The sequence below is a fragment of the Pectobacterium sp. IFB5596 genome (assembly GCF_021432585.1).
GTDB lineage: Bacteria > Pseudomonadota > Gammaproteobacteria > Enterobacterales > Enterobacteriaceae > Pectobacterium > Pectobacterium punjabense.
The window spans coordinates 57,672-115,342 of sequence record NZ_LXFY01000001.1 but is presented as its reverse complement, the minus strand read 5'-3'; the positions used below and the strand labels follow the sequence as shown (position 1 = coordinate 115,342).

62 protein-coding genes and 1 other annotated feature (2 of these 63 cut by a window edge) are annotated in these 57,671 nt (G+C 49.0%); of the genes, 18 read left to right on the top strand and 44 right to left on the bottom strand.

All coding sequences use genetic code 11. The features are described from left to right. The 15 genes from A6301_RS00585 to A6301_RS00510 form a co-directional block, all read right to left on the bottom strand. Nucleotides 1-830 carry the beginning of a phage tail tape measure protein gene (locus A6301_RS00585; protein ID WP_234256864.1) on the bottom strand. 1,183 nt of this gene lie to the left of the window's left edge, so 830 of the gene's 2,013 nt are visible here — the first part of the coding sequence; its start codon is at nt 828-830; the stop codon falls past the left edge of the window. After that, entirely contained in the window at nt 830-1,009 is a 180-nt protein-coding gene (locus tag A6301_RS00580; RefSeq protein ID WP_234256863.1) for a hypothetical protein, read from the bottom strand. The genes A6301_RS00585 and A6301_RS00580 overlap by 1 nt, the downstream gene beginning before the upstream one ends. Before the next feature lie 8 nt (nt 1,010-1,017). Then, nucleotides 1,018-1,275 carry a putative phage tail assembly chaperone gene (locus A6301_RS00575; protein WP_234256862.1) on the bottom strand — a complete coding sequence of 86 codons (258 nt, stop codon included), beginning with the start codon at nt 1,273-1,275 and terminating at the stop codon, nt 1,018-1,020. Between the two features lie 132 nt (nt 1,276-1,407). Further along, entirely contained in the window at nt 1,408-1,764 is a 357-nt protein-coding gene (locus A6301_RS00565; protein ID WP_234256860.1) for a hypothetical protein, read from the bottom strand. After that, nucleotides 1,764-2,105 carry a M15 family metallopeptidase gene (locus A6301_RS00560; protein WP_234256859.1) on the bottom strand — a complete coding sequence of 114 codons (342 nt, stop codon included), beginning with the start codon at nt 2,103-2,105 and terminating at the stop codon, nt 1,764-1,766. The genes A6301_RS00565 and A6301_RS00560 overlap by 1 nt, the downstream gene beginning before the upstream one ends. Next, nucleotides 2,102-2,395 (bottom strand): phage holin family protein, encoded by a 294-nt coding sequence (locus A6301_RS00555; RefSeq protein ID WP_234256858.1) that lies wholly within the window; start codon nt 2,393-2,395, stop codon nt 2,102-2,104. Before A6301_RS00555 ends, A6301_RS00560 begins: the two co-directional genes overlap by 4 nt. Nucleotides 2,396-2,404: 9 nt before the next feature. Next, entirely contained in the window at nt 2,405-2,860 is a 456-nt protein-coding gene (locus A6301_RS00550) for a DUF2597 family protein (protein WP_234256857.1), read from the bottom strand. Then, nucleotides 2,857-3,999 carry a DUF2586 domain-containing protein gene (locus tag A6301_RS00545; RefSeq protein WP_234256856.1) on the bottom strand — a complete coding sequence of 381 codons (1,143 nt, stop codon included), beginning with the start codon at nt 3,997-3,999 and terminating at the stop codon, nt 2,857-2,859. The genes A6301_RS00550 and A6301_RS00545 overlap by 4 nt, the downstream gene beginning before the upstream one ends. Nucleotides 4,000-4,016: 17 nt before the next feature. Beyond that, nucleotides 4,017-4,697, bottom strand: coding sequence for a phage virion morphogenesis protein (locus tag A6301_RS00540; protein ID WP_234256855.1), 681 nt, complete (start codon nt 4,695-4,697; stop codon nt 4,017-4,019). Further along, nucleotides 4,694-5,194, bottom strand: a complete 501-nt coding sequence (locus A6301_RS00535) for a phage tail protein (protein ID WP_234256854.1) — start codon at nt 5,192-5,194, stop codon at nt 4,694-4,696. The genes A6301_RS00540 and A6301_RS00535 overlap by 4 nt, the downstream gene beginning before the upstream one ends. Further along, nucleotides 5,191-5,643 (bottom strand): head completion/stabilization protein, encoded by a 453-nt coding sequence (locus A6301_RS00530; RefSeq protein ID WP_234257169.1) that lies wholly within the window; start codon nt 5,641-5,643, stop codon nt 5,191-5,193. The genes A6301_RS00535 and A6301_RS00530 overlap by 4 nt, the downstream gene beginning before the upstream one ends. Before the next feature lie 92 nt (nt 5,644-5,735). Next, entirely contained in the window at nt 5,736-5,927 is a 192-nt protein-coding gene (locus tag A6301_RS00525; protein ID WP_040084450.1) for a hypothetical protein, read from the bottom strand. A gap of 1 nt (nt 5,928) precedes the next feature. Further along, nucleotides 5,929-6,642 carry a phage terminase small subunit gene (gene gpM / locus A6301_RS00520; RefSeq protein ID WP_234256853.1) on the bottom strand — a complete coding sequence of 238 codons (714 nt, stop codon included), beginning with the start codon at nt 6,640-6,642 and terminating at the stop codon, nt 5,929-5,931. Nucleotides 6,643-6,654: 12 nt separating this feature from the next. Further along, complete coding sequence (locus A6301_RS00515; RefSeq protein WP_234256852.1) at nt 6,655-7,683, bottom strand: phage major capsid protein, P2 family; 1,029 nt, start codon at nt 7,681-7,683, stop codon at nt 6,655-6,657. 31 nt (nt 7,684-7,714) lie between these two features. Continuing rightward, nucleotides 7,715-8,536, bottom strand: coding sequence for a GPO family capsid scaffolding protein (locus tag A6301_RS00510; protein ID WP_234256851.1), 822 nt, complete (start codon nt 8,534-8,536; stop codon nt 7,715-7,717). Nucleotides 8,537-8,679: 143 nt separating this feature from the next. On the opposite strand from A6301_RS00510, the gene A6301_RS00505 reads away from it, so the two are divergent. From A6301_RS00505 to A6301_RS00495, 3 genes are read left to right on the top strand one after another with little or no spacing between them, the layout of a single operon-like run. Beyond that, on the top strand, nt 8,680-10,464 hold the full coding sequence (locus A6301_RS00505; RefSeq protein WP_234256850.1) for a terminase large subunit domain-containing protein: 1,785 nt from the start codon (nt 8,680-8,682) through the stop codon (nt 10,462-10,464). Continuing rightward, nucleotides 10,461-11,480, top strand: coding sequence for a phage portal protein (locus A6301_RS00500; protein ID WP_234256849.1), 1,020 nt, complete (start codon nt 10,461-10,463; stop codon nt 11,478-11,480). Before A6301_RS00505 ends, A6301_RS00500 begins: the two co-directional genes overlap by 4 nt. After that, nucleotides 11,480-11,809, top strand: a complete 330-nt coding sequence (locus A6301_RS00495) for an ogr/Delta-like zinc finger family protein (RefSeq protein ID WP_234256848.1) — start codon at nt 11,480-11,482, stop codon at nt 11,807-11,809. Before A6301_RS00500 ends, A6301_RS00495 begins: the two co-directional genes overlap by 1 nt. 43 nt (nt 11,810-11,852) lie before the next feature. Here the strand turns inward: A6301_RS00495 and A6301_RS00490 are convergent, their stop codons facing one another. The 7 genes from A6301_RS00490 to A6301_RS00460 all read right to left on the bottom strand — a co-directional run bounded on the left by A6301_RS00490 (nt 11,853) and on the right by A6301_RS00460 (nt 17,659). Then, on the bottom strand, nt 11,853-12,230 hold the full coding sequence (locus A6301_RS00490) for a type II toxin-antitoxin system YafO family toxin (protein ID WP_234256847.1): 378 nt from the start codon (nt 12,228-12,230) through the stop codon (nt 11,853-11,855). A 10-nt stretch (nt 12,231-12,240) separates the two neighbouring features. Next, nucleotides 12,241-12,843, bottom strand: coding sequence for a hypothetical protein (locus tag A6301_RS00485; RefSeq protein ID WP_234256846.1), 603 nt, complete (start codon nt 12,841-12,843; stop codon nt 12,241-12,243). A gap of 101 nt (nt 12,844-12,944) precedes the next feature. Next, complete coding sequence (locus tag A6301_RS00480) at nt 12,945-13,184, bottom strand: hypothetical protein (RefSeq protein ID WP_234256845.1); 240 nt, start codon at nt 13,182-13,184, stop codon at nt 12,945-12,947. A 336-nt stretch (nt 13,185-13,520) separates the two neighbouring features. Next, a complete protein-coding gene (locus A6301_RS00475) occupies nt 13,521-16,223 on the bottom strand; it encodes a toprim domain-containing protein (RefSeq protein WP_234256844.1) in 2,703 nt (900 codons plus the stop codon). A gap of 258 nt (nt 16,224-16,481) precedes the next feature. Continuing rightward, on the bottom strand, nt 16,482-17,042 hold the full coding sequence (locus A6301_RS00470; RefSeq protein ID WP_234256843.1) for a 3'-5' exonuclease: 561 nt from the start codon (nt 17,040-17,042) through the stop codon (nt 16,482-16,484). 9 nt (nt 17,043-17,051) lie between these two features. Next, nucleotides 17,052-17,387, bottom strand: coding sequence for a hypothetical protein (locus tag A6301_RS00465; RefSeq protein ID WP_234256842.1), 336 nt, complete (start codon nt 17,385-17,387; stop codon nt 17,052-17,054). Then, nucleotides 17,384-17,659 (bottom strand): regulatory phage cox family protein, encoded by a 276-nt coding sequence (locus A6301_RS00460; protein WP_234256841.1) that lies wholly within the window; start codon nt 17,657-17,659, stop codon nt 17,384-17,386. Before A6301_RS00460 ends, A6301_RS00465 begins: the two co-directional genes overlap by 4 nt. A 122-nt stretch (nt 17,660-17,781) precedes the next feature. On the opposite strand from A6301_RS00460, the gene A6301_RS00455 reads away from it, so the two are divergent. Both A6301_RS00455 and A6301_RS00450 read left to right on the top strand, forming a co-directional pair. Continuing rightward, nucleotides 17,782-18,063, top strand: coding sequence for a helix-turn-helix transcriptional regulator (locus A6301_RS00455; RefSeq protein WP_234256840.1), 282 nt, complete (start codon nt 17,782-17,784; stop codon nt 18,061-18,063). A gap of 133 nt (nt 18,064-18,196) precedes the next feature. Beyond that, the gene (locus A6301_RS00450) at nt 18,197-19,192 is read left to right on the top strand and encodes a tyrosine-type recombinase/integrase (protein WP_234256839.1); all 996 of its coding nucleotides are present in this window, start codon (nt 18,197-18,199) and stop codon (nt 19,190-19,192) included. A gap of 116 nt (nt 19,193-19,308) precedes the next feature. Here the strand turns inward: A6301_RS00450 and ihfA are convergent, their stop codons facing one another. The 20 genes from ihfA to A6301_RS00350 form a co-directional block, all read right to left on the bottom strand. Beyond that, nucleotides 19,309-19,605 (bottom strand): integration host factor subunit alpha, encoded by a 297-nt coding sequence (gene ihfA, locus A6301_RS00445; protein ID WP_005968881.1) that lies wholly within the window; start codon nt 19,603-19,605, stop codon nt 19,309-19,311. A gap of 4 nt (nt 19,606-19,609) precedes the next feature. Then, nucleotides 19,610-21,997, bottom strand: coding sequence for a phenylalanine--tRNA ligase subunit beta (gene pheT / locus A6301_RS00440; RefSeq protein ID WP_234256838.1), 2,388 nt, complete (start codon nt 21,995-21,997; stop codon nt 19,610-19,612). A gap of 14 nt (nt 21,998-22,011) precedes the next feature. Beyond that, nucleotides 22,012-22,995 carry a phenylalanine--tRNA ligase subunit alpha gene (gene pheS, locus A6301_RS00435; protein WP_039489639.1) on the bottom strand — a complete coding sequence of 328 codons (984 nt, stop codon included), beginning with the start codon at nt 22,993-22,995 and terminating at the stop codon, nt 22,012-22,014. Nucleotides 22,996-23,084: 89 nt separating this feature from the next. Beyond that, nucleotides 23,085-23,209: a sequence feature (Phe leader region), on the bottom strand. After that, on the bottom strand, nt 23,159-23,203 hold the full coding sequence (pheM, locus tag A6301_RS00430) for a pheST operon leader peptide PheM (protein ID WP_106120997.1): 45 nt from the start codon (nt 23,201-23,203) through the stop codon (nt 23,159-23,161). It overlaps the preceding feature by 45 nt. Before the next feature lie 112 nt (nt 23,210-23,321). Further along, complete coding sequence (rplT, locus tag A6301_RS00425) at nt 23,322-23,678, bottom strand: 50S ribosomal protein L20 (protein WP_005968887.1); 357 nt, start codon at nt 23,676-23,678, stop codon at nt 23,322-23,324. 43 nt (nt 23,679-23,721) lie between these two features. Then, entirely contained in the window at nt 23,722-23,919 is a 198-nt protein-coding gene (rpmI, locus tag A6301_RS00420) for a 50S ribosomal protein L35 (protein WP_010275699.1), read from the bottom strand. A 113-nt stretch (nt 23,920-24,032) separates the two neighbouring features. Next, nucleotides 24,033-24,575: a translation initiation factor IF-3 gene (infC, locus tag A6301_RS00415; protein WP_107170606.1), complete on the bottom strand. Its 543-nt coding sequence runs from the start codon at nt 24,573-24,575 to the stop codon at nt 24,033-24,035. A gap of 2 nt (nt 24,576-24,577) precedes the next feature. Continuing rightward, nucleotides 24,578-26,506, bottom strand: coding sequence for a threonine--tRNA ligase (gene thrS / locus A6301_RS00410; protein WP_234256837.1), 1,929 nt, complete (start codon nt 26,504-26,506; stop codon nt 24,578-24,580). A 259-nt stretch (nt 26,507-26,765) separates the two neighbouring features. Further along, nucleotides 26,766-28,166 carry an amino acid permease gene (locus A6301_RS00405; RefSeq protein ID WP_205542319.1) on the bottom strand — a complete coding sequence of 467 codons (1,401 nt, stop codon included), beginning with the start codon at nt 28,164-28,166 and terminating at the stop codon, nt 26,766-26,768. Nucleotides 28,167-28,292: 126 nt separating this feature from the next. Next, complete coding sequence (locus A6301_RS00400; protein ID WP_107170609.1) at nt 28,293-28,556, bottom strand: YebO family protein; 264 nt, start codon at nt 28,554-28,556, stop codon at nt 28,293-28,295. Nucleotides 28,557-28,789: 233 nt separating this feature from the next. Then, the gene (gene kdgR, locus A6301_RS00395) at nt 28,790-29,581 is read right to left on the bottom strand and encodes a DNA-binding transcriptional regulator KdgR (protein ID WP_107170610.1); all 792 of its coding nucleotides are present in this window, start codon (nt 29,579-29,581) and stop codon (nt 28,790-28,792) included. Between the two features lie 215 nt (nt 29,582-29,796). After that, entirely contained in the window at nt 29,797-30,963 is a 1,167-nt protein-coding gene (gene ogl / locus A6301_RS00390; RefSeq protein WP_107170611.1) for an oligogalacturonate lyase, read from the bottom strand. Nucleotides 30,964-31,305: 342 nt separating this feature from the next. Next, nucleotides 31,306-32,187 carry a protease HtpX gene (htpX, locus tag A6301_RS00385; protein ID WP_107170612.1) on the bottom strand — a complete coding sequence of 294 codons (882 nt, stop codon included), beginning with the start codon at nt 32,185-32,187 and terminating at the stop codon, nt 31,306-31,308. Nucleotides 32,188-32,351: 164 nt separating this feature from the next. Further along, the gene (locus tag A6301_RS00380; RefSeq protein ID WP_234256836.1) at nt 32,352-33,200 is read right to left on the bottom strand and encodes a glycerophosphodiester phosphodiesterase family protein; all 849 of its coding nucleotides are present in this window, start codon (nt 33,198-33,200) and stop codon (nt 32,352-32,354) included. Nucleotides 33,201-33,230: 30 nt separating this feature from the next. Continuing rightward, nucleotides 33,231-34,568 carry a sn-glycerol-3-phosphate ABC transporter substrate-binding protein UgpB gene (gene ugpB, locus A6301_RS00375; RefSeq protein ID WP_370642153.1) on the bottom strand — a complete coding sequence of 446 codons (1,338 nt, stop codon included), beginning with the start codon at nt 34,566-34,568 and terminating at the stop codon, nt 33,231-33,233. 262 nt (nt 34,569-34,830) lie between these two features. Continuing rightward, nucleotides 34,831-36,054 carry an OFA family MFS transporter gene (locus A6301_RS00370; protein WP_107170615.1) on the bottom strand — a complete coding sequence of 408 codons (1,224 nt, stop codon included), beginning with the start codon at nt 36,052-36,054 and terminating at the stop codon, nt 34,831-34,833. Between the two features lie 184 nt (nt 36,055-36,238). Then, a complete protein-coding gene (locus tag A6301_RS00365) occupies nt 36,239-36,988 on the bottom strand; it encodes a LytTR family DNA-binding domain-containing protein (protein WP_234256834.1) in 750 nt (249 codons plus the stop codon). Next, entirely contained in the window at nt 36,985-38,730 is a 1,746-nt protein-coding gene (locus A6301_RS00360) for a sensor histidine kinase (protein ID WP_107170618.1), read from the bottom strand. The genes A6301_RS00365 and A6301_RS00360 overlap by 4 nt, the downstream gene beginning before the upstream one ends. Nucleotides 38,731-38,880: 150 nt before the next feature. Further along, nucleotides 38,881-41,049: an EAL domain-containing protein gene (locus tag A6301_RS00355; RefSeq protein WP_205542313.1), complete on the bottom strand. Its 2,169-nt coding sequence runs from the start codon at nt 41,047-41,049 to the stop codon at nt 38,881-38,883. Between the two features lie 385 nt (nt 41,050-41,434). Beyond that, a complete protein-coding gene (locus A6301_RS00350) occupies nt 41,435-41,692 on the bottom strand; it encodes a hypothetical protein (protein WP_215484267.1) in 258 nt (85 codons plus the stop codon). 393 nt (nt 41,693-42,085) lie between these two features. Between A6301_RS00350 and A6301_RS00345 the strand changes: the two genes are divergently transcribed. The 3 genes from A6301_RS00345 (at nt 42,086) to A6301_RS00335 (ending at nt 45,170) form a co-directional block, all read left to right on the top strand. Beyond that, on the top strand, nt 42,086-42,820 hold the full coding sequence (locus A6301_RS00345) for a helix-turn-helix transcriptional regulator (protein ID WP_215484268.1): 735 nt from the start codon (nt 42,086-42,088) through the stop codon (nt 42,818-42,820). Nucleotides 42,821-43,257: 437 nt separating this feature from the next. Beyond that, nucleotides 43,258-43,608 carry a Mor transcription activator family protein gene (locus A6301_RS00340; RefSeq protein ID WP_234256833.1) on the top strand — a complete coding sequence of 117 codons (351 nt, stop codon included), beginning with the start codon at nt 43,258-43,260 and terminating at the stop codon, nt 43,606-43,608. A 455-nt stretch (nt 43,609-44,063) separates the two neighbouring features. Further along, on the top strand, nt 44,064-45,170 hold the full coding sequence (locus A6301_RS00335) for a 4Fe-4S binding protein (protein WP_234257168.1): 1,107 nt from the start codon (nt 44,064-44,066) through the stop codon (nt 45,168-45,170). Between the two features lie 123 nt (nt 45,171-45,293). Here A6301_RS00335 and icd read toward each other — a convergent pair whose 3' ends face one another. Further along, complete coding sequence (icd, locus tag A6301_RS00330; RefSeq protein ID WP_005968922.1) at nt 45,294-46,547, bottom strand: NADP-dependent isocitrate dehydrogenase; 1,254 nt, start codon at nt 46,545-46,547, stop codon at nt 45,294-45,296. Nucleotides 46,548-46,678: 131 nt separating this feature from the next. On the opposite strand from icd, the gene rluE reads away from it, so the two are divergent. The 8 genes from rluE (at nt 46,679) to A6301_RS00290 (ending at nt 54,780) form a co-directional block, all read left to right on the top strand. Next, nucleotides 46,679-47,305 (top strand): 23S rRNA pseudouridine(2457) synthase RluE, encoded by a 627-nt coding sequence (rluE, locus tag A6301_RS00325; RefSeq protein ID WP_234257167.1) that lies wholly within the window; start codon nt 46,679-46,681, stop codon nt 47,303-47,305. Then, complete coding sequence (locus tag A6301_RS00320) at nt 47,298-47,744, top strand: NUDIX hydrolase (protein ID WP_107170625.1); 447 nt, start codon at nt 47,298-47,300, stop codon at nt 47,742-47,744. The genes rluE and A6301_RS00320 overlap by 8 nt, the downstream gene beginning before the upstream one ends. Before the next feature lie 104 nt (nt 47,745-47,848). Next, complete coding sequence (gene mnmA / locus A6301_RS00315; protein WP_370642164.1) at nt 47,849-48,991, top strand: tRNA 2-thiouridine(34) synthase MnmA; 1,143 nt, start codon at nt 47,849-47,851, stop codon at nt 48,989-48,991. A 2-nt stretch (nt 48,992-48,993) separates the two neighbouring features. Then, nucleotides 48,994-49,632 carry a high frequency lysogenization protein HflD gene (gene hflD, locus A6301_RS00310; protein WP_107170626.1) on the top strand — a complete coding sequence of 213 codons (639 nt, stop codon included), beginning with the start codon at nt 48,994-48,996 and terminating at the stop codon, nt 49,630-49,632. Nucleotides 49,633-49,764: 132 nt separating this feature from the next. Continuing rightward, nucleotides 49,765-51,135, top strand: coding sequence for an adenylosuccinate lyase (gene purB / locus A6301_RS00305; RefSeq protein ID WP_205542309.1), 1,371 nt, complete (start codon nt 49,765-49,767; stop codon nt 51,133-51,135). 241 nt (nt 51,136-51,376) lie between these two features. Continuing rightward, nucleotides 51,377-52,066 (top strand): two-component system response regulator PhoP, encoded by a 690-nt coding sequence (gene phoP, locus A6301_RS00300; RefSeq protein WP_107170628.1) that lies wholly within the window; start codon nt 51,377-51,379, stop codon nt 52,064-52,066. Then, nucleotides 52,063-53,523: a two-component system sensor histidine kinase PhoQ gene (gene phoQ, locus A6301_RS00295; protein WP_107170629.1), complete on the top strand. Its 1,461-nt coding sequence runs from the start codon at nt 52,063-52,065 to the stop codon at nt 53,521-53,523. The genes phoP and phoQ overlap by 4 nt, the downstream gene beginning before the upstream one ends. Before the next feature lie 135 nt (nt 53,524-53,658). Then, nucleotides 53,659-54,780 carry a cupin domain-containing protein gene (locus A6301_RS00290; RefSeq protein WP_107170630.1) on the top strand — a complete coding sequence of 374 codons (1,122 nt, stop codon included), beginning with the start codon at nt 53,659-53,661 and terminating at the stop codon, nt 54,778-54,780. A gap of 78 nt (nt 54,781-54,858) precedes the next feature. Here the strand turns inward: A6301_RS00290 and pepT are convergent, their stop codons facing one another. Continuing rightward, complete coding sequence (gene pepT, locus A6301_RS00285) at nt 54,859-56,091, bottom strand: peptidase T (protein WP_107170631.1); 1,233 nt, start codon at nt 56,089-56,091, stop codon at nt 54,859-54,861. A 382-nt stretch (nt 56,092-56,473) separates the two neighbouring features. Between pepT and potA the strand changes: the two genes are divergently transcribed. Both potA and potB read left to right on the top strand, forming a co-directional pair. Further along, nucleotides 56,474-57,589 carry a spermidine/putrescine ABC transporter ATP-binding protein PotA gene (gene potA, locus A6301_RS00280; protein WP_107170632.1) on the top strand — a complete coding sequence of 372 codons (1,116 nt, stop codon included), beginning with the start codon at nt 56,474-56,476 and terminating at the stop codon, nt 57,587-57,589. Then, a protein-coding gene (gene potB / locus A6301_RS00275; protein WP_234256832.1) for a spermidine/putrescine ABC transporter permease PotB crosses the window boundary here: on the top strand, nt 57,573-57,671 show its beginning. It continues 762 nt past the right edge of the window; only the first 99 of its 861 coding nucleotides appear in the window; the start codon lies at nt 57,573-57,575; the stop codon falls past the right edge of the window. Before potA ends, potB begins: the two co-directional genes overlap by 17 nt.

Below are 57,671 nucleotides of genomic sequence, written 5' to 3'. Positions count from 1 at the left end.
TTTTGGGCTTTCAGGTTCCCTTCGATACTGTCACCGTATTTGGCGTGGAGTTTTTGCAGCATCGCAGGCATAGACAGTAATTTGCCGTTGGTATCGGTAAACGTCAGCCCCAGTTTTTTAGCCCCTTCAGCCGCGCCCGTCAGATATGACTCATACGATCCGCTAGCCTCACTACCGAGTGTGCGTTGCAGCTCACCCAATACCGCAAATTGCTCATCCATGCCCACGCCAAAGTTTGTCCCCGCGCCCTTTGCCCCTTCCATCAAATCCTTGATCGTCGCCATTTCCGTGTCAAACGCCTGGCGCATGTACGCCGCTTTCCCGGCTACCCGTTCCGCAAAATCCACATTCCCCATCGCGTTAGCATCACTGCGGAAGTTGGCGAACATCTGCCCCATAAATTCTGTGGTGTCTTCCGTGGTTCCCTTCAGCGCAGCGGCCACGGTATTAGTGATGGTTGTCATGCGCGGTAACTCACTATCAGACAACCCACTCACCGAACGCTTGATCACTTCAGTGGACTGCGCAAATTCCAGCGCCGATTTACCGTACTGCATACTGAATTTCAGGCCGTTCTCGGCAACCTGCTTTAATGTCTCATCACTGACGCCCTGCGCAGAGGCAGCCATTAACGCATCGTGCATTTCGATGGCGGGTTGCAGCGCCCCTTTAATTGCGATACCCACCGCAAACAGCCCCGTCCCGCCCACCGCGATTTTGCCAAATGCCGCCTGAGCGCGTTCGGCAAACCCCGTAACCGATGATTGTGCCTGGCGCAGAGGGCGAGTCAGATTGTTAATCAGATTGAGCGTGAAATCTAAACTGCTCATTAATCCCCCTTAAACGCCAGCGCAATACCGTTTGCGGCAGCAATACGCATCTTTTCCCAATACGAATTATCCAACCAGACGGCGCGGGCTAAATTATCGGTGTCGTCAGTCTCATGCGGTAAATAATGCCGCCTGAGTGTTAACGCCTGTTCGATAAAATTATTATTAATCGCCCGCACCCGCTCGGTTAGTTTTTTACTTCGATTTCCAGCTTCGGCGCATATTGCGTATTAATGACTTCGGTGATTTGTAATGCTGCACCTGGCTGCGCCAGCAGTTCATCCAAATCCTTTTTACTGTCCGCACTGACAATCCGGCGTAAATAGGTCACGGCAGGCGCAATTTTATTATCCATCGCCATATCGTTAATCAGGCCGTTGTATGCGACCGTTGTCGGTTCAAACGTTAATTCTTTCCCTGCAATCGTTAATACAATCTTGCTCATTTTATTTCTTCCCGTTGATTCATTTCATCGACTAATTGATTATGCCGTGCGGCACAATCAGCATAGATTTCCGGCCACTCTGTTAATGGGATAGCCGCATTTGTTCCGGTATTTCCGGCTAATGTCGGTAAGTTATTTACCGGACATTTCTTTTTCAGGTTTTCCTGATAAGACACGTTCGGTTCTTTCAACGCTGGCGTTGTACAGGCTGACAAACTCGTCAGACAGGCACACGTTAGTAAAAACCGGCTTAACGATTTCCCGATAGATTTCCTTGCTTGATGCATTGCGTATCGCCTCCAGTTGGCTTTCCAGCCTCTGCCCCGACTGACTGGCGATAGCCTGCATTGCCTGGCGGGACTGTTCACCCGCTGCGGTAGCCGCAGCCGTAACGGCCAACTCCACACTATCGCGCTGCCAGTTGGCCACCTGCCAGCCCGCAGCGAAAACCACAGCCAACACCACACCAATCAGCCAGGGCTTATCCATCAGCGCACCCCGTTGTGCTCAACGCTAAAATGGTTGCCGTCCGGACGGGATGTAAAGCGCCCGCCCCAACTGCCGCCCAGCGATTCCCAATATTCCCCCAGCGGCAAATACGCCTCAGTCTGCGTCTGGTATTGCCCATTGATAAACAGGTTAAAATCCACTGCCAAACGCTGCGTATGTAAGCTATTGGCAATCCCTGCTCCGCTCTTGGCGTTCAGCTTCGCGTGTTCCGGCGTGCGATAAGCCTCACCGAACGTCAGTTGATAGCCGTTCTCCTCCGCCCACGAAATTAAGCGTGCGGTCATTTGGGTAAAGCGCTGCTGCTTTTCCAGTAACTTCATTTTTTCTCGCTCCCTGTTAACAAGCTGCTTCCCCTGCGACGCAGCCAGATTTCAACCGCCTGGTGACCCGCCACGCCGAACGCCGCCCCCAATCCCGTCACGGCCAGCGGTGATAAGCCTGGTATCCAGACCAGCACCGCCCCTGCCGCTAATGCCGTCGCCGATCCCAAAATCACACGGCCGACGAACAGACGCGGCGTGATTTTCTCATCGCTGGCCAGCACCTTGCCGATCGCGATTAACCCACCCAGCACAACCAGCCAGAGCACATTCTTTTCATATTCCTGCATGGGGCTTCCTTACCCGATGAGTTTTTCCGTTAGTTCCGATTCCAGATACGGAATGCCGTTGATGCGCACAAAATCAGGGCTGGTCACCACATATTTGATTTTGTGCGTTACCACACTGCCGCCTTTCGGATCGTTGTCGAGAATATCGCTCACAATCAGCTTGCAGCCGAACGCCTCCACCTTAATTTCTTCGTTACCGGCTTTGGCGTACCACATCAGATCCACCGGTTCGATACCGCGCCATGACCCCGCACCACGCGCCTTCGCGGTAATGATGGCCAGGCTCTTGGTACTGAACTCCATTTCCCCTTCTGCCGCCACATCCCCCGCCACCCAGCCATCGGGGACACCCTGCGTTTGCGCGGCGGCGGTATTGTCCGTAATACTCAGGCCAACTTTTTCAACGTGAACCAGATCGCCATCCATGTTGAAATCAAACGACTGGCCTGAAATCCGTTTCGTCATGCGCTCCCCTCCAGCGACTGATCCAGAATCAAACTCACCGTGATGCCTTTCGGGCATTCGTAAGTACGTACCGTGATGTAAATTTCCACTTTGGATTTTGTACGCCAGGTGATCACCACGTCGCCATCCTGCGGCGGCTTCACTTCGCCAGGGAACGTCACGCCATTAATCTGGCTGCTGCGGGACATTTCACGCAGCGTTTTGGCAAAATACGCCTGGTTTGCCGCGATACTGCCTGGCGTGCTATTCAGGCTGCGATCGCCAATCTTGGCAATTGCCTGCAAGCGCACACGCCGTGCAGCCTTATCGACAATGCGCAGGTTTTCAATTGCCTGATAATCCCCGCCTTCCACATCCAACGTGCGACCATCCGACCAGTAATAGCCATCGTAGTCGGGATACCACATTGGCACGCTGTAGCGCAGCGCTTCCAGCGCCTGCAACGTGGCCAAATCCAACACCGCCCCCTTTGAATCCACAGGCAGAGCGGTAGCACCCATTTCCAGCAACGCACCGGTTTGCACCCGTGCCGGACTGTCAGCAATCGTTACAGCGCGGTTGCACAGCCGCCCTGCCAATACGCCAGGTTCATTACCCCACAGACGTGGAACTAGCTGCACAGCGGGCGCAGCCGCACTGGCCTGCAACGTACTTAATCGCGCTAAATAGCTCGCCCACTCTTCACCGGCCTGCACACCGTCTACAGCCAGAATGAACCACACCCAGCGGCCAAACGTGGCGATCAACTCTGCCCGCAGGCTGGCCGCTGCCGCGATCGTGTCTTTGGTTGCGCCCAGCGTCAGCACAACCCCTTCAATGCTGGCTACCTGCTGCGCCGCTTTTACGGCGTCCGTCCAAATCGTATCCATTCCCTCGGCGGGTACGTCTTTTGGCAGAAGGCTGATAAAGCCGCTCCAGTTCTGCCCCGCATTCAACATCGCCGCGTTTACCGTGCGTTTCAGCACAGAATCAGTCTCACCCAGCAACGCATCCAGATCGCTTTGGGTATTCACCGGCACGGTTTTGGCTACTTTGTCCTTTCCCGTTCCCAGTCCGACAAACAGCACCACCCGTTCAACCTCGTTTGTTTCGCCCTGTAGCTGGTTAACCTGGTTAATCTGTACCGTTGGCCAACTCATATTCCCTCATTAACGGGCTATGTCCCGTATCCTATGGCCTGGATCTGTTTCTCCATCGCCGTGTTTAAATCATCCTGACTGATACCCAAAAACTCACGGTTAGGCACATCAACAGACCACGATGTTTTCGGCGGACGCCCTTCCATACTGCGAATAATCACCCCCGCCTTCTGCTTGGTCAGTGTCGCCTGGATCTCTGCATAACCCGGCTTACGCCAGCGTGTACCGTTTCGCGTCTTGTATCCCAACTTACGCAGTCGCTTGGTCTGGCGTAACGTGGCGGCGGCATCCTGCCCCGGATCATCTTGTTGCTGCATGGCCTGGCGTCGATTGACCGTCACACGCATCCCGTTTTGCTGGCCATACCCCACGACGCCAGCCGGAACCGGCCTATTCCCGTTGCGATATCCGCCGCCATGCAGATAGATGCGCACCGCGTCGATCTCCGGCATTTCGCGGATATGCAGCAATTTAGGCATGTTGCGTAACATCTTGCCGCGCCGCCTGGATTGCCGTGGTGTCCACGGCCTGCCGTCCGGCGACTGCTGCTGCCTGACATGGCGCTTTGCTGCCGCGACCACGCCATATTTCGCCACTCGCCAGAGCAACCGCCGACGTTTTGGCGGTGTCAGATCTAATTGCCTCAGCCGCTGGCGCAGTGCCTTAGCCTGTTCGGCATTGAGCTGACCCGTAATCACGCCGGTTGCCCAATCGCTGCGCCGGTTTCATCTGCACCAAAAACATGCGCTTCCGTGGCAAACCAGATTTCAGGCTCGGTCAGACGCCAGCGCTTACCGTCAAACGGAATAATGCCGTTATCGTCTTCAATGATGGACAGCGACGCCGCCAGCTTGGCAGACACCACCACGGTGGCGGTATCCTGATCGATAACGTCCACATCCAGCGTGGGCAGTTCCCTGTCCAGCCCCGCATCCATAAAGGGCTGTTCGTCCTGCTCTGCTTGCCAGACCAGCAGCAGCGCACACAGATTTTTCGGATCACACTCCCGATACGGCCAGCGCTCCCAGCTCAGCACCGCATCAAACTGCATCACCGCTAGCTGATACTGCCCCTCGCCTAAATCCCGCTGGGCGCTGATAAAGCTGATTTCATCCATGAAACTGTCAAAGCCCTGCATCACTCGCTTTGGCAGGTTTTGGGTAACAAATGCGGTCAAGGCATCTAACTGGCTCATACCATGGCCACCGTAATACGTTTCAGCCCCTTGATACGCCGAACGGCAAAGGTAGATTCCGCGATCAAACTGGTACGAGTCTCATCACTTTCCTGGCCGGGATGGCTTTCACGACGCCCAACAGAGGCAAACTCCCCCATAAGGTCTGCTTTAGCCCGGGCAAAAACAGCTTTGCGATAACGAGCACACAGCAGGTTTTCGCCGTCAATCTCTATGCCAGGAACATCGATGGCGCAGGTATGTCCCCCATAGCGGTATTTATCCGCCACGCTCATCAGATCATCATTGATTTCACCGGCTGCGGTCAGCAGAGCCTGGCGAATGGTGGCCATATCGATATCAGCCGGAATGGTGCGTTGTGATTGAAAATCCTGGACGCTCAAATCAGGCCAAAAACCATCATTGACCAGAGTGGCATCGTCAAAATTAATTGAGGTTCCGCTGAACATCCTGTTTCTCCGGAAAAAGCGGGCTGGCCGGTTTCCACGGGCGATACGCAAAAGCGATCCCCTCCACCGCGCCCGCTTTCGGGTCGGTAGCCTTATTCGCCGCGTTTTGCGGCTTGAATCTCACCTTCTTCAAACCAGGCATCAGATGCGCGGCCGTCAGCAGTTTGGTAGTGGATCAAATACTGGTTGCAACTATTGGTATATTCAGCGCGAGCCTTGATGTGACCCTCTTCACCACTAATGGATACTTCAACAACTTGACCTAACTCATGCTTAAACGACATATCACACTCCAATAGACTCTTTTTCCAGCGCCCGCAGACGTGCAGCAATACGCTGCAACATCGTGCCGACACCACATCTAGGGTCGAATCCCTTCGCGTACTCCAGTAAACCCTTTGCCTGGAGCAATACATCCCTGTCATCCGTTGCCGCTGCGCGTGGTTCGCCATTCTCATCACGTAACAGATACAGACCAGAAAACTTCATGTATTTGGCCTTAATGACGTCATACACTTTCCAGTGCTGCATAACGTTATCCCGTGTGCGGCTGAAGTACGGTTCAACATCATGCCCAGCGGCCGCTTCCACTTCCGCCCAGGATAAAACCGTGTCTGCCACAAACACCGGGAACGTACTGCCAAACGTGGGCGGGGTTTCCAGCCCCCGTAGAATGGCCACATCAGCCCAGTCCAGCGCCTGATCAAACTGGCCGGTGTCAAACAGCCAGATAACACACCAGGCAAAAACAGGGTTTTGATGAACGCTGTCACCATCCAGCCAGACCTGTGCCGTTGGCATCCAACGCGGCAACAGAACATCACGCTTGTATTCCTGGCGCTCTGCACGGCTTTCTACGGCTGACGCCGCAGCAACATCCTTCTCCAGCGCAACAATCTGAATGTGCAGACTGGTTTCGCTATCCAGCGATTGTTGTTGGCGTAATAAACGCTCCGCAGCAATACGCGCAGTGTGACGTTGTGCCGGTGATAGCATCATCAATTCCCTTTGTTACGGCGCTGTCTGCGGAGAAACTGACGCCCCGATAGTGACCGCGCTTTCATCAAATGCCGCATACAATTCCGGATACTCAACAGCGTAACCTTCATTGCGTAAGTATTTGTTTTCGTATTGTTTACGGTCTTCAACAAACTCCGCTTTACGCTGGCGAGTACCACGTTGCGTATAGATATGCAGGTTTGGCAGCGTAGTAGCGATCATACGTTTGCCCGGCATAAACGGCGGAATATAGGCCGTGCGGCCAGCGATACTGTCAGAAAGCAATTGCGCGGCGATCTTCTCCGTTGGCTTGTCAGCTTTCTGATACAAACGAAATGACTCGGCAGCGACCAAATCAGCACCGACCAACACCACCAGGCGTGGATCATTACGGTACTGCGCCGGGATTTTGCTATTGATAAGGTCAGACGCCATCGCATCCAGCGAGACATAATCCCCTTTTCCGTCACCATCCAGTTCAACCGAATCCGTGATGATCTGCTGGCCGTCTTCCCACTCTTTTACAATCTGATGCCAGCCTTTGTTCACATCTTCGCCGTTCGGGTTTTTCACCGGGTCTGTAGTATCCGCAACAGATTTACCGTTAAAGCCGATACGCAGCATATCCAGCGCAAACGCCTGATTGGTGAACTCCTGAACACGCTGGAAGAATTCATTTTCATCACCAGCGTTAGCCCAGACAGAAAGAAGTTGCCACGTCAGCGCGGCGCAGGAATCCGTCTCGACCAATTTGTAGTCATTGCCGCTCACGCCCACTTTCTTACGGAAGCGACCATCCAGCACGCGCCCGGTATACAGGCCAGAACTGCCCACGGGAACCACTTGCCCCTGCAACTGGTCAACATCAGCAACAGTGATAAGATTCAGGAAATCAGTCTGTTCCAACAGCGCATTACGCAGTTGGGTTTCTTTGGGATCAGACAACGCAAACCAGCGTTCTGCGTCAGTCGCGCTATAAGCCTCACGCAGCCCAGCGTGATACTTCAGCAGGAACTCACGGGCTTTTGCATTTAATTGCATATTCTTTTTCCTTCAAGAAAAGCATCATCCCTTACAGGAATTTGAAGCCTTTTTTATCCTTGCTGAACTGCTTATTCGGCAGTTTGGTGACTTTCTCATTCAGCTTGCTGAAGCCCTTCACCAGTTCCGGCAGGTTGCCGACCAGACGCGCAAAATCTTCCGTGTCCACCACGTCTTTCACGGTGTCCACATCGCCCTGCACATCGGACATCGCGGTTTCAATCGCCGTTACCCGGTCTTCCAGCGCAGCCAGTGCATCGGCCATCGCCTGCAACGCGTCCGATGATGCGGGATCGTCTTCAGGTTTTTGCTCTGGTTCTGACTCTTCGATACTGAAAAAATGGCGCCAACCTTTTTTCGCTTTTGACATTCCCTTTTCCTTTTTAAATTCCCTGATTTCATCAAACGCCAGCGGCTTATATGGACCGATGCGTTTTCCCTTCGTGCGGCTGAAACGTAGCCTGGTTGTACCTATCCCCGCAGGGCTATCCGTTACGGCCAGCCCTTCCAAATAAGTTTTACCGGTATTCCGAAAATTCCCATCCAGTGTAAACTCCGGCGATAAAAATAAAAGCTGTCCGGTGGCATTCGCTTGAAGTAATGCCATAGCAGGACAGAGACGGGCATATAAACGTAAAATACCCTCATCATCTCGCTCTGCTTTTACTTCCAGCACTTCCCCCATGTTCCCGAAATTACGGGTATGCTCCGGCCATAACAGCGCGGTATATAACGAGGGGTCATAAAGCTCCGCAGAATCCAATAACCATTGTTCTTCAATAGTTCTTTTATCAACCGTTTCACCCGCAGTAGCGATACAAATCCAATTTGTTGCCAGTTGTGAGCCTGACATAGTGCCTCCGTTTCTACTGCTGCACTCAGTATCAACAATAGCGGTGATATACGCATCGGTTTTAATTCGGATATATACCGCTAGCCGAACCGTTCCGAATCAAAGACAGATTTAATATAAAAAAGCCAATGCATAATGTCTGAATGGCAAAATACAGCGAAGAATTAAAAGGCGTTGCGCGGGCGCTTTATTTAAAGCATTACACCCCGCAGGAAATCGCCAGTGAACTAAACCTGCCCAACAGGCGTATCGTCTATTATTGGGCGGAAAAACACTGCTGGGCGGAGTTACTGAGCCATGAGTCTACTGAAGATGCGTTAACCCGGCGCATCCAGACGTTAACGCTACGTGAAGGTAAATCTGAGTTAGAGCTGCGTGAACTGGATAGCCTGGTCGCGCATCTGGTGAAATTACGTGCGCAACAGAATAAACACAGTGAGAAACTGGCTGAAATTAAAAATAACGATGCCGGTACATCTGACACCCGTCACTCCCATAACGATGATAAGCCACGTAAGCGCGGGAAATATAAAAAGAACGATATTAGTAAGCTGACGCAGGAAGATTTTGATGCGTTCGCCGATGAACATCTTTTCGGTTATCAAAAACACCTGCGTGCCAATATCGGTCAACAAATCAGAAATATATTAAAGAGTAGGCAAATTGGCGCCACCTGGTATTTTTCGATTGAGGCCTTTGAAAATGCGGTGATGACCGGCGATCCACAAATATTTTTGTCTGCATCGAAAGCACAGGCGGAAGTATTTCGTAGTTACATCGTCAACATTGCCGAACAGTATTTTGGTGTGGAACTCACCGGCAACCCAATCCGCCTGTCTAATGGCGCAGAAATGCGCTTTCTGTCTACGAATAAGAATACGGCACAGTCTTACAGCGGCCACTTGTACTGTGACGAATATTTCTGGGTTCCCAATTTTGCCAAATTGAACGAGGTGGCCAGTGCGATGGCCACACACGACAAATGGCGCACAACATACTTTTCGACACCCAGCAGCAAAACGCACCAGGCGTACCCGTTCTGGACGGGGGAAGAATGGAAACGGGGCGATAAAAAACGGGCGAAGATCACGTTTCCGACAGAGAAGGAGCTGCGTGATGGCGGGCGCTTATGCCCGGATGGCCAGTGGCGATACATCATCACGATGGAAGATGCCATTAATGGCGGTTTTAATCTGGCCAACATCGAGAAGCTACGCAACCGCTACAACCGCGATACCTTCAACATGCTCTATATGTGCGTGTTTGTGGACAGCAAAGACAGCGTGTTTTCGTTCTCTCACGTCGAGCGTTGCTGTGTTGACCCTGATATCTGGGAAGACCATGACGAAAACCTGCCACGTCCCTTTGGCAACCGTGAGGTCTGGGCTGGTTATGATCCGGCACGCAGTGGCGATACCTCAACCTTTGTGATCGTTGCGCCGCCCGTGTTGGTCGTCGAGAAGTTTCGCGTGCTGCGCGTATTTCACTGGCAGGGGATGAACTGGAGTTGGCAGGCGGCACAGATTAAAAAGCTGTTTGGCCAGTACAACATCACTTATATCGGCGTGGATATCACGGGGCTGGGGACGGGCGTGTTTGAAAGCATTCAACATTTCGCCATGCGCCAGGCTGTAGCTATCCGCTACGGCGTAGAGACTAAAAACAGGCTGGTGATGAAGATGATCGACGTTATCGAAGATGGCCGCGTGGAATGGGATAAAGAGAAAACCGAAATCGCTGCCAGTTTTATGACCATACGTCGCACCTCAACGGCCAGCGGTAACGCCATGACGTTCGTTGCCGATCGCAGTGTCGAAACTGGCCACGCCGACAGTTTTTGGGCTATTGCCCACGCGATTGATAACGAACCACTGGATCACAGCAATCAGCGATCATCACGCTGGGGCAACTTAGGGAAAGCAGCATGAAAAAACGGAAATATCAGGCGCGTAATAACGTCGCTAAACCGCGCCACATGAGCCTGATTACGCTGGGTAAACCAGAACCCATACTGACGACCGGCACGAACTATACGGACGTTTGGTATGATAATGAAGCACAGCATTGGACGCTGCCGATCGAGCGCCTGGCACTGGCGCAACTGGTGAACCTGAGCGCACAGCATGGCGGCGTGTTATATGCCAGGCGCAACATGATAACGGCAGACTATAAAAATGGCGGACTCACACACGAACAACTTGGCGCAGCCATTTTTGACTGGCTGACGTTTGGTGATGTCGCCCTTTTGAAAGTACGGAACGGCTGGGGTGATGTTATTGATCTCTACCCGCTGCCGGCGCTGTACACGCGCCAGCGCAAAACCGGGGAATTTGTCGTGCTGCAACAGGGCGAACCGATGATTTACCCCCCCGAGGATATTGTTTTCCTCAAGCAGTACGATCCACAACAAGCGATCTACGGCCTCCCGGATTACATCAGCGGAATTCACTCCGCCCTGCTAAATGGTGAAGCCACTATTTTCCGTCGTCGTTACTACCATAACGGCGCTCACACTGGCGGCCTGCTCTACTCCACCGACCCAAACATGACCGATGAAGTGGAAGAAGCGATTATTCAGAAGCTCGAGCATTCAAAAGGGATCGGGAACTTCAGTACCATGTTTGTGAATATCCCCAAAGGCGATCCGGATGGCATCAAATTTATCCCGATCGGCGACATCAGCGCCAAAGATGAATTTCAGAACGTAAAAAGCATCAGTGCGCAGGACGTGCTGACCGCTCATCGCTTTCCGGCAGGCCTGGCGGGGATTATCCCCACAAATGGCGCCGTCATGGGTGATATCGAAAAAGCGGCAAAAACCTATAAGAAAGCCGAAATTTTGCCAATTCAACGCATGTTTGCCGCCGCAGTGGCAAAACAGCAGGATATCCCCGCGTATTTACACCTGAATTTCATGGCAGACCACGAGCAGGAAGGTGATTAATGTTCGTAAAAAGACTAAAATATCATCGTTTTCAGACTTCCAAAGCCAGGGATACGCGATTAATGAAGATTTTTTGTCCGATATGCGAGGCAAGAGCAATAATTAAAAAAACAGCACGGAAGCACAAGGAACTGTCTGATTTATATTGCTCCTGTACCGATGTTGAATGTGGCCATACCTTCGTGCTGAATATGACGTTCTCACATACCATCAGCCCCAGCGCAAAATCCAACGACGCCCTGATCGCCACGATCTGCAACAGCCTTAATGGCCAGCAAAAGCAGTTAATGTTGAAGTTCCTGAATCAGACAGGTGCGGCAGTTGCCTAAGTGACGAACCCCGTATTATACGGGGTTGTAGTTTGACGAATAATCAGGAAGCGTGGAACGCTTCAGCCCGCCTCTCCAATTCGCCCAAAAATGACGTTTTGGCCAGCTCATGCGCGTTCGGCGCCATAATGCTGATAATCTGGTACTTCGTTTCATCCCATTCATGACGCGCATAAACAAGGTAGTTATTAGAATGCCGCCTTATGACAGGCAAATGAGACGGCCACTGCGGTTCGCCGGGTAACAGAATATGAATTTTATGGATACCGGATGCCATCAAGCGGGGGTTTTCTTCCCATCGTCCTTCACTGCCAAAGACGGCTGGCCTGGCAGCACCATTCTTCCAGTTTTGCATGGCTAAAGCATATTCTGCGGCTATAGCAGGGTGTTCAACATCAGGATGAACGGTCACAGTAATCACGCAGTCACCCTTAGCGATCAAACGATGGGATACCTAACCCCAGCGTTTTATGTTCAGCACGGATAGCGGCCTTAACATCTAACGCATCAAGGTGGCTGAGAACATCCGTGGTGGCAACAGGGGGATGCGTCTGCTCAATGAACGATAAAAAATCTTCTATCCCATAAAGCAAGCCAGAGGCAGAACGCGCAAACTTTTTCACCTGTGCGAAAACTGCTGCGTCTTTTCTGACTTCATCACGTTGAACCGCGATCCTGGCTGCGGCCAGAAAACCTTTGGCCAGATCCGCACGTTTATGCATTTCACTTAAAAAGTGTTTTTGCGCTAATGGAGACTGTTTACCCAGTTCAATAGGGGCTTGCTTATTTTCCCATTCCATCTTCAGCAACCGCAAATGCATGTTGAGCCGCTCAGTTTCCTGGATCAAGAATACGGTTGCCTGCTCGACAGGAACAAAAGCAAATTCATAAGGATTAGCACTGAGTGTGGTATTTGTCCCCACCGTACTGTAGACATCATTATTTCCCAGCGATGTGGCCGGAACTGGCGCCAACGCTAGCGCAAATGCAGCAGCAATCTGGTTAACCCTGTTACTGGTCATTTCTTGCAACATAATTACCTCCGTACTTTAAGAACATCATAGCGCAGAAAATCACCGTCTGAAACTCTACCTCAGTTCGCCCAGCCCGCATCATACAGAGCCAGGCGGTATCGCTATATCACTCTGAGCGGTTCGACAGTCGCAGAAGGTGGGCGTGAGCGTTCTTCACATCCATCCAGTCCGGCGATGATATCCTCCCGGATGTAGTCCAGCAGGCAAGCAACATCCTGGCCGTCTACCATGCCGTCCTGGTTTTCACCATACGACATAAGCAGAAGTGACAACGTACCAATAGCACGTTGAGCGCGGGATAACTGGTCATGGGCGTCTTCAGTTATAAGATGGGTGTACATTGTGTTTCCCTCAATCTTTAAGGATAAACACCACCGCAGAAGGTCTCAATCTTATGGGGTGGTGAACTGACAGGGTTGAGACTACCGGTGAAGAGCGCAAGCCGGCGCAGCTTTCGCTGCCCCTGCCAGCCCACCATAATTTGGGGTGAGTCTGGTCAGCACACAAAAAAACCGCCTAGCGCGGTTGTGCGCACTCGTTCAATCCGGGGTCTCAATCCCGACAGCGGATTTTGCCGCTGTGCGATAACCATAACCCCGGACAAAAGCGCACGTCAATATTATTTCTCTCTGCTGAAGAGCCAGCAGTAAACATCCCGTGATGACAACATGCTGTTTTCATTCATCCTCATCATCGTCAAATTGCACTCTTCGGCCACCTGAATCCGGTTTTTCAAAAACCCAGCATTTATAAATATCAGACATTTTTTTACCGTAGGTTTTACCCGCATTGAATCTTTTACTAACCAGGCTCCTGACAGACTTAGGACCGATAAATTTATAGACCTTCCCTTCCTTCAGTTGCTCTTTAATTTCATTAAGTGGAACCCTGAAACTCTGTTTGTAGGTTGAGGCAACTTCTTCAATATGGTTAAAGTTAATTGCCCAGAAATGCTCATTTTCAGAATGATTGACGCCAAACTCTTCACGTTCATCAAGGTATTCCACCATCTCCCAGAACTCATGAACCAGTGGCTTATCACGCTGTATGGATTTCTGACGGTCAGAAGCAATACGGAACATATAGCTCCGGGTCAGAGCCAGACGTGACGACGAAACAGGGATAACCAGAGGTAACACTGCAAGAAACGCCAGTATCTGAGAATGACATTTGATAATACGCTGGATACGAACTTCCTCATGCTGGCGAAACTCCTCCTTCGCTGTTTCAAACTCACGATCATACTCTTCAAGGATTTTCTTTTCGGCCAGAACGGCTTTCAGCATGAAGCCGGAAACCTTCTCCATCGGCATTTTCTCAAGGCTTTCAGCCGCACGTAGCGTTTCCGGGCTTTGTCCTGACTTGTCAGTATAAACATGGATAATACGTGTCTGAATCGGCTCAGATGCTTTAACCTCAGCGTTCTGGGCTATCACGACACTGCCTCTGAAGGGCGGCTCATACGTTTCATTGTTATTGGCCTTAACCCCCAGTGCACGTGGCGCACGACCGTTATAGAGCGATTTCAGCTCATCAAAGTCAAAAGCTCGGTTTCTCGCCGGACGGCCTGACTCATCACGATCGCCTTCAATCAGGACGATAGGCAGATTGGCTACCTGCACAAAGTTACGGCCACGCGCCGCAGCGGATGACTTGGAAGGGTCAAAACCTTCGTATTCCTCACGGCCGCACAGCTTCCACAGGAACTCAATGAGCGTAGATTTCCCTGTACCCGGCTCACCGTTAATTTCCAGAAACGGGAAACTCTTATTACGCATACGGATCTGCTCTGCAAAAAAAGACCCGAACCAGAAAGCCAGCGCGATATATCCCTTCTCACCAAAGGCTGTCCATAAATCGTCAAGCCATGCGATTTCAAACTGCTGCAAATTTTCGTTAAGAACCAGCGATGGACTCAGGCTCAGGCTTTTCAGTGGTAACTTACCTATATCAAAGTAATCTTCATCGTTAATGGCATACAACTGGCCATTGCTGACGGCCAGATTGTTAAACACCCAGGAACCATGTGCCTTGTTATAGCCAATAAAATCCATCGTTTTGACTTCTTTAATGGCCAGCAGCGAACGAATAATGCGATCGAGTTGTTTGGTTGTTCCGGTAAAGAGTGCGCCCTTTGCCATATGCAGAAGACGCTTCTTAAACTCAGCGGCACTGGTCAGTTGACTGGCTGTAAACGTGCTTTTAACCGACGATCCATCCGGCAACTTCACCCGGATGTAATACCAGGCCTCATCAGTTGGCTTGGATGTCTGATAATAGAGTGGTTGCATAACGCAGTTCGCTATTTCCTCCAGTCCATTAGACTCACGTAATGCTCGCTCCTGCAACTTAACTTCATCAAATTCACCTTCAGTCTCCTGCAAACGTCTTAGCGCTTTACTGTATTTTTCAAAATCCAGTTCAAACCAATAGGTGCGTGAAGCAAAAATAAAATGAAAACTGTGCCAACTGTTTTCATGGTACATCTCCATCGCTTTAGCTGACGGGCTTTCTGCCAGTAATAGCCTGCCGTAGTAACGGTATTTCGACAGGTCTTTGTTGGACAGGCGCTCACGTAACAGCAGATCATTCCAGTCCAGAGAAGAACCGAATTCAGAAGGCAGCGCAGCCGATACTTCCCAGCCAGCATCCCTGGCACGACGTGCAAATTTGATGATATGGCTGCGGCCAGCGTTATCATCATCAAACGCCCATACCAGCCGTGGACGGGGCTTATCTACGAGAATGTCAGCCAACATATCAAGCAGCGCCTTTGGATAGTTGACGCTACTGAGCGTAGCAACAGATGCCTTCCCTGCTTCATTGAGTGCGATGGCATTAAAAATACCTTCGGTGATCCATATTTCTTTCTGCTCGGACAAATCCAGACCGGGGTATTCCCACCAGTAACCCGCATAATTGCCGATGAAATTGGCTTTCTGGTCAAAGCGATCAGGCTGGTCAATGATGCGCTCCCAACCGCTGCCGTTCGCCAGCTTAAACTTCACCGTGGCACTACCGAGGCCATTCTTGATGAAAGTTCCCTGGGTATAACAGCCAGCCAGTTTACTGGTATCCAGCCCACGCGCTTCTCGCAGATAGGCCTCAGCGGTGGCATTGGGTGTTTCAGGTGTAGGCTGGTAGCGCGTTGACCAGTCCTCAAAGATATCCCGATACAACTCCTTGACCGGTATTTCCTTACCGCAGTTGTTTTCACGGCCACACTTCAGTATCCAGGGGCTATCTATACTGGTGAATAACTCACGTTTATGACAGGAAGGACACACACCCTGCTGCAAGTATTTATTTCCATCTTTAACTTTAAATTCAAAATCCCGAACGAGCCGACGCACAACGTCCTGCTGTATTGTGGCATTCATAATTATTCCAGATGTAAAAAGTGCAAAAAGCTAAAAGCTATATTCGGTATTGTTTATTATATCGCTCATGGGTCATTAACTCCCAATGCCTGCCTTTATCTTTACTGAGTAATCGCCAACGATAAGAGACATGCACCGAGAAATAATGATGCGGTTTTATAACCTGATATACCTTTTTGCCACTGTAATATTCTGTTAGCACTGAAAATGCCTTAACCATGACACTTTCACTTGCATGAGAGGTCACCGTCAGCATCGTTATTTCACACTGGCTATTTTTATAAGATACGTCCAAACATAAGAAACAACCTTTATGTTATGAATGGCTTTACTGTATGCGTTCCCGTCAAAAGCATAGGGAATAATACTTTCCATATTCAAACCAAGCGCAGTGGCTAATTCAACTATTGTGAGCACCGACTGTTCATTACCATAAGTGAAACACTGACCTGCGAATTTGCTTAACGTATTTCGCAAAACAGAGCTATGTAGTGATGGGCATGAATTCCATAACTTAACCGTTTGGTAATCCGTATTTTCATTAACAAATTCATAGAAATCACAGATAGCCAATTCGATGTCCTGACAATCATCATCCAGCAGTTGATCACGCACAGCGGCTGGCTGGCGCAACAACCAGGTAATCGCTTCAGCGCTTACCGTTCCGCCGTGGCTCATCGCATCATCCAGACTAATACGGCGGTAGAAGGTTTTACCCACTTCGCCAGATTCAGGGTTAAAAAACACAGCAGCAATAGCGGTAATTGCAGCGGTAGGTTTATCATCCATTGCTTCAATATCAATCATTAAATGTTGCATATATCATCCTTAACGTTTAACTGTGGTAAATTTCTTAATAGTATTTTCTTCATTATTTGATGAAAATTTAGTAAACGAGACAATGCTAGAAATATTTTCACATGAAGGGATATCACCACCAAACGCCATCATGGTGATTTTATGTATCTCGCAATAGTCTTCATACTCGTTATTAAACCGAGCCATTAATGTAAGACCTTCCAGACATTTAGCCAGTTTTAAACCCAATTCCATTATTTGCAGGTTATCGCTATGAACAGAGTAATTTTCTGTTTCAATCGCTTTTACCTGCTCATGATAATTTTTCAGAAGACTGCGAATAAGCGTGGCGTACTTAGCTTTCATGACGGTTCACCTAATCCTAGCCACATCAACCAACCATCACGAATTTCTTTCGGGCGGCTTTCATAGGCTAATTTCATGCCATCATTCCATGCAGGTAAATAGATCCAATATTCTCCAGCTCGGCCAGAAGTTGACTGCGGGTCAGTCATTTCAACAATTGGCAACTTCCCCTTCTCAATCATTCCCCTGACAGCAGCAGGCGTTTTACCAATGAGTTTCGCAAACTCTTGGTATGGAATTGCATCCGTACCAATGACAATTTGATTTCGCATCTGTTAACCTTCGTCTTGATCTGCTTAATGGGTTTCAATGTTCTCTAATGTGTCTCAGTGAACTTTAGAACTTCATGAAATCAGATAGAACATTTCGAATAATATTAGAGGATCTCGAAAACATGTCAACAGCAATCAGCGAAAAGCTTGCGCTTATTCGTGAGTCGGAAAGGCTAAATAGAAAGCAATTTGCTGAAATTACAGGGGTTCCTTACAGTTCCCTCACATATTACGAAAGTGGGAGGACTATCCCCCCAACTGACGTGATGATGAAAATTTTGCAACACCCACAGTTCAACAAATATGCAATGTGGTTCATGACTGACCAAACATATCCAGAATCCGGACAAATAGCGCCGGCGCTCGCACACTATGGGCAAGATATAACAACCTCGCAGCGCTAAGACCAAAAGACTGGCTGACTATTTATCGCGATTATATGCACGAAAAATGCATGTTATTGACAGCTAAATATCCGCCATACAACCACACCAAGCTAAGAACAAAGAGTAGATGTACCAATCGGAGGGTTTTCTTATGACAATCAAGAAACTCGATGATGGGCGATATGAAGTGGATATTAGGCCTGCTGGACGCAACGGAAAGCGTATCCGCAGGAAATTTGATAAGAAGAGCGAAGCTACAGCATTTGAAAAACACGTCCAGTTTAATCACCACGATAAAGAGTGGTTAGCCAAACCGATTGATAAACGCCAGTTGTCTGAACTGAAAGCTATTTGGTGGAAATACACCGGAATGCATGAAGAACACGGAAAATCATACTTACGCAAGATAGAGCGTTTTATTGATATGACGACCGATTTAAGCGCCTGCCAAGTAAATCGCACTGTGATAGCACAGTATTGTGCAAGTCGCAGAGCGCAAAGCGTCAAACCCTCCACTATTAATCGTGAGCTTACGACTCTGGGCGGTATGTTCACCTCATTAATTGAGGCTGAATTGTTTATGGGGGAGCATCCTTTCAGGGGAATCAAGCGTCTCAAAGAACAAACACCAGAAACAGGATATCTCACAGCAAACGAGATCGCTTTACTGCTAAGTCAGTTAAGTGGAGATAACCGATTGATCGCCGTTCTTTGCCTAAGCACAGGGGCACGCTGGGGAGAAGCCGCGAAGCTGAAAGCTGAAAATGTCGTCCATAACCGAGTCTCATTTGTTAAGACAAAAACCAACAAACCCAGAACAGTGCCAATTTCCGCTGAAGTAGCGCGGGAATTGGTGGGTGACAAGAAAGGTTTTCTGTTTCCCGATGCATCTTACAGCCTATTCAGAGAAATACTGAAACAGGTAAAGCCTGATTTACCTTCTGGCCAGGCAACCCATTCCTTGAGGCACAGCTTCGCTACTCACTTCATGATTAACGGGGGAAGCATTATCACATTACAGCGGATACTCGGGCATAGCAGGATTGAACAAACGATGGTTTACGCGCATTTTGCGCCAGAGTTTTTGCAAGATGCTATTAACCTGAATCCACTCGGTGGGAGTGTCCACATAAAGTCCACACCCTAGTGTTTTTAAATAGCTTTTAATGGCGTTAAAGGCAGTGCTGTAAGCGTGTTTGCGGTATTCAGCAAGGTTACAGCCAAAGGAAAAGGCCGCTTACGCGGCCTTTTTGAGTGACACAATTACTCTTTGGGAGAGGCGTTCTCTACCCTGCTTTTCAGCTTTTGCCCCGGACGGAACGTGACCACACGGCGCGCCGTAATCGGAATATCTTCGCCAGTTTTTGGGTTACGTCCAGGACGTTGGTTCTTGTCTCGCAAATCAAAATTGCCAAAACCTGACAACTTGACCTGCTCGCCATTTTCCAAAGCGCGACGAACTTCTTCAAAAAATAGCTCGACTAGGTCTTTGGCATCCCGTTTGCTCAGCCCGAGCTTCTCAAACAGGTATTCTGACATTTCAGCTTTAGTAAGCGCCATAGGTTCAATCCCTCAAGGATGCTTGGAATCGCTGTTTTAATGCTGCTACGCACTCAGCAACGGTAGCGGCAATTTCCTCTTCTGCCAGTGTACGCGTGGTATCTTGCAGTGTCAGGCTGATAGCCAGACTCTTATAACCTTCCGCTACGCCCTTCCCTCGGTACACGTCGAATAAGTTTACGCCAACTAACTGATTTGCGCCAACTTTCTTACACTCGGCCAAAATATCACCCGCAGGGACATTTTCAGCGACCACAACGGCAATATCACGACGGTTCGCAGGGAAGCGGGAAATCTCGTTCGCATCAGGCAATACGCGGTCTGCAACCTTATCCCACAACAATTCGAACACCACGGTGCGCCCGTTAAGATCCAACTTGCGCTCCAGTTCTGGGTGAATAACGCCAATAAATCCAATGCGTTCTCCGCACAGATAAATAGCAGCACTTTGTCCTGGATGCAATGCCGGATTATTTTCGGCTTTGAATTCAATCTCAGACAATTTGCCCGTCAATGCCAGTACCGCTTCCAAATCGCCTTTTAAATCATAGAAGTCAACGGCCTGACGCGCCAGATCCCAATGTTCTTCATAACGCGTGCCGGTAATCACACCTGCCAGCATCAGATCTTGGCGAATGCCCAGGTCAGCACTGGTGTCCGGTACAAAACGCAGACCGCTTTCAAACAGGCGCAGGCGGCTTTGTTGACGGTTTTGGTTATACACAGCGGCGCTTAATAAGCCACTCCACAGTGATAAACGCATCACCGACATCTCTGCTGAAATCGGGCTCGGCAGACTCAGCGAAGCTTCCTCAGGGTGGATTAACCCCTGAATTTTCGGGTCAACAAAACTGTAAGTAATTGCTTCCTGATAGCCGTGATCGACTAATAGTGCCTTAACGCGCTTCAATGACAATGACGCTTCACGATGCGCGGTCATGATCAACGGAGCCTGAGTAGGAATATTCGGAATGTTGTTGTAGCCGTAAATACGCGCGACTTCTTCAACCAGATCTTCTTCGATTTCCATGTCAAAGCGCCAGCTCGGTGCAGTCGCCTGCCAGCCGGTGTCAGTTCTCACCACGTTACAGCCTAAACGTTGCAGGATATCGCTCACCTGCTCATCGGCAATCACATGGCCAATCAGACGATTCAGCTTTTCACGACGCAACGTAATCGTTGCGCGCGTTGGCAAATCCGCGTCGCTGGTGACATCAACGACCGGGCCGGCTTCGCCACCACAAATCTCAATCAGCAAACGAGTGGCTCGTTCAATAGCTTTGTGTTGCAACGCCGGATCAACACCACGTTCATAACGGTGAGAGGCATCAGTGTGCAAGCCGTGACGACGTGCGCGTCCAGTAATCGACAGCGGGTTAAAATAGGCACATTCCAGCAGAACGTTTTGCGTTTCTTCATTGACGCCAGAATGCTCGCCGCCAAAGATACCGCCCATTGCCAATGCATTCTGCTGGTCGGCAATAACCAGCGTATCGGCGTTCAGCTTCGCTTCGTTACCATCCAGCAGCGTCAGCGTTTCGCCCTCTTTCGCCATACGCACAATAATGCCGCCGTTGAGACGGTCAAGATCGAATGCATGCATCGGCTGGCCGAGTTCCAGCAGAACGTAGTTGGTCACGTCAACCACGGGATCGATAGAGCGAATACCGCAACGACGCAGTTTTTCACGCATCCACAGCGGCGTTGCCGCCTTAACGTTGATGCCTTTCACTACACGGCCTAAATAGCGCGGACATGCCTGTGGCGCATCAACCTGAATTGGGAAGGTATCCTGAATTGTCGCGGCAACGGGCTCAACAGCCGGTTCATTCAACGCCATTTGATTCAATACCGCCACATCACGCGCCACACCGATGATGCCTAAGCAATCAGCACGGTTTGGTGTCACGCTGATTTCAATCGCGTTGTCATCTAACTTCAGGTAGTCACGAATATCCGTGCCAATCAGCGCATCTGCTGGCAACTCGATGATGCCATCGTGATCGTCGGAAATACCCAATTCGGAAAATGAGCACAGCATACCTTCAGACGGTTCGCCACGCAGTTTGGCAGCTTTGATTTTGAAGTCGCCTGGCAACACGGCACCTACCGTCGCTACCGCCACTTTCAGACCCTGACGGCAGTTCGGTGCGCCGCAAACGATGTCCAGTAGGCGATCGCCACCAACATTGACTTTTGTCACACGCAGTTTATCTGCATTCGGGTGCTGCCCACATTCAACCACTTCACCGACAAACACTCCGTGGAATGCGCCAGCAACAGGCTCAACGCCATCCACTTCCAGCCCAGCCATCGTGATTTGTTCGGATAACGTTTCACTGTCAACCGCCGGGTTTACCCACTCGCGTAACCAGAGTTCACTGAATTTCATGATGTATACCCGCCTTACTTAAACTGTTTGAGGAAACGCAGATCATTTTCGAAGAATGCACGCAAATCGGTTACGCCATAGCGCAGCATCGTCAGACGCTCCATGCCCATACCAAATGCGAAACCGGAATAAACTTCGGGATCGATACCAACATTACGCAGGACATTAGGGTGCACCATGCCGCAACCCAATACTTCCAACCATTTACCGTTCTTACCCATGACATCCACTTCTGCGGACGGCTCGGTGAACGGGAAATAAGACGGACGGAAGCGAACCTGCAAATCTTCCTCAAAGAAATTACGCAGGAAATCATGCAGCGTACCTTTCAGATTGGTGAAGCTGATGTCTTTATCGACAATCAGCCCTTCCATCTGATGGAACATTGGCGTGTGAGTCTGATCGTAATCGTTACGATAAACGCGGCCCGGCGCAATGATACGAATAGGCGGTTGCTGTTTTTCCATGGTACGGATCTGAACGCCTGAAGTCTGTGTACGCAGCAGACGCGTAGCATCGAACCAGAACGTATCGTGGTCAGCACGTGCGGGGTGATGCCCTGGAATATTTAACGCATCAAAGTTGTGGTAGTCGTCTTCGATTTCTGGCCCGGTGACCACCGAAAAGCCCAGCTCGCCAAAAAAGGTTTCGATGCGATCGATAGTGCGCGTCACTGGGTGCAAACCACCATTCTCAATGGTGCGGCCCGGCAGGGACACATCGATGGTTTCTTGCGCCAGACGCGCATTCAATTCAGCAGATTCCAACATTTGCTTACGGGCATTCAGCGCGTCCTGAACGTCTTGCTTAGCCTGGTTAATGACAGCACCAGCAGCAGGACGTTCTTCAGCCGGCAACTCGCGCAGCGAGGTCATCTGAAGGGTTAAGTGACCTTTTTTACCCAGATATTCGACACGCACATTTTCCAGTGCGGCAACATCCTGGGCCTCTTCTATAGCTGTTCTGGCTTTGGCAACCAGTTCTGCGAGATGTGGCATTGTGTTCCTCTTTTTCTGCCTATGCGGCCAACTGTCATGATTGAAGAATGTCGTTTTACTAAAAACGATAGTAAAAACCGATAATTATAAATAAAAAAGCCTCCCTAAGGGAGGCTTAAGCGCTACTTTTCGTTTCTTTTCTTACGCGCAAAGCCCCCTGAGTTCAGGCGCTAAAGTAAAAAAAGAAACGGAAAATAGCAGCGTTCATACTTGCTTTACCTTGTTTTGAGAACCACAAAAACGTGTAAATAGCCAACGGTATTGTAAACACCGAAACTATAGCGCTTGACGAAAAGAGGGAGCCAAAGCTCCCTCTCTCAACTGACTTACGCCAGTGCCGCTTTCGCTTTTTCGACCAGAGCGCTGAACGCTAACTTATCGAATACTGCGATATCGGCCAGAATCTTACGGTCAATTTCAACAGAGGCTTTTTTCAGGCCGTTGATGAATTTGCTGTAAGACAAACCGTTTTGACGAGCTGCCGCATTGATACGTGCAATCCACAGCTGACGGAATTGACGTTTACGTTGACGACGGTCGCGGTAAGCGTACTGACCAGCTTTGATTACTGCCTGGAAGGCAACACGATAAACACGCGAACGGGCACCGTAGTAACCTTTCGCTTGTTTCAATATTTTCTTGTGACGTGCACGGGCAACTACACCACGTTTTACGCGAGCCATATGCTCTCTCCTAAAGTCTTATTCTGAATTAAAAAAAGGTTACTTATGCGTACGGCAGACATGCGATAACAAGACCCAGATCCCCTTTGGAGACCAGACCTTTTGGACGCAGATGACGTTTACGCTTAGTTGACTTTTTGGTCAGAATATGACGCAGGTTAGCATGCTTACGCTTAAAACCACCGCTAGCGGTTTTTTTAAAGCGTTTAGCGGCGCCACGTACTGTTTTAATCTTTGGCATTTTTATTTCCACTTCGCATTGTTAATAAAACGAATCAGATAAGGCGAACAAAACCGCACAGATTTACTGCTTAACGCAAAATAAAAGCAGTGCGGTTCCGCTACTTGAATGCCTTACTGTTTCTTCTTCGGTGCTAACACCATGATCATCTGACGGCCTTCGATCTTCGATGGGAAGGATTCGACAACTGCCAGTTCACTCAGATCGTCACGAACGCGGTTAAGCACTTCGATACCAATCTGTTGGTGTGCCATTTCACGACCGCGGAAACGCAGTGTGATTTTAGCTTTGTCACCATCTTCCAGAAAGCGAACCAGGTTGCGTAGTTTGACCTGATAGTCGCCATCATCGGTACCAGGTCGGAATTTGATTTCCTTGACCTGAATAACTTTTTGTTTTTTCTTCTGTTCCTTTGTAGCCTTACTCTTCTCATAAAGGAACTTGCCGTAATCCATAATTCGGCAAACCGGCGGCTCGGCGTTCGGACTGATTTCAACTAAATCAACACCTGCTTCTTCGGCTTTTTCTAATGCTTCATTTAGACTTACGATGCCAAGCTGTTCGCCTTCGACGCCAGTTAGGCGTACCTCATGTGCGCGAATCTCTCTGTTGATGCGATTAGGACGCGCCGGTTGAACTCGTTTTCCGCCTTTAATACCTATACCTCCAATTGATGAAGACTACGGCTGCGAATCTCTTGCAGCAGCTTGCTGATAACTTCACTGACATCCAGGCTCCCCAGGTCTTTACCACGACGAGTACGGACAGCAACTTTTCCTGCCTCGACCTCTTTGTCGCCACAAACCAGCATATAGGGAACGCGTCGTAAAGTGTGTTCGCGGATTTTAAAGCCTATCTTCTCATTTCTCAAGTCTGCTTTCACACGAATGCCCGCTTCTTGCAATTTTTGGGTCAATTCGTTGACATAATCAGACTGGCTGTCGGTGATATTCATAATCACCACTTGAACCGGCGCTAACCAGGTTGGGAAGAAACCAGCGAATTCTTCGGTCAGAATACCGATAAAACGCTCCATTGAACCCAAAATAGCCCGGTGAATCATAACCGGCACCTGACGCTCATTACTTTCGCCAACGTAAGAGGCGTTCAAACGACCCGGTAATGAAAAGTCGAGCTGCACCGTACCACACTGCCACGCGCGATCCAAACAGTCATGCAAGGTAAATTCAATTTTTGGGCCATAGAACGCCCCTTCACCCGGCTGATAAGCGAATTCAATGTTATTTTCAGTCAACGCCGCCGCCAAATCGGCTTCAGCACGATCCCACATCTCATCGCTACCAATGCGTTTTTCAGGACGCGTAGACAGTTTCACCACGATTTTTTCAAAACCGAAGGTGCTGTACATGTCATACACCATCTTGATGCAGCTGTTCACTTCATCACGAACCTGCTCTTCCGTACAGAAGATGTGCGCATCGTCCTGAGTGAAGCCGCGCACGCGCATTAGGCCATGCAGAGAACCTGACGGTTCATTACGGTGACAGCTACCGAACTCAGCCATACGCAGCGGCAGATCGCGATAAGATTTCAATCCCTGATTGAAAATCTGTACATGGCCCGGGCAATTCATCGGCTTGATGCAGTATTCACGATTCTCTGATGACGTCGTGAACATCGCTTCTTTGTAGTTTTCCCAGTGGCCGGTTTTTTCCCACATCACGCGATCCATCATGAATGGACCTTTCACTTCCTGATACTGGTACGACTTCAGTTTCATGCGTACAAACGCTTCCAACTCGCGGAAGATCGTCCAGCCGTCGTTGTGCCAGAACACCATACCTGGCGCTTCTTCCTGCATGTGATACAGGTCAAGTTGTTTACCGATTTTGCGGTGGTCGCGCTTAGACGCTTCTTCAAGACGTTGCAGGTAAGAAGCCAACTGCTTTTTATCCGCCCATGCGGTGCCGTAGATGCGTTGCAGCATTTTATTTTTGCTGTCGCCACGCCAGTAAGCACCAGAGGTTTTCTGCAATTTGAAATGATGACAGAAACGCATATTCGGTACGTGCGGGCCACGGCACATATCGACGTATTCTTCATGGTGATACAGACCTGGATGATCGTCGTGGCTGATGTTCTCATCCAGAATCGCAATTTTGTAGGTCTCACCGCGCGCAGCGAACGCGTCGCGTGCTTCCTGCCAACTGACTTTTTTCTTGATTACGTCATAGTCAGTGTCAGCGAGCTCATGCATACGCTTTTCGAGCAGCTCAATGTCTTCCTGAGTCAGAGTACGGTCAATGTCAACGTCATAGTAAAAACCGTTATCAATAACCGGACCAATCGCCATTTTGGTATCTGGCCACAGTTGCTTGATCGCATGGCCCAACAAGTGCGCACAGGAGTGACGAATAATCTCCAGACCGGCTTCATCTTTGGCGGTAATAATGGCTAACTGTGCATCGGTATCGATCTTATCGCTGGCGTCAACCAGTTCGCCATTGACACGTCCGGCGATACAGGCTTTTGCCAGACCGGGACCAATATCAAGTGCAACATCGAGGGGAGAAACGGCGTGGTCGTAATGACGCTGACTTCCATCAGGAAGGGTGATAACTGGCATTATAATTCCCTTATTTACAGTGGTGAGCCACACGAAAGCTCACATGCAAAAAATCGCATATCAATTGAAAATCAAAAGTGTTACCCATGCTATTTCTCTGTACTCTGTGAAATATATACACATGATGCGAACACTACAGGCGCGCACTAGCGTGACATGGATAACGTCGGCGACAATAATACACCTTATAAGTGGTGTGTTAAAGCCGGATGGGTAGCCTGCGCATCGTTACCGCGCGATGAACAGGCCACGGGAGTGTTTACTGTGTTTGTGTCGATTTGAGCATCGCGTTATTTTTGCGGGAAAATCGGAAACCAAGCCAAATAACAGCAATCCAGAACGGAATTAAAATGACCGAAATGCGAATCCCCGGCGATAGCAGCATAATCACTAATATCCCCGCCAGAAATGCCAGACACAGGTAGTTACCCCACGGATACCAGAAGGCTTTAAACGCAGGAACAATCCCCTTCGCGATCATCGCCTGACGAAAACGCAGGTGCGCAAAGCAGATCATGATCCAGTTAATCACCAGCGTCGACACCACCAACGCCATCAGCAGTTCAAAGGCTTTACCCGGCATCAGGTAGTTAATCGCTACGCCAAGTGAGGTCGCCAACGCCGACAGCGCGATAGAACGAACGGGCACACCGCGCGCGTTAACCTTAGCCAAAGACTTCGGCGCATTTCCTTGTTTTGCCAAACCGTACAGCATCCGGCTATTACAGTATACGCCGCTGTTGTAAACCGATAATGCTGCCGTCAGTACCACGACGTTGAGCACGTTCGCCACCATATTGCTGTTAAGCGCATGGAAAATCAGGACAAACGGACTACCGCCGCCGACCACATTCCCCCACGGGTAGAGTGATAACAAAATAGACAGCGCGCCGATATAGAAAATCAGGATGCGGTACACCACCTGATTAGTCGCCTGCGGGATAGAACGTTTCGGATCGGCCGCTTCTGCGGCTGTGATCCCCACCAACTCCAGGCCACCGAATGAAAACATGATCACTGCCATCGCCATGATCAAGCCGCTTGCGCCATTCGGCATGAATCCGCCATGAATCCATAAATTACGAACCGTCGCCGTTTCGCCACCATTACCACTCAGCAACAGCCAACTGCCAAAGACAATCATTCCGACGATGGCAAGTACTTTGATAATGGCGAACCAAAATTCTGTTTCCCCAAACATCCGCACATTAACGAGATTGATCAGGTTGATCAGCACAAAGAAGATCGCCGCAGACAACCAGGTTGGCGTCTCCGGCCACCAGTATTGGATATAAATCCCCACGGCGGTCAACTCCGCCATCCCTACCAGAATAAACATCGCCCAGTAGTTCCAACCTGCGAGGAAACCCGCAAAATCACCCCAGTATTTAAAGGCAAAATGGCTGAATGAACCCGCTACTGGTTCTTCTACTACCATTTCACCCAGTTGCCGCATAATCAGAAACGCAATCATGCCGGCTATCGCATAGCCCAATAAGACGGACGGGCCAGCCATTTGAATAGTCTGCGATATCCCTAAAAACAGCCCAGTACCAATAGCACCACCCAGTGCTATCAACTGAATATGCCGATTTTTTAGCCCCCGTTTTAAAACCAGTTCCTGTTGATCGTTTGCTATGTTGTTCTGAGCATTTGCCATGTTGTTTTTATGCTTCCTGTAAAGCCTTCTTCATTTTTATAACAATGCCTGCTTACGCCCCCCGAATGAAAGCGGAGGCAAACAGGCAAAAGAAGTGTATTTAAGCGCTACACAGTGATTGGGCTATTAACGTTCAGGAATGACATTTTTGAACGTTAACTCCACATCATCACGACCGAGCTCGGCGACAAGCGCTTCAGGCTCGCTTTTCTCTACATTCTGGGGTAACAATTTTTTCAATAACGCTAGCTGCTGACGTTGCTGCTCTACGATCTCTTGCAGCAATTTCACCTGCTCATTCGCTCTGACGCTCGCCCGATTGACAAAAAACCAAACCAGTGCGGCCAGTAGCACAACCAGCAAGACAAAAACCACTTCTAATATGTTCACAACGACTCCACTTATCGCTACTTAGACAGACATCTACGGGCTATCTTAACACCAGGGCGTAACCAAATTCGATACCCGACGCCGTCCGTTATCCACAGCATGCTGATGCACATCGCTATCGTATTGGTGCAAAAAATAAAAAAACGTGGGAACGTTTTTCAACGTTGCTCACGACGGCCCGCCATAAAAAAAAGCCTGTCGACAAGGACAGGCTTAGCAAACGATAAGGAATATCAGAAAGGGTAATCGTGGTAGCCCATCTGTTCTGAGATATTTCTGGCTGCGGTGTGCAGCGTGGCCACATATTCGTGTTTATTCTCTTCTGAAAAACGAATTGTTGGGAAAGAAATACTGAGGCCAGCAATCACAACACCGAAGCGATCGAATACCGGAACAGCGATGCAACGCAGCCCTTCTTCCTGTTCTTCGTTATCTTCGCCGTAGCCTTGCTCGCGCACAACATCCAATTGGTTAAGAAGATCTTCAGCAGAACACAACGTATGTGGTGTGCTGCGAGTGAATTCTACCGTCGACAGAACTTCTTCCACTTCACCACGATCGCGCCACGCCAACAGCACTTTACCAATTGCGGTACTGTGCAATGGATTACGGCGACCGATGCGCGAATACATGCGCAGGTTATACATAGAATCAATCTTGTGGATATAAACGATGCCGTCTTCATCTAACGCGCCAAGGTGGATCGTTTCTCGCGTCAGCGCAGACAACTCGCGCATCTGTATATCCGCACTGCGGATTAAATCTACGTTCTGCAATGCTTTCGCACCAAGTTCAAACAACTTGAGCGTCAGCGAATATTTCTCCGATTCACCTTCCTGCGCAACATAGCCCAGGGATTTCATCGTCTGCAAGAAGCGGTAAACGGTACTCTTGGACATCATGACGCGCTGAGAAAGCTCGGTAATACCAATTTCTCTCTCTTCACCTAATGCCTGCAAAATACCAAAAACCTTTAAAACGGACGACACGGAATCGGGTTGTTTATCTAAATCTGCAATAGCCATTTTTGTGGTTACCCTACTCAGGTTTTTTTTGTTTTAAAAAAAATAGAACAATGGTTTTAGTATAAAGGGAACGCTTTGATTATGGCAATGGAGCAATAACGATAATCAAGTTAAGATTGAGAAATAACCGCGTCAGAGACTTAATAAAATAATATGTAAGTAAATATTTTAAAATAATCCGCGCCATAAAATGTGACGCGGACTTATTAGTATTATTAGTTCCAGACGGAATCAGGAACCTTCGCCAGATACAGCGCAGGTTTTCCATCTACGTCAGAAGTAAACAGGACTTGTTTATTATCCGGCGTGAAAGAAGGATGTGGGTGGGTGACCTGACGGTCGCCTTCCAACACTTCCCAAGATGTATTGTGTTGTGCTATGCGGTGTTCTTTGCCGGTTTTCAGGTTGAAAACATACAGGAACGGATCGTTCTCAATTTTGTAGCCACCATCATCCTGCACGTCGACTGGCGCATCGGAACCATCACCAACCAACAACGTGCCATCATAGTTACTCATCAGGTGAGAACATGGCGGCATGATGCGCAGTTGACGATCTTCTAGCGTAACGGGATCGATGCTGCGGATATAGCGGTTGGTATCGTCTTTAAGGTAAGAGACGTAAATCATCGCAGAACCATCTGGCACCCAGAATTCGTGGGTACAGCTTTCGCCTTCTGCATGCTCTTTCACTTTACGCATGTTGGTACCGTCTTCGTTGATGAACCACATACGGGCATCAACCAAATCGTGTGGACCTTCATGGCAGAATGCGACCGTATTGTCATCGCCTGGACGGTAAATTGGGTGACCCAGCCATTGGTTTTCCTGAAGGATCGTCTCTGCTTCGCCCGTTACCAAATCGACGCGAATCAGACGGCAGCAAGGATTAGTGAAATAGAATTCCTGGAATTTTTTCCAATCAGTCAGTGGCTTCCAGTCTTCTTTTTTGATCTCAATACCGACCATTTTAGTGCAATCGGAATTGGCAACCCAAGTACCGTAGCCAACCCAGTCATCAGGCACCTGATAAATGGTTTTCTCTTCCAGCGTAGCCAGATCGACGCGCATCAGGTTACGGGTATTTTTAACGTAATACAGCGCATCGTCATTCGGGGACAGGAAACCACCGAAGGTGTTGTCGCCTTTGCCTTCCGTCAACTGCGTGGCATTCTGCTCTTTTAAATCCAGCAGATAATAGTTCCATGGACCATCAAACGCCGCACCAAACAGCAGTTTGCTGCCATCGTTGAAGAAACATTTCTGGTAGAAATAGTTGCGGTGGCAGATAACATCGGGCGGGGTTAAACGCACAACTTCGGTGCCGGTTGCTGAATCCTGATAGGTATGGAACGTTAGGGGAATCTTGTTACCTTTGGCCATCCGTAAATCCTTAGAACTTATCATGAAGAATCTGACGCCACACGCGCATACTCTCCGATAACCTGATATTCCGCTCGCCCAGCGAGTCGGCCACGCCGACACTGGTTGTTCAAAAATCAGGCCACCAATCTCACGCGAGACGCCTGTTATATCGGCATTATAGAAACAATGTTTCATTTTTCCGTGATCGTGGTTTTATTTTATAAAACATTCTTCCTATTTTCACCACCTGTTTCAGATCTAATGAAAAGATTCGGACAGATAAAGTGCAGGATCGATGAATCAATAAGCGCAGAAATAACAAAGGCCCGAGTGGGCCTTTGGGAAGAAAATTACCGTGAATTACTTCAGGTACTCACCGGAGCGCAGCGCCTCGATGCGCTTATCCAACGGCGGGTGTGACATGAAGAGCTCGCTGAAGGATTTCGATTTTCCGTTAATGCAGAAGGCCATCATGCTGCCCTCCTCCTGCGGTTCGTAGCTGGTCTTCAGGCGTTGTAGTGCCGCGATCATTTTTTCACGCCCCACCAGCTTGGCAGAGCCGGCATCTGCATGGAATTCACGATAGCGTGAGAACCACATGGTGATAATGCTGGCAAGAATACCAAATACCAGTTCCAGCACGGTAGCAACGGCAAAATAAACCAGCGGATTGCCGTTACTGCTTTCGCCTTCATCACGATTACCGGACAAGAAACCGGAAACGACCTGAGCGATCAGGCGAGAGATAAAGATAACGAAGGTGTTTACTACGCCCTGAACCAGCGTCATCGTTACCATGTCACCATTCGCGATATGACTAATTTCATGCGCGATAACCGCTTCAGCCTCGTCACGACTCATGTTTTGCAGCAAACCCGTGCTCACCGCCACCAGAGAAGCATCACGACGAGCTCCCGTCGCGAACGCATTGATGTCTGGCGCATGGTAAATAGCCACCTGTGGCATCGCGATCCCAGCCTGCTGTGACTGTGAACGCACCGTTTCCACCAACCAGCGTTCGGTTTCGTTACGTGGTTGTTCAATGACCTCACCGCCAACGGACCGCAACGCCATCCATTTAGACATCAGCAGTGAAACAAACGCACCGCCAAAGCCAAACAGCCCAGCCATAATCATTAAGCCCTGGACACTGCTGGACTGAATTCCCGTCAGGCTGAGTACCAGCCCGAAAACCAACATCACCGCCAGGTTGGTGATCAGGAAAAGCGCAATACGCATCATAAAGGTCTGATTTCCTCTCGCAGAAAAATAAAGTTTACAACACCTACATCGTATGGGTTGTCGTGGTATTTTCAAGTATTCTTAACTTTTCAGTTACTAAATCCACATAACTTTACATTTTTCAAGAGGAAAGCGGCATCTTGTCTGCTGGTAGCCCTGATAGATCAGCGTACTAGCGTTGACCGAAAATCGATAAATGCAGCGGCGTGATCGACCTGAATCGCACCGACACCAGCTCGAATGAGTGCCCCCCATACAGCGTCAGGATCGACTAAGGCGCGAGTATCGCTGTAATCTAGCGGATGCGCACAATCCAGTGTGTTTACCCAGATACGTACGCCAAGCCGTTGAAATTCAGCATACGTCTCAACCAATGTATCAATATGATCAAAATTGGCTTCCACCATGGCAACGCCAAAATCGTCAATTTGCCGCAGAATATCGACGGTTTCCCCTCGTTGGAGGTCGATCAACGGCATGTACGGTATCTGGGAGTCCGCCGACGGTGAAACGAGAGGAAAACGGGCAGCAGCAAGATGGATAGGACTTTTCATGATCGCCCCCGCACTGAGACCTTTATCACGAATATCGCGAGCGATGACACCAAATTCCCGCTCATTTTTCACATCCACATTGATAACAATACGCCCACGCGCCTCTTCGAGTACCTCGTACAACAGCGGGATTTTTTCGTTACTTAACGGCCATGCCGAACTGCCATCACTCCCGCGTAGACGCGCCTGGCGAATTTCTGCCAGCGTCATCTTGCCAACCTTCCCCCTCACATTGCTTGTGCGATCGAGTGTATTATCATGAATCACGACAACATGGCTATCAGCCGTTAATTGCGCATCTATCTCCACGATATCAACCCCCAATCGAATGGCTTCGCGCAGCGCCGCCAGCGAATTTTCCGGTGCCGACGCCCAGACACCGCGATGTGCTACCGTCAGAACCGCCGTGTTTTGCGCCGCAATCAATTCCTGAGTTACGCCTTTACTTTGCTTTGTCATCAGTCAAAAACTCCACATAAACGGGGAACATCATGAATGACGGGAAACCGACTGCGCAAAATGCTGCAACAGAAGATCACCACGCGAAACCACATTGTCCAACGCCTGCTGCGGCGTTTCTTGCTCTGCCCAGACTTTCTCCAACTCTTCGTCCATGATGGTACGGATTTGCGGCATATTGCCTAATCGGAATCCACGCGTATAAGGTAAAGGCGGCTTATTGGTGAGCTGTTTCATGGCAACATCGCTGCCGGGGTATCGGGCATAAAAACCTTGCTCACGCGTCAGTTCGTAAGCGGGTTGCGTCACCGGAAGATAGCCCGTCATCTGGTGCCATTCGGCAGCATTTTCCGGCAGCGTCAGGAAATGTAGGAATTCAGCGATCCCTTGATAATGCGATGCGGCTTTCCCTTTCATGGCCCAGAGACTTGCACCGCCGATGAACGTATTCTGCGGCGCACCTTTAGCGTCTTCGCTGTAAGGCAACATGCCTACACCGTAATGAAATTTGGCATAGTTCTGAATCTTACGTAACCCACCCGACGAGGTCGTCAATATGCCGCAATCGCCGTTATAAAAGCGCGTAGTCCCCTCGTCATTGCGACCAAAATAGCTGAACTCTTTCTTCTTCATCATCTCCGCAAGCTGGTTGATATGTGCGACCTGCAACGGACCGTTCACCAGCAAATGCGTATCGACACCGTCGAATCCATTGTTTTTTGTCGCGATCGGCAATCCGTTCCACACGCTAAAAGCTTCCAGCAATATCCAACCCTGTTGCCCGGCATTCGTGTAGCCGCATGTCATCCCGCGCTGACGCAGTCGTGCCGCATCGTAGGCCAATTCGTTCCAGGTCCGTGGGGGTTTATCGGGATCGAGTCCTGCTTTGATAAAAGCATCTTTGTTGTAGTAGAGAACGGGGGTTGAACTGTTAAACGGTTGGGAAATCAAATGCCCGGTTTGGCTGTCGCTATAAAACAATGCTACCGCAGGCAGAAAGGCTTTTTCATCATTGTCGATACCGACCTGTTTGAACAGGTCATACACCGGAACAATCGCCCCGCTGTGCATCATATTCGGCGTACCGACATCATAAACTTGCAAAATATCCGGTGCATTACCGGTGCGATAAGCGGCAATACCCGCAGCCAGCGTCTGCTCATAGCTACCTTTATAGATAGGTTCAACATGATATGTCGTCTGAGATGCGTTAAACCGATTGACCAGCCGTATCAATTCGGTATTCAGATTGCTGTCCATGCCATGCCAGAATGTCAGTTCAACCGCCGCTCTGGCAGAGAGAGGGATAAGCAAAACCATACTTAACAACATCGAAAAAACAGATGTGAACCTAAACCGAATCATCATGTTATTTTCTCCGGCTACGCTTTGTTTTTAAAGAAAGTTATTTTTAAAGAAAATTATTTTTAAGGAAGCCCGCTTCAGGAAAAGGCGTGCCAATAACGACGCTAGAGTTCGCCTGTGACACGTGGATGACGATAAAAGTGGTGAACTGTATCGCGATATTTCAGCAGATGAAGAGAAGGTATTATGTAGCAGGAAAGGGGTAGCTTCGCGCTGGACAGCATGTGTCATGTCCAGCGCGATATTCCGTCAGTGTGGGATTTTATTAACTTTGCGCATGTGCCATGTCCGCACGCATTGCGTCAGTAACAGGTTGATGCTTAGGTGGTTTAATCCACAAGGTAATCAGCAGCGAGACGACAGACATAATGATAATTGCCATAAATGTCGCCTGAAAGCCCCCAAGTTGGGCGGCGATAAATGAGCCAGACAACGCGCCGATACCGAATCCCTGATAAATCACGCCGTAATTTTTGCTGTGATTTTTCAGGCCAAAGAAGTCGCCGACAATCGCCGGGAATACCGTGATATTGCCACCAAAGCAAAAGGCAATCGCACTGACGCAGATAAAGAACAAAATTGGGCTAAGCGGCAGAAAAGTCATCACTGACACCGCAAGAATAGTTACAAACAGCGTAAAGCTAATGACTCGCATACGTCCGACATTATCGGAAAGTGCACCAAGCACAATACGCCCAACGGTATTAAAAATCGCAATCGCAGAAACTGCATTTGCCGCCGTCGCCATATCCATTCCGGCCATTTGCACGCCGATATCTTTCACAATCCCGATCAAATACAGGCCGCTCATGCACGCCGTGAAAAAGATAATAAACAGCAAATATGATTCTTTGGTTGCCAACATCTCGGCCAGCGAGAAATCACTCGACGATCCCTGAACCGCAGCCTGCTGCACGGGTACCGCAGCAGGCTCTTTCAGCAATGAACTCCCGACCAGAATCATCGCCATAACGATAATTCCCCAGTAGAAAAAGGCGTCTGAGACACCGACTTCCGCAATCAAAAAGCTGTTTACGTATTTGAACAACAGGCTTCCGGTACCAAATGCACCAACCGAAATACCCGCGATCAGCCCTTTACGGTTAGGGAACCATTTAATCAAATTGGACAGCGTCGTGATGTAAGCCGTGCCGTCTGCAAAGCCGACAACCACCCCCATCAGCAGATAGATCAACGTCAACGACGGACTCACTGCACTTGCCATCAGACCGATACCCAGTGCAATGCCGGCGATCATCGTTAAGCGGCGCAGGCCAATACGCTCCTGAAATTTACCGGCAAACAGTGTTGCGAATGCCAGACAGAAACTGGTGATTGAAAACGTCGTTGCCACAGCGCTCAGCGCCCAACCAAATTTATCCACCAGCGGCTGGTTGAATAAACTCCAGGTGTAAATCGTGCCGAGTCCCATTTGGGTGATAATCGTACCGAGGACAATGACTCCCCGATTAACAGGTTTAGCATTCATGGGTTTTCCCCTACATCAAAAATTAGTCCGATTCGCTCGGCACGCTAAAAAATATAAGCTGATGTGGAGAAGAGAGAATCCATCAAAACACTGTCAGCTTATGGGCTGGGGTCAGTATACAAGCGGGCTGACAGTGGTTGATCGAATGGGGAATGAGATGCCTGAAACGTGGAATGAAATGCCTTTAAAGACGCATCAATGACCTGAACGCCTTTATCTTGCTTCGACTTACCGGAACTTCAAAATCCAGATCGTTCAATCGCAAGATATAGGTATTGTTAAACCACGGTACAATTTCACGGATCTTCGTCAGGTTGACGCAGTAAGAGCGATGGCAACGGAAGAAATAGTCTTCCGGTAAGCGATTACAAAACTCCGTAATATTCATCGGCATGATGAACTCCTCACGGCGGGTATAAACCAACGTGACCTTTTCCTGCGCGGCAGCATAGTAGATATTATTAATATCCGTGACGATAATCCGTTCGTCTTTCATCAAATTAATCGTTTGCTGGGCGCCTCTCGGAGCACCTGCATGCACGCCTGTTTCAGCAGTTGGGGCAATTTGCCGCAGTTGCCAGGTCGCTTCCAATTTACGCAACATCGTGATGATACGAGATTCATGATACGGTTTGAGAATGTAATCGAAAGCCTCGACCTCAAAGGCTTCGACCGCGTGCTCTTTATACGCCGTAATAAAGATGATATAGGGCTTGTGTGCGAATTTGCTGATATTTTGCGCCAGCCATACACCATCTAACGACGGAATATTGATATCTAAGAAGATCGCATCGACGTCGTTATGTTGCAGATACTTCAGGACATCCAGCCCATCATCGAATGTTGCCTCAATCGTAATATCACTGTGCTGCTTAATAAGGTAACTGAGCTCCTGCTGTGCGAGGAACTCATCTTCAACAATAATGGCTTTCATGGGTTGCCTCCTCTGTTTTCAGCAGCAGAATAAGTCGACGACGGCACCAGAACGGTATCTGGCAATGCCGACGGTGTTTTATCTTCTCGTGGAATGTAGAAATAAATCTCGGTTCCGGGTTCCAGACGGCGAATATGCAGACCATCACCATAGAGCAAACGCACCCGATGATGGACATTCAGCAGACCAATCCTATTCCCCGGCAACTCATTGCGCGCAACGCGTTCCATCGTTTCCTGGCTGATGCCATGACCCGTATCTTTTACCGCGACGAGCAGTTTGTCGCCCTGTTCCTTAACGGACAGCACCACGGTTCCTTTGCCTCGGCAAGGCTGAATACCATGAACAATTGCGTTTTCTACCAGCGGCTGAATTAATAAGCTAGGGATCTTATACGACAGGTCGTCGTCAATATCGTAAATCACCGTTAATTTGGCACCGAACCGCGCCTGCTCAATCGCGATATAATCTTGAATTTGGTACAATTCTTTTTTTATATCGATCAGCGCATCATCGTTGAGTTCGAGGTTATAGCGCAAATAGCGAGACAGGTTGATCACCAACTGGCGCGCCGTATCGGGATTAATACGAATCGATGAGGAAATCGCATTGAGCGCATTAAAAAGAAAGTGCGGATTGATCTTACTTTGTAGCGCTCTCAGTTCCGCTTTATTTGCCATATCACGCAGTTGCTCTGTGCGGGACACTTCAATTTGCGTTGACATAATTTGCGATAAACCAACGGCCATCACGCGTAATGAATAGGTAATTTTATGGGCGTGACGGTAGTAAATTTTCAATGTGCCAGTTACCTGCCCATGCTCCCATAGCGGGATGACAATCATCGAATGGATTTCCGGTGTTAGATGCTGTTCATCATTATTTTTAATGATAATTTTTCCATCATGGATCGCCTGCTGCGTCATCGGGCTGATAATATCGTGACCGATATTATATTTGTCTTCTCCAATCCCCACGTAAGCCTGAATGTGCTGCGTATTCGTTATCGCTACAGCATCCGCATTTATTTCAGTGCGAATGATCCGACAAATGGCCGTCAGTGAATCACTGTTAATGTTGCGGAAATACGGCAGCGTCTTGTGTGCAATATCCAGCGCGAGTTTGGCTTGTCTGGCGGCAATGACCTCTTTTTCATTCGCCACGCTCTGTACCAGTAATACGATCAGGCCAATACATACAGAGCCAAGAATCATCGGCACTGCGATTTTTGACACAATATCCAGCCCTAACTCGATCGGCGTTGCCCATACCACAACTAGCAACATCGTTAACGACTCACACAGCATTCCACCCAGAATTCCGATGCTCCACTGCTGCTCTTTTTTGACTTTCTTATTGATGTAGCCAGAAGTGATACCCGCGATGATGCTGGTAATCAGACAAGGTACGGAGGTAATGCCATCAATATCAATTAAATAACGGTGCGCCCCCGCAATGATGCCAGTCGCAATACCCACCCAAGGGCCAAAGAGAATGCCGCCGGACATCACAGCAATCACGCGTACGTTGACAAGCGACCCTTCTACATTAATGCCGGAATAGGTACCGAACAGCGCAAACAGTGAAAAGATGGCCGTCACCGTCACCCGCTCTCTCAGCGAATGTTGCTCTTTTTGCAACAATTGCCGGAACTGGCGCGTCCTCGTCAGGAAGAACAGGCAAATCAGCATCAAAGCGGCGCGGTCAAAGACCGCAAGGAGCATCTCAAATATTTCGTGCACGGGACATCCGGTACTGGGTTACAAGCCAGCACTATAGAAAAAATGTGATCCATATTCCACTTTTTAGTCTACTAACAACGCGAAGAAGGTGTTAAAAAATGAAAGCCAGCAAGCGCTGGCTTTCAGGAAAGATTTTTGTAGTACAACAGCTTACACGTCAATTGGTTTATTCAACTTCAGTAGCTGGGTAAACTCTTCTGCGGGCATCGGATGCCCGAACAGATATCCCTGCGCTTCTTCACACCCTTTGCCTCGCAGCCGCTCACTCTGCTCTAACGTTTCAACCCCTTCTGCAATCACACCCAGACCAAAACTTTTTCCAAGATAGAGGATTGCCCTGACAATCGCTGCATCCGGCGGAGATTCACACATCGTTCTGACAAAGGTTTGATCGATCTTCAGCCGAGTCACCGGGTAGTTTTTCAGCATACTGAGAGACGCATAGCCCGTCCCATAGTCGTCAAACGCAATCCCGATTCCCGCATCCCGCAGCGTTTTCAATGGCTGTAACATATTTTCATCGTAACGCAGAATGATATTTTCCGTGATTTCAAGCTCCAGCGAGCTTGGGTGCAACCCTGTACGAGCGAGGGTATCCATAATTTTTTGCGCCAACATGCCAGTACGAAATTGCGCACTGAAAAGGTTAATACTAATACGGAAGTAGCTATTGCTGGCCTGACACCATTCTGCTGCCTGCCTACAGGCCGTTTCTACGATCCAATCCCCTACCCGTTCTGCCCACGGACCATTCTCCAGTGCAGTAAGAAAGGCGGCAGGGCCAAGTAAACCTCTCTCAGGGTGACGCCAACGTAACAACGCCTCAGCACCAACAATCTCATTTGTTGCCAGTTTTACCTGTGGTTGATAGAACATTTCAAATTCATGCTGCTCATAAGCTCGCACAAACTCTAACTGGAAAGCATGCTTAGCCTGAAAGACTTCAAGCAGTTCGCGAGTGAAAAAACGATAACAATTCCGACCTTCAGATTTCGCCTGATACAACGCTAAATCTGCACTGGTCAAAAGATCCTGCACGGTCACGCCATATTCTGGGTACAGCACAGCACCAATACTGGCACTAATATTGATTTGATGGTCGTCAATAATCATTGCCTGCGAAATTTCATGAATAATTTGCTCGGCAATTTTACCCGCGACCCTTTTATCACTCAGGCCCGGAAACAGCAGCGCAAATTCATCTCCGCCCATTCTCGCAACCACATCACCGGAACGAACTGTCGCTTTTATTTTTTTTGCAACGTGTACCAAAATATCATCGCCGCTTGAGTGCCCCAGGCTGTCATTAACATCCTTGAACCCATCCAGATCGACCATCATGATGCAGACCGCAGGCTCATTCTTGAGCGCGGTTTCTAAATTTGATGTCAATAATGTCCGGTTTGCCAATCCCGTCAGTGGGTCCATGTGCGCCAGTAAAAACAGTCGCTCTTCGTTGCGCCGACGCTCAGTAATGTCACGCAATATCGCGCCATAGCTAACATTGTCATTGTCTTCCCACATAGAAACCGACAGTTCAACTGGAACCCGACTACCGCTTTTGGCTTGTACGTTCAGCTCCAGCGTCACCCCTTTCATCAGGGAATCGCGGTCAGTTACCAGATGATTAAGCTGTACGATAAAGGCATCAGGTACGATGCTATTAATATTTTGGCCGATAATTTCATCATCGCTGTATTCCAACATCTTCTCTGCGGCTGCATTCCAGAAGGTAATCATCCCCTTCTCATTAACGCACAAAATCGTATCGGGCGAGGTATTGGCAATATTTTCAAAACGTACCTGACTGGCTTTACGCGCCAATTCCAGACGCCGCATTTCCAGCTTGTCCATGACCAGTGACGCCAGATCCTGCAAATTGTGTTCATCACGCTTGGAGAATGCTGCTCTGGGCTTCAAATCAATAACACATAACGTGCCAATAGCATGCCCAGACGGCGTAATTAAGGGTATCCCTGCATAAAAACGAATATAGGGAATTCCGACAACCAGCGGGTTATTTTTGAATCGCACATCCTTGAGTGCATCAGGCACCACCATAATCTTTTTCTTCAAGATCGTGTGGGCGCAAAAAGAGATATCGCGTGGCGTTTCGCAAAAAGGAACACCTACGCTGGCGGCAAACAATTGACGCTCAGCTTCCACCAACGAGACTAAAACGATGGGGGCGCTAAAAATGTTGGCAGCCAGACTAATCAGGTTGCTCAGACTCGGATCGAACAGTGCGTTCTTAACTCCATACTCACGAAGAGCAGCAAGACGTTTGTCTTCATCTTTGCTTATTGGGGCACGACTCATGGGTTCCCCCCTCCCATCGTATTAATGTTCAGATTAGACAAAAGGTTAGCTATAAATCCAAAATATTGCAGCAATGAGCACGACAAGAGCAACACCAGGCCAACGTGAGTAAACCAAGGCTCTTTTTCTCGCCAGAGAGTGGCTGAATGTTGAGTATGGCAAAAGATTCAAACTCTATCATCCCTTCGAATCATTAATAATAACAAGTGGAAGCATCAATTAAGATGATAGATGAAAAGCGAAATAGAAAGCTATCGATGAACTCACAACGTGCGGTGATGAAGACAAAAAATAAAGAGAGGGGTTGGCATATTCAAATACTTATTACTGGATAACGACAACGTATTATCAAGCTATTAACAGAATATAGCCAACCAAGGCATCATCAGGCGGGAAAATAGGTTATTGAATGCTCTGGGGTGTCATTCTTCGCTCGGATAACAACATCCCAAACCCCCGTATAAGGGACGGTTAAATACACTTCACCTTCAGCATAACGGCAAATAGAATCCTGCGTATAACTGTTCGCTTCAGCCATCGTTTCCTGTTCACCATTGCTCATTTTTACTTCAAACGTATTAGCACACCGGACAATTACCGTATCACCGCCAAACAGACTTAAACACGTGCGAATTACAGACATACATCCTCCGCGACACGCAGTCATGCGCATGCATAATAAAACGAATTCATTGGTTATATTTCCCACAACGGGATTTCCATCAAAGCAAAATGGTTGCAGCCAGATTGTGATTTAGATCAAATGACACACAGGTTTAAGTCAAATCAGGGAGTGAAATAAGACGATACTATGGCTACCTGACATTTATTAGGATTTTTAATAGTCCGGCGATAGCGTTTATTTTGATGTTATCTCATACATCCGTGCAGTTTTTTTGCGCGGCATAACAACTTAAATTGTTTTCATGGTTGTATTTATGATTTCCCTCGCACACCAACTATACATAGCTTTGGTTTTTTTAAACAAGATTAATATCCGCTTGATAAATTACAACTTAGGTTGTAAATTGAGTGAATGAAAACGACACTTGCAGAACGATTAAAGACCGCCAGAACTGCACAAGGGCTTAGCCAAAAAGCTCTTGGCGACATGATTGGTGTATCTCAGGCCGCCATACAGAAGATTGAGGTGGGGAAAGCGTCGCAGACAACCAAAATTGTTGAGCTTTCCAATGCACTCCATATTCGCCCTGAATGGTTGGCAAATGGCGAAGGCCCAATGCGTAGCGACCGAGTGGTTCGATCGCTCCAGGAATCGAGTATTCCGCCAGCATCAAAATGGGGCACCGTATCAGCTTGGGACAGCACGACAGAACTATCAAAGGACGAGGTGGAAGTGCCTTTTTTAAAGGATATTGAATTTGCCTGCGGCGACGGACGCATTCAGAGTGAGGATTACAACGGCTTTAAGCTCCGTTTTTCTAAAGCAACACTGCGTAAGGTTGGCGCAAACACTGACGGTTCAGGTGTTCTTTGTTTCCCAGCAGCGGGTGACAGTATGGAACCCATCATCCCGGATGGAACCACCGTCGCCGTTGATACCAACAACAAACGCATCATTGATGGAAAGCTCTACGCCATTGCTCAGGAGGGCAGCGGCAACGATAAACTCAAGCGAATCAAACAACTTTACCGCAAGCCTGGTGGCCTTCTCGTCATCCATAGCTTTAACCGCGATGCGGATGAAGAAGCTTACGAATCAGAGGTCGAGATCATCGGTCGCGTGTTCTGGTATTCGGTATTGTTATAGCTCGATATAGGTAATTTTTCGCTTACGCCCTATCGTTTTTTCCTCTCACCCCAAAGCCGGTGCATCGGCTTTGGTTCATACATCAAAAACGTTTACCCTCGCCCAGATAACCTTACCCACGCGTCACAGTTTTATACAATCATCGTGCTATTGTTTCATCACCCCTTGTTGATGTTGTGTTATTCCTCCTGTCTATGTGTTGCTTTCCCGCCCTGTGGCGGGATTTTTTTTACTCCTCCATCGAGTTTTTTGGCGTATAGCCTCACAGGCTGCCATTTCGATTTACAACCAAAAACAACCTGAATTAAAACTAAAGATGTTGACATGAAAACAACTATAGTTTTAAATGAACACATAACGCGGTTGTTATTCCTCGGATAGCAATACTCGAACTCTCACATAAACAGTAATTATTTTCTTTAAGGATAAGGTGATTTATGACTGAGCCACAATTTCGCAGTAAGGGTCCTGAACTTCTGGTCGAACTTTCTCAACATGTTGCCGACACGGTCAAAAACGTCACAGAGTTAGATCCACAAACTGCCGAACTAGTCGGCAACGCCGTTGCCAAACATATGATGAGCGTATGGGGCGGACAAAACGTTTATTTCCCGATGGGAATATCCTGGCGCGCGTCTCAACGCGACCTTCAAATCTATAAAGAATTCGACGGCCGTAATCACAGCGCGTTGGCCAAAAAATATAATGTCTCACTGCAATGGATTTATAAAATTGTCAGAACGATGAGAAAAGAGGAGTTGCAGGCAAAAAAACAATTTTCGGAGTAATTAAAAGGTGATAAATTAAAAAACATGAAATAGATGATTTAATAAGTACAACAACCTCTTCTTTTAAGAAAAAAAATCTAAATCATCCGAATTGAGGCAAATGCAGAAAAATATTTCTATACGCTGACACCAACCAACACACGCTGTTTGAAATATGAAAGATATATTAAAATATAATACCGCAAGGTAATTAATAGGATGAGTGCATTTTGTTCTCATCCTATTATTTCCAACGTTTAACCTTAGAAACCCCTTCCAATACGATATCCAGTCAGGCTATAGCGAGCAAACCAGTTCCAATCCTCTTATTCAACGCAGTCAGCTAAAAAACAAACATGCATTTATAATGCATAAATCAATTTTTAACCGCTAAGAGCGTGATAACGTTGCTTCACGATCCCTTCGGTGCGCTGAATGCACCGAGTGAAAAAAATAAATGGGGGCAATTGAGAGCAATGAGTGAGAAAGCAAGAAAACGGTGGCAGCGTCGTCCCGGAACAACGGGTGGCAAACTTCCTTGGAACGACTGGCGCAACACTCTGACCTGGCGCAGAGCAACACAAATTCTACTACTGACGATCAACATCTATATCGGCGTCACTTTCTATTTTTGGGTGCGTTATTTTGAAACTGGCGGTACAAGCTTTTATATGTCAAGGCCAGGCGGTATTGAGGGCTGGCTGCCGATTGCCGGATTAATGAATGTTAAGTTCACATGGGAAACGGGCAATCTTCCCCCTATCCACCTTGCATCAATGCTATTGCTTCTCGCCTTTATTCTCACCAGCCTATTGCTGAAGAAATCGTTTTGCTCTTGGCTGTGCCCTATTGGCACGATTTCGGAGTGGGTGGGTGCATTGGGGAAAAAACTGTTTGGACGTCACTTCACTCTTCCCAAGTGGCTAGATATTCCGCTGCGTAGCCTGAAATATCTATTATTAAGCTTTTTCCTCTATATCGCTTTATCGATGCCAGCTCAGGGCATCTATATGTTTCTGATGTCACCCTATGGTTTGATCGCCGACGTTAAAATGCTCGGTTTCTTTCGCAATATCGGCACCATCACGCTGGTCTGTATCTTTCTCTTTATGTTTGCCAGCCTGTTTATTCGCCATTTTTGGTGTCGATACCTCTGTCCTTACGGCGCACTCTTAGGCGTATTTTCGCTGCTGTCTCCCTTCAAGATCCGTCGTAACGCCACCAGCTGTATCGACTGTGGCAAATGCGCCAAGGCATGTCCATCTAACATCCCGGTGGATAAACTGATTCAGGTGAGAACAGCAGAATGCACAGCCTGCATGACCTGCGTCGAATCCTGCCCGGTGGCATCGACGCTCCATTTTTCATTGATGAAACCTTCAGGTTCGCAGGAAAAAAGCAGTTCCGCAGCAAAACCGCTATGGCGAAAAACCGCGTTGTCCGGTATTACGATGACCGTACTGGTACTGGGTATCCTTTTCGGCATGATCGGTTTCGCAATGTATACCGGAGGCTGGGACAGCCCGATTCCCGAACACATGTACTTCCGGCTCATTCCCGATTCACAGAACATTGGCCATTAATCACAGCGGACAAAGTCAACGGTGGTTAATACAAAACAGGATAGTTTTGGGGAAAGGAGCTTAAGGGAAAAATTAAGGGGCCAGAATTGGCCCCCATCATTATAACCTGCGTTAAAGAGCAGATTACATGTTGTCAATGATGTCCTGCGCGAACTCGCTACATTTACGCAGCGTAGCGCCTTCCATCAGACGTTCGAAATCGTAAGTCACGGTCTTGTTCTTGATCGCGCCTTCAACGCCTTTAACAATCAGGTCAGCTGCTTCGAACCATTGCAGGTGACGCAGCATCATTTCAGCAGACAGAATAACGGAACCTGGGTTCACTTTATCCTGACCGGCATATTTCGGTGCCGTACCGTGCGTGGCTTCAAACAATGCGCACTCGTCACCAATGTTAGCACCCGGAGCAATACCGATACCGCCAACCTGTGCTGCCAGTGCATCAGAAATGTAGTCACCGTTCAGGTTCATACAGGCGATCACGTCATATTCAGCAGGACGCAGCAGAATTTGTTGCAGGAATGCGTCAGCGATAACATCTTTTACCACGATATCTTTGCCGGTGTTCGGGTTCTTAATCTTCACCCATGGGCCGCCATCGATCAATTCACCGCCGAATTCTTCACGCGCCAACTGGTAGCCCCAGTCTTTAAACGCGCCTTCGGTGAACTTCATGATGTTGCCTTTGTGCACCAGCGTGAGGGAATCACGGTCGTTGGTAATCGCGTACTCGATCGCCGCGCGAACCAGACGTTTGGTACCTTCTTCGGAACACGGTTTCACACCGATACCACACTGCTCAGGGAAACGGATTTTGCTAACACCCATTTCTTCACGCAGGAATTTGATCACTTTGTCTGCTTCAGCAGAACCCGCTTTCCACTCGATACCCGCATAAATGTCTTCGGCGTTTTCACGGAAGATCACCATGTCAGTCAGCTCAGGCTGTTTAACCGGGCTAGGTGTACCTTCGTAGTAGCGTACCGGACGCAGACAAACGTACAGATCCAACTGTTGGCGCAGCGCAACGTTCAGAGAACGAATCCCACCACCGACTGGCGTTGTCAGCGGGCCCTTAATCGCTACACGATATTCACGGATCAAATCCAGTGTTTCATCCGGCAGCCAAACATCTTTACCGTAAACTTGCGTGGATTTCTCACCCGTATAGATTTCCATCCAGGAAATCGCGCGCTTGCCCTGATAGGCTTTCTTCACAGCGGCGTCTACTACGTTAATCATGGCAGGCGTTACATCGATACCAATGCCGTCACCTTCGATAAACGGGATAACCGGATTGTTCGGAACAACCAGTTTGCCTTGAGCATCAACCGTGATTTTCTGACCTTCTGTCGGTACAACTACTTTGCTTTCCATTAACCTCTCCTTCGAGCGCAATTTTGTTAATGACTTGTAAGATGCGTGTCAATACTACTTGAATATTTAGCCCGCGCCAATCGCAAACCATTTCGAGTATAATGCTTTTGTTACCCGCGACTATAAAGATGATGAATAAATTCCCTGTTAAAAATCACAAAGTTAAACGATTCAGCTCACAGCCAGCAAGAAAAAGGCAACCTGACAATGCGCCGCGCCGGATTGTTTTGTTCAATAAGCCCTTCGATGTCTTGCCGCAATTCACTGATGAAGCCGGACGCCGCACGCTGAAAGATTACATTCCGATTAGCGGTATTTACGCCGCCGGGCGTCTGGACCGCGACAGCGAAGGTCTGATGATTCTCACCAATGACGGCAAGCTTCAGGCACGGCTCACCCAACCAACGGAAAAAACGGCCAAAATCTACTATGTTCAGGTAGAAGGTATTCCTGATGACGCCGCGCTGACGCGCTTTCGTACTGGTCTGGAACTGAATGACGGCAAAACGCTGCCCGCAGGCGCGGAGATCGTTCCAGAACCTGACTGGCTGTGGCCGCGCAATCCGCCCATACGTGAACGTAAAAGCATCCCTGACTGCTGGCTAAAAATCACGCTGTATGAAGGCCGTAATCGACAAGTCCGTCGTATGACGGCGAATATCGGGTATCCTACCCTGCGTCTGATTCGATACGGCATGGCCAATCAAATCGTAGAAAACCTGTTACCAGGAGAATGGAAGGAGATAGCGGATGTTTAAACCCCATGTCACGGTTGCCTGCGTCGTGCAGGCCGAAAACCATTTTCTGGTCGTCGAAGAGTTAATTAACGACAAATTATTATGGAACCAGCCTGCGGGTCATTTGGAAGCCGACGAAACGCTGATTCAGGCGGCAAGCCGTGAGCTGTGGGAAGAAACGGGTATTCAGGCCACACCACAAAATTTCTTACGCCTCCATCAATGGATCGCGCCCGACAACACACCCTTTTTACGTTTTTGCTTCGCGCTCGATCTGCCTACAAGAGTCGACACCCAACCACACGACAGCGATATCGAATGTTGTCGCTGGGTGACCGCCGAGGAAATTTTGCATTCTCGCCACCTTCGTTCACCGCTAGTGGCTGAAAGTATTCGTTGCTATCAGCAGCCAGAGCGCTACCCGCTAGCCTTATTGGGCGCGTTTAACTGGCCTTTTTAAGCATCCGCCTTTTTAACCTGCCGTGAATGGCCTGACCAGCTCACGGCAGGAATAGCGATGCAGCCCTCCGTTCAACATGCTAAAATGCGCCGCTTGTTTTTCGCATCAATGCGTCAGTAAATTCAGTTCGTGAGACTCCCATGTCAGATAACAGCCAGAAAAAAGTGATTGTCGGTATGTCCGGCGGTGTTGATTCCTCCGTTTCCGCTTACCTGTTACAGCAACAGGGCTATCATGTTGAAGGCCTGTTCATGAAAAACTGGGAAGAGGATGACGACACCGAATATTGCTCAGCCGCCACAGACCTTGCCGATGCGCAGGCCGTTTGCGACAAGCTGGGTATCGAGTTACATACCGTCAATTTTGCCGCTGAATATTGGGACAACGTTTTTGAACTCTTCCTTGAAGAATATAAAGCGGGTCGTACCCCCAATCCCGATATCCTGTGCAATAAAGAGATCAAATTTAAAGCCTTTCTGGAATTCGCTGCCGAGGATCTTGGGGCGGATTATATCGCGACAGGCCACTATGTCCGCCGTCACGATGTTGACGGCAAAAGCCGTTTGCTGCGTGGAATGGACGGTAATAAGGACCAAAGCTATTTTCTTTATACGCTGGGTCACGAACAGATCGCACAGAGCCTGTTCCCGGTCGGTGAACTGGAAAAACCACAGGTTCGCAAAATCGCCGAAGAACTTGAGCTGGCAACTGCGAAGAAAAAAGATTCTACCGGTATTTGCTTTATCGGCGAGCGTAAATTCACCGATTTCCTGGCACGCTATCTGCCTGCACAACCGGGGCCAATTCTGTCCGTCGATGATAACAAACCGATGGGACAACATCAGGGTCTGATGTACCACACGCTGGGGCAACGCAAAGGATTAGGCATTGGCGGCGTCAAAGACGGTGGCGAAGACCCTTGGTACGTGGTGGATAAAGATGTCGCCAACAATATTCTGTATGTCGCACAGGGTCATGAGCACCCTCGCCTGATGTCACATGGTTTAATTGCGCAGCAACTGCACTGGGTCGACCGCCAGCCACTCACCGCTGAACTACGCTGTACAGTAAAAACGCGTTACCGTCAGGCGGACATCCCCTGCACCGTCACGCCGCTTGGCGACGATCGCATTACCGTACGTTTTGATGAACCTGTCGCCGCCGTGACACCGGGTCAATCTGCCGTCTTTTATCTGGACGACGTGTGCCTTGGTGGCGGTATCATCGAAGAACGCTTACAGGAGTAACCGTGGCTAAAAATTATTATGAAATCACGCTGGCGCTAGCCGGCGTTTGCCAATCGGCGCATTTAGTCCAACAGTTGGCCCATACGGGTAACTGTAATAACGATGTTTTGCATACCTCGCTGAACAGCGTGTTAAACCTCAATCCAGCGTCCACGCTTGCCGTTTATGGCAATGATGAGCAAAACCTGAAAGTGGGGGTGGAAACGCTGCTAGGTATTCTGAATACCAGCAGTAATAAAGGCGCGGGTGCAGAATTATCACGCTATGCGTTCAGTCTGATTGCGTTGGAACGTAAGCTAAATGCGAAATCTGCCTCGCTGGACGAATTAGGCAAACGTATCGGGCAGTTGGAGCGACAACTGGAACATTTCGAGCTGCTTTCCGAAACGATCGTTAGCGCACTAGCCGCGATTTACGTGGACGTCATCAGTACGCTGGGGCCACGCATTCAGGTTACCGGCTCACCGGAGGTGCTACAGAACAGTCAGGTGCAGGCTAAAGTGCGTGCTGCACTATTGGCTGGTATCCGTTCTGTCGTGCTTTGGCAGCAGATTGGCGGCGGGCGCTTACAACTGATGTTTTCACGCAGTCAGTTGGTCAAAGAAGCAAAACAGATATTGGCACGTTGCACGTCCGTTTAATGGTATTCTTGCCGCTATGGCTGACGCTGGTATGACTAACGCCAGCGTCGCGAGAATCAATCGCCCTTATTGATATTAATCGTTCTTATTGAAATTAATCGTTATTGAAACCAATCTCAGGAGTTGCTTGCGATGGAATTATCCTCACTGACCGCCGTTTCCCCTATTGATGGACGCTACGGCGATAAAGTCAGCACGTTGCGCACCATTTTCAGCGAATTCGGTTTGCTGAAATTCCGTGTGCAGGTTGAAGTACGTTGGCTGCAAAAACTGGCGGCCTGTGCAGAGATCCAGGAAGTTCCTGCATTTGACGCGGACGCAAACGCTTTCCTTGATAAAATTGTCGCCGAATTCAGCGAAGAAGATGCAGCACGAATTAAAACTATCGAGCGCACCACCAATCATGACGTGAAAGCCGTTGAGTATTTCCTGAAAGAAAAAGTGGCTGCGATTCCAGCACTACACGCCGTCAACGAATTTATCCACTTCGCCTGTACTTCAGAAGACATCAACAACCTGTCTCACGCGCTGATGCTGGATACCGCTCGCCGCGATGTCATTCTGCCGCACTGGCGCCAAATCATTGATGCGCTGAAAACACTGGCGCAGGAATACCGCGATATTCCACTGCTTTCCCGTACTCATGGTCAGCCAGCCACACCTTCCACCATCGGTAAAGAGTTTGCTAACGTCGCTTACCGTATGGAGCGCCAATATCGTCAGCTGCAACAGGTTGAGATTCTGGGCAAAATTAATGGTGCTGTCGGTAACTATAACGCCCATCTGGCAGCCTATCCGGAAGTCGATTGGCATCAGTTCAGCGAAAAATTTGTCACATCGTTGGGCATCAACTGGAACCCGTACACCACGCAGATCGAACCGCATGATTACATCGCCGAGTTGTTCGACTGCATCGCGCGTTTTAATACGATTTTGATCGACTTTGATCGTGATATTTGGGGCTACATCGCACTGAATCACTTCAAACAGAAAACTATTGCGGGCGAAATCGGTTCTTCCACCATGCCGCATAAAGTTAACCCGATTGATTTCGAAAATTCAGAAGGCAACCTGGGTCTGGCGAATGCCGTTCTGGGGCATCTGGCTAGCAAGCTGCCGGTTTCCCGTTGGCAGCGTGACCTCACTGACTCTACCGTGCTGCGTAATCTGGGCGTCGGCGTGGGATATGCACTGATTGCGTATCAGGCCACGATGAAAGGCATCAGCAAACTGGAAGTGAACCGCGATCGTCTGGCTGACGAATTGGATCACAACTGGGAAGTGTTGGCAGAGCCAATCCAAACCGTGATGCGTCGCTACGGCATTGAAAAACCGTACGAGAAACTGAAAGAGCTGACGCGTGGCAAACGCGTTGATGCTGCCGGTATTCAGGAATTTATCGATGGCCTTGCCTTACCGGAAGCGGAAAAAACGCGCCTGAAAGCCATGACACCAGCCAACTACATCGGCCGTGCTATCGCGATGGTCGACGATCTGAAATAAGCGTTTTCAAACAAATTTCGACCGTTCTCTGGCGGGTACCCTGCCCGCCAGTTTCCCTTAAGACCAACCATTTCCAGCCCGTTTATACCCGGTTTACCCTTCCTGTGGATAATTTAGCAAATAAAATAAATTACTTTCTCTGCGTATAATGTTGATATGCGGGAGAGACATTCGTGAAAGATTAGGTGCATAAAAGTATTTTTATAAATATGCTCCTATCTATTCGACAGAGGATATAACGATGCGGATTCTGGTCGTTGAAGATAATGTATTACTACGCCATCATTTAACCGTTCAGATGAATGAAATGGGGCATCAGGTCGATGCCGCCTCTGACGCTAAAGAAGCGGATTACTTTCTTCATGAAAACATGCCGGACATTGCTATTGTCGACCTCGGGTTACCCGATGAAGATGGTATGAGCATGATCCGTCGCTGGCGAGCCAATCAGGCCAAGCTGCCTATTCTGGTGCTGACTGCACGCGAGGGTTGGCAAGACAAAGTTGCCGTGTTGGAAGCGGGTGCGGATGACTACGTCACTAAACCCTTCCACATGGAAGAAGTCGTGGCACGTTTGCAGGCGCTGATGCGGCGTAACAGCGGGTTGGCATCACAAATCATCAGCCTACCGCCCTTTGAGGTTGATTTGTCGCGTCGCGAGTTGGTGATCCACAGCGCTCCCATCAAATTGACAGCGTTTGAATACACCATTATCGAGACGTTGATTCGCAACAAAGGTAAAGTCGTTAGCAAAGATTCCCTGATGCTACAGCTGTATCCAGATGCAGAGCTACGGGAAAGTCATACCATTGATGTGCTGATGGGACGACTACGCAAGAAAATTCAACAAGCCGATGCGCCGGATGTGATTACTACCGTACGTGGACAAGGATATCGTTTTGATATTGATACTCCCTCAGGCTCGGTATGAGTGATACCGATAAGAAGTTACCCTTCTCGCTTCGCATTCGTTTTTTACTTGCGACAGCGGCCATTGTGCTGGCGTTGTCGCTAGCTTATGGCGTCGTCGCCATTATCGGTTATAGCGTCAACTTCGATAAAACGTCATTCCGCCTATTACGTGGCGAGAGCAACCTTTACTACAGTCTCGCACAGTGGCGCGACAACCAACTGAATATCGTTACGCCGCCCGACGTTGACATCAACTTCCCCACTCTGGTGTTGATATATGATGAGCATGGCAATATGCTCTGGCGCGAAAAACATGTCCCAGAACTGGAAGCGCTAATAAAATCCGAATGGCTGAACAAAACGGCCTACCATGAATTAGATACTGACACGGATACCAGCAGTGCGGTCTTAACGGGCAATACTTTGCTGTTAAGCAGCCTGCGAGCACTGAATGGTACGCAAAGCAATGCCTTAACGCACTCCATCGCCGTAAACGTTTATCCGAAGACCGAGCATCTCCCTTCCATCACCATTGTGGTGGTCGACCGTATCCCACAGGAACTGCAACAGGAAGACGTAGTGTGGGAGTGGTTCAGCTATGTTTTGATCGCTAATCTCCTGCTGGTGCTTCCCTTGCTTTGGCTTGGTGCCCACTGGAGTTTGCGCCCCATTCAGCATCTGGTAAAACAGATCGCTGAATTAGAAAAAGGCACGCGCGATCAACTGGATGAAAATCCGCCGCGCGAATTGTTCAGCCTGGTAAAAAACCTGAATATTCTGCTGAACAACGAACGCCAGCGCTACCATAAATACCGTACAACGCTCACCGATCTCACCCATAGCCTGAAAACGCCGCTGGCGGTCTTGCAGACCACGTTACGCGCGTTGCGTACCGGTAAAGAGATCACTATCGATCAGGCTGAACCCATCATGTTGGCGCAAATCAGTCGTATCTCACAGCAGATAGGGTATTACCTGCATCGTGCCAGCGTACGCGCCGAACATAATCTATTGATACGCGAAGTCCATTCAGTTCCGGCATTACTGGATGGCTTATGTTCCGCGTTAAATAAAGTGTACCAGCGTAAGGGCGTCGCCTTGACGCTCGATATTCCGCCCGAGTTGACCTTCGTGGGCGAGAAGAATGACTTCATGGAAGTCATGGGAAATATCCTTGATAACGCCTGTAAGTACTGCCTGGAATTTGTCGAAATTAGCGTGCAGCACTCCGATCATAAACTGCATCTGATTATCGATGATGACGGGCCCGGCATTCTTGAAAGCAAGCGTGAGGTCATTTTCCAACGTGGACAGCGCGCCGACCGCATGCGTCCGGGACAAGGCATCGGCCTCGCCGTCGCTGTTGAAATTATCGAGCAGTATCAGGGGGAGATCCTCATCAGCGACAGCGCACTGGGCGGTGCCCGTGTCGAAGCTATTTTTTCACGCCAGAACCTTAGTCAGAACGAGGGGTGAAAGGCGGTACAGCGCACGATGCTTCCGCTATACTTATTGCCACAATGCGGATTGTTTTAAAATACTGATTATTTCAAGAAAAATCATGTCTTCAAGAACAGTCATTTCCTCAAAAACAAGTTTCTGGAAAACGGTATGGACTATCAGCTTAACCTCGACTGGCAGGATTTTTTAGCGAACTACTGGCAAAAACGTCCGCTCCTGATTAAAGGCGGTTTCACACATTTTATCGACCCAATTTCACCTGACGAACTCGCCGGTCTGGCGTTGGAAAATGAGGTAGATAGCCGACTCGTCAGCCATCAGAATGGACGTTGGCAGGTGAGCCATGGTCCTTTCGAGAGCTATGACCACCTGGGGGAAAGTAATTGGTCGCTGCTGGTACAGGCCGTCGACCACTGGCATGAGCCCTCTTCCGCCTTGATGCAGCCCTTTCGACAACTGCCGGACTGGCGCACCGATGATTTGATGATTTCATTTTCCGTTCCCGGTGGTGGCGTAGGGCCACATCTGGATCAGTATGATGTTTTCATTATTCAGGGAACGGGACGTCGCCGCTGGCGCATCGGTGAAAAAATACCGATGAAGCAGCACTGTCCGCATCCAGACCTGCTTCAGGTTGAGCCGTTTGAGGCCATTATTGATGAAGAACTGGAGCCGGGTGATATTGTGTACATTCCACCGGGCTTCCCGCATGAAGGCTATTCACTGGAAAACTCGCTGAATTACTCGGTCGGGTTCCGAGCACCGAACGCTCGCGAGCTGGTCAGCGGCTTTGCGGATTATGTCCTTTCCCGCGAACTCGGCAGCTATCGCTACAGCGACCCTGATGTTCCATCCCGCGATCATATCGCCAGCGTACTGCCGCAAGAGTTGGATGCGCTGCAAAAAATGATGCTGGATCTGGTGCAGCAGCCGGAGCATTTCCAGAACTGGTTTGGCGAATTTATTTCCCAGTCCCGTCACGAGCTCGATCTCTCACCGCCGGAGCCACCTTATCAGGCAGGCGAAGTGTATGACTATCTGCAACAAGGTGAACCGCTGCGCCGTTTAGGTGGCTTGCGGGTCATCTGCGTTGGCGATAGCTGCTTCGTTAACGGGGAAAAAGTGAACAGTACGCACAAAGCGGCGCTGTTTGCGTTGGCTGAGCACACGACTATTGATGCGGAACGGCTGGGCGATGCACTGGACGATCCCTCTTTCCTCGCACAGCTCACCGTGCTGATTAATAGCGGTTACTGGTACTTCGCGGATTAAGATAAAACGAAGATAGCCGTTCGTACAACGATAAGGCGGGGTGTTCCCGCCTTATTCATCTCTGCAAAATAGGCACGCTTACGGTTTTGCGCGCAGCGCCGTCAGCTCGGCAATGCGCATAATCACGGAAACCGCCTTTTCCATCCCTTCCAGCGTGACAAATTCATGTTTGCCATGATAGTTATAGCCACCAGTAAACAGATTCGGGCACGGTAACCCCTGAAATGACAGGTGTGCGCCGTCAGTACCGCCACGAATCGGTTTCATATTCGGTTCAATATCGCAATCCCGCATCGCCTGCTGTGCTAATGCGATAATATGCGGGTGCTGTTCAACCTGCTCACGCATGTTGTAATAGGTATCGGCGATCGTAACTTCGATATAGCAATCCGGGTGCAGCCCCGCGCCGACCTTTTCAGCAATATCCAGCATCATCTGCTTACGCCGCTCAAAGCCATTACGGTCAAAATCCCTGACGATATAGTGTAGATCTGCCCGTTCTACAGAACCTTTCATACTGTGGAGGTGATAAAACCCTTGGTAGCCATCCGTCTGCTCCGGTGACTCACTCTCTGGCACCTGCTGGTGATAGCGAGCGGCCAGCGTCAGTGCATTGACCATCACGCCTTTGGCGCTACCGGGATGCACATTGTTGCCTACGATTTTTATCTGAACCGATGCAGCATTAAAATTCTCATACTCCAGTTCACCAACACCACCACCGTCTACGGTATAGGCCCACTGTGCGTTAAACGCTTTGACATCAAAAAACTGCGCGCCCTTGCCAATCTCTTCATCGGGCGTAAAGGCAATACGAATATCACCGTGCGGTAGCTGACTTTTTTTCAATCGTACCAGCGCGGTAATAATCTCAGCGATCCCCGCTTTATCATCCGCTCCCAGCAGCGTTTTGCCATCTGTTGTAATCAGCGTGTGTCCCAGTAACTGGTGCAGTACCGGGAACATGACGGGTGACAGCACTTCATCTCCCATACCCAAGGCAATATCGCCACCGCGGTAGTTTTCCAGAATCTGTGGATTCACATTTTTGCCACTAAAATCCGGTGACGTATCCATATGTGAAATAAAGCCGATGGCCGGAACGGGCCAGGCCACATTCGCCGCCAGCGTCGCCGTCAGGCAACCTTGTTTGCTCAATGCGATTTGTTCAAATCCCAGTTCGAGCAGTTCCTGCTGCAACGCACGCGCCAGTTTCAATTGACCATCGGTGCTCGGCACCTGCCGAACGCCGGATTTAGACTGTGTATCAAATGAAACGTAATTCAAAAATCTGTCGAGTAATTTATCCATCTTATCTATGCCCCCTGAACCCTGAAAGGCATTATGGATAGGGCTACTACGGTAGATATTGCGTCAGGTCAGTTTTTTTCCGATTTAACAAACCGTGAGACCATAATTCAGGCCAAAAAGCAGCGACCACGCCACGAAAAATGACCAAAGCAGGCAACAACCACATAACAACCGAGAGACATATGAGCCAATCCATTGATTAAATTGCCACCGTTTACTCACTAATCGGCAGGAAGCAGGGTCGCACAAGTTGGCGTTAGGCAACGTTTCCCGTAAAATGCCGCACTTAATTGCACACGCTGTCTGAAAGGTGATAACCCTTGGTACGATCGCAACGGAAATGCCGTTGATCGGCCAAATCAGGAAATAGAGCCAGACCTTAATGAAAGAAAACTCCCTAACCGTGCCGGTCATTGAATTGATCAACGTCCACAAAGGTTTTGATGGCAAAGACATCATTTCACACTTTAATCTCACCATTAATGACGGTGAATTTTTAACGATCCTCGGGCCCTCCGGCTGCGGTAAAACCACCGTACTGCGCCTGATTGCCGGTCTGGAAACGGTCGATAGCGGCAATATCATGCTGGAAAAGCAGGACATTACCCATCAGCCCGCCGAGCAGCGGCACGTTAATACTGTATTTCAAAGCTATGCACTGTTTCCTCATCTCAGCGTGTTTGAAAACGTGGCGTTTGGCCTACGCATGCAGAAAACGCCTGCCGCGGAGATTACCCCACGCGTGATTGACGCGTTGAAAATGGTGCAGTTGGAAGAAATGGCACAGCGCCGCCCGCACCAGTTGTCCGGTGGCCAACAACAGCGTGTTGCCATCGCCCGCGCGGTCGTTAACCAGCCGAAAGTGCTGCTGCTGGACGAATCTCTGTCTGCACTCGATTACAAACTGCGTAAGCAGATGCAGAATGAACTGAAAGCGCTGCAACGTAAGCTGGGTATTACCTTCATTTTTGTCACACACGATCAGGAAGAAGCACTGACGATGTCCGATCGCATCGTGGTGATGCGCGACGGGCGGATCGAGCAAGATGGCACACCGCGTGAAATCTACGAAGAACCGAAAAATCTGTTCGTTGCCAGTTTCATCGGTGAAATCAATATCTTTGATGCCATCGCACTGGAACAACTGGACGAACAGCGGGTTCGCGCACAGGTTGAAGGCCACGAATGCATTATTACCGTCAGCGTCCCAGTCAACGTTGGCCAACACCTCAACGTGCTGCTGCGGCCGGAAGATTTACGCGTCGAAGAACTGGGTGATGACATGCAGGCGGAAGGAATGGTGGGTTACGTGCGCGAACGTAACTATAAAGGCATGACGCTGGAATCCAACATCGAGTTGGAAAATGGCAAGATGGTCATGGTTAGCGAGTTCTTTAACGAAGACGATCCCGACTTCGATCATTCACTCAACCAGAAAGTGGACGTCACCTGGGTGGAAAGTTGGGAGGTAGTCCTGCACGATGAAGACATCGCGTAAACGCTTTCAAAACACCATTATTGCCTTCATCGTTGCCTGGCTGGTGCTGTTTGTTTTCTTGCCCAACCTGATGATCATCGGA

Bases quoted from the DNA above. Each gene is read 5' to 3' on its own strand.
- A6301_RS00470 (WP_234256843.1), bottom strand. From the start codon at position 17,042: ATGCAACATTTAATGATTGATATTGAAGCAATGGATGATAAACCTACC.
- A6301_RS00340 (WP_234256833.1), top strand. From the start codon at position 43,258: ATGACTGAGCCACAATTTCGCAGTAAGGGTCCTGAACTTCTGGTCGAA.
- A6301_RS00480 (WP_234256845.1), bottom strand. From the start codon at position 13,184: ATGTACACCCATCTTATAACTGAAGACGCCCATGACCAGTTATCCCGC.
- pheT (WP_234256838.1), bottom strand. From the start codon at position 21,997: ATGAAATTCAGTGAACTCTGGTTACGCGAGTGGGTAAACCCGGCGGTT.
- A6301_RS00565 (WP_234256860.1), bottom strand. From the start codon at position 1,764: ATGGATAAGCCCTGGCTGATTGGTGTGGTGTTGGCTGTGGTTTTCGCT.
- ugpB (WP_370642153.1), bottom strand. From the start codon at position 34,568: ATGATGATTCGGTTTAGGTTCACATCTGTTTTTTCGATGTTGTTAAGT.
- rplT (WP_005968887.1), bottom strand. From the start codon at position 23,678: ATGGCTCGCGTAAAACGTGGTGTAGTTGCCCGTGCACGTCACAAGAAA.
- A6301_RS00530 (WP_234257169.1), bottom strand. From the start codon at position 5,643: ATGTTCAGCGGAACCTCAATTAATTTTGACGATGCCACTCTGGTCAAT.
- A6301_RS00345 (WP_215484268.1), top strand. From the start codon at position 42,086: ATGAAAACGACACTTGCAGAACGATTAAAGACCGCCAGAACTGCACAA.
- A6301_RS00515 (WP_234256852.1), bottom strand. From the start codon at position 7,683: ATGCAATTAAATGCAAAAGCCCGTGAGTTCCTGCTGAAGTATCACGCT.
- phoQ (WP_107170629.1), top strand. From the start codon at position 52,063: ATGAGTGATACCGATAAGAAGTTACCCTTCTCGCTTCGCATTCGTTTT.
- A6301_RS00535 (WP_234256854.1), bottom strand. From the start codon at position 5,194: ATGAGCCAGTTAGATGCCTTGACCGCATTTGTTACCCAAAACCTGCCA.
- A6301_RS00550 (WP_234256857.1), bottom strand. From the start codon at position 2,860: ATGACGAAACGGATTTCAGGCCAGTCGTTTGATTTCAACATGGATGGC.
- kdgR (WP_107170610.1), bottom strand. From the start codon at position 29,581: ATGGCTATTGCAGATTTAGATAAACAACCCGATTCCGTGTCGTCCGTT.
- A6301_RS00350 (WP_215484267.1), bottom strand. From the start codon at position 41,692: ATGTCTGTAATTCGCACGTGTTTAAGTCTGTTTGGCGGTGATACGGTA.
- A6301_RS00555 (WP_234256858.1), bottom strand. From the start codon at position 2,395: ATGCAGGAATATGAAAAGAATGTGCTCTGGCTGGTTGTGCTGGGTGGG.
- phoP (WP_107170628.1), top strand. From the start codon at position 51,377: ATGCGGATTCTGGTCGTTGAAGATAATGTATTACTACGCCATCATTTA.
- A6301_RS00525 (WP_040084450.1), bottom strand. From the start codon at position 5,927: ATGTCGTTTAAGCATGAGTTAGGTCAAGTTGTTGAAGTATCCATTAGT.
- A6301_RS00290 (WP_107170630.1), top strand. From the start codon at position 53,659: ATGGACTATCAGCTTAACCTCGACTGGCAGGATTTTTTAGCGAACTAC.
- A6301_RS00545 (WP_234256856.1), bottom strand. From the start codon at position 3,999: ATGAGTTGGCCAACGGTACAGATTAACCAGGTTAACCAGCTACAGGGC.
- A6301_RS00455 (WP_234256840.1), top strand. From the start codon at position 17,782: ATGTCAACAGCAATCAGCGAAAAGCTTGCGCTTATTCGTGAGTCGGAA.
- gpM (WP_234256853.1), bottom strand. From the start codon at position 6,642: ATGATGCTATCACCGGCACAACGTCACACTGCGCGTATTGCTGCGGAG.
- A6301_RS00320 (WP_107170625.1), top strand. From the start codon at position 47,298: ATGTTTAAACCCCATGTCACGGTTGCCTGCGTCGTGCAGGCCGAAAAC.
- pheS (WP_039489639.1), bottom strand. From the start codon at position 22,995: ATGCCACATCTCGCAGAACTGGTTGCCAAAGCCAGAACAGCTATAGAA.
- A6301_RS00485 (WP_234256846.1), bottom strand. From the start codon at position 12,843: ATGTTGCAAGAAATGACCAGTAACAGGGTTAACCAGATTGCTGCTGCA.
- ihfA (WP_005968881.1), bottom strand. From the start codon at position 19,605: ATGGCGCTTACTAAAGCTGAAATGTCAGAATACCTGTTTGAGAAGCTC.
- A6301_RS00510 (WP_234256851.1), bottom strand. From the start codon at position 8,536: ATGTCAGGCTCACAACTGGCAACAAATTGGATTTGTATCGCTACTGCG.
- A6301_RS00560 (WP_234256859.1), bottom strand. From the start codon at position 2,105: ATGAAGTTACTGGAAAAGCAGCAGCGCTTTACCCAAATGACCGCACGC.
- A6301_RS00380 (WP_234256836.1), bottom strand. From the start codon at position 33,200: ATGACAAAGCAAAGTAAAGGCGTAACTCAGGAATTGATTGCGGCGCAA.
- htpX (WP_107170612.1), bottom strand. From the start codon at position 32,187: ATGATGCGTATTGCGCTTTTCCTGATCACCAACCTGGCGGTGATGTTG.
- rpmI (WP_010275699.1), bottom strand. From the start codon at position 23,919: ATGCCAAAGATTAAAACAGTACGTGGCGCCGCTAAACGCTTTAAAAAA.
- A6301_RS00505 (WP_234256850.1), top strand. From the start codon at position 8,680: ATGGCAAAATACAGCGAAGAATTAAAAGGCGTTGCGCGGGCGCTTTAT.
- A6301_RS00575 (WP_234256862.1), bottom strand. From the start codon at position 1,275: ATGAGCAAGATTGTATTAACGATTGCAGGGAAAGAATTAACGTTTGAA.
- A6301_RS00500 (WP_234256849.1), top strand. From the start codon at position 10,461: ATGAAAAAACGGAAATATCAGGCGCGTAATAACGTCGCTAAACCGCGC.
- A6301_RS00365 (WP_234256834.1), bottom strand. From the start codon at position 36,988: ATGAAAGCCATTATTGTTGAAGATGAGTTCCTCGCACAGCAGGAGCTC.
- thrS (WP_234256837.1), bottom strand. From the start codon at position 26,506: ATGCCAGTTATCACCCTTCCTGATGGAAGTCAGCGTCATTACGACCAC.
- icd (WP_005968922.1), bottom strand. From the start codon at position 46,547: ATGGAAAGCAAAGTAGTTGTACCGACAGAAGGTCAGAAAATCACGGTT.
- A6301_RS00370 (WP_107170615.1), bottom strand. From the start codon at position 36,054: ATGAATGCTAAACCTGTTAATCGGGGAGTCATTGTCCTCGGTACGATT.
- A6301_RS00495 (WP_234256848.1), top strand. From the start codon at position 11,480: ATGTTCGTAAAAAGACTAAAATATCATCGTTTTCAGACTTCCAAAGCC.
- purB (WP_205542309.1), top strand. From the start codon at position 49,765: ATGGAATTATCCTCACTGACCGCCGTTTCCCCTATTGATGGACGCTAC.
- A6301_RS00450 (WP_234256839.1), top strand. From the start codon at position 18,197: ATGACAATCAAGAAACTCGATGATGGGCGATATGAAGTGGATATTAGG.
- pepT (WP_107170631.1), bottom strand. From the start codon at position 56,091: ATGGATAAATTACTCGACAGATTTTTGAATTACGTTTCATTTGATACA.
- potA (WP_107170632.1), top strand. From the start codon at position 56,474: ATGAAAGAAAACTCCCTAACCGTGCCGGTCATTGAATTGATCAACGTC.
- A6301_RS00335 (WP_234257168.1), top strand. From the start codon at position 44,064: ATGAGTGAGAAAGCAAGAAAACGGTGGCAGCGTCGTCCCGGAACAACG.
- A6301_RS00460 (WP_234256841.1), bottom strand. From the start codon at position 17,659: ATGCGAAATCAAATTGTCATTGGTACGGATGCAATTCCATACCAAGAG.
- A6301_RS00465 (WP_234256842.1), bottom strand. From the start codon at position 17,387: ATGAAAGCTAAGTACGCCACGCTTATTCGCAGTCTTCTGAAAAATTAT.
- rluE (WP_234257167.1), top strand. From the start codon at position 46,679: ATGAATAAATTCCCTGTTAAAAATCACAAAGTTAAACGATTCAGCTCA.
- A6301_RS00475 (WP_234256844.1), bottom strand. From the start codon at position 16,223: ATGAATGCCACAATACAGCAGGACGTTGTGCGTCGGCTCGTTCGGGAT.
- ogl (WP_107170611.1), bottom strand. From the start codon at position 30,963: ATGGCCAAAGGTAACAAGATTCCCCTAACGTTCCATACCTATCAGGAT.
- A6301_RS00405 (WP_205542319.1), bottom strand. From the start codon at position 28,166: ATGGCAAATGCTCAGAACAACATAGCAAACGATCAACAGGAACTGGTT.
- A6301_RS00355 (WP_205542313.1), bottom strand. From the start codon at position 41,049: ATGAGTCGTGCCCCAATAAGCAAAGATGAAGACAAACGTCTTGCTGCT.